At 52.9% G+C, this 57,671-nt stretch carries 20 protein-coding genes and 1 pseudogene (2 of these 21 cut by a window edge); 16 read left to right on the forward strand and 5 right to left on the reverse strand.

Features of this window, described 5'->3' with window-relative positions:
* The 13 genes and pseudogenes from J2T14_RS05725 to J2T14_RS05785 all read left to right on the forward strand — a co-directional run.
* Positions 1-6,544: the 3' portion of an SDR family NAD(P)-dependent oxidoreductase gene (locus tag J2T14_RS05725; RefSeq protein WP_307468792.1), read on the forward strand. Its footprint begins 5,510 nt before the window's first position; only the last 6,544 of its 12,054 coding nucleotides appear in the window; its start codon lies beyond the left edge, outside the window; the stop codon is at positions 6,542-6,544.
* Positions 6,545-6,603: 59 nt separating this feature from the next.
* Positions 6,604-17,970, forward strand: a pseudogene (locus J2T14_RS05730) (SDR family NAD(P)-dependent oxidoreductase); the annotation flags it as partial.
* A 207-nt stretch (positions 17,971-18,177) separates the two neighbouring features.
* Entirely contained in the window at positions 18,178-24,453 is a 6,276-nt protein-coding gene (locus J2T14_RS05735) for a beta-ketoacyl synthase N-terminal-like domain-containing protein (protein ID WP_307468798.1), read from the forward strand.
* 21 nt (positions 24,454-24,474) lie between these two features.
* Positions 24,475-30,165 (forward strand): SDR family NAD(P)-dependent oxidoreductase, encoded by a 5,691-nt coding sequence (locus J2T14_RS05740; RefSeq protein WP_307468801.1) that lies wholly within the window; start codon positions 24,475-24,477, stop codon positions 30,163-30,165.
* Positions 30,165-34,838: an SDR family NAD(P)-dependent oxidoreductase gene (locus tag J2T14_RS05745; protein ID WP_307468805.1), complete on the forward strand. Its 4,674-nt coding sequence runs from the start codon at positions 30,165-30,167 to the stop codon at positions 34,836-34,838. Before J2T14_RS05740 ends, J2T14_RS05745 begins: the two co-directional genes overlap by 1 nt.
* Positions 34,828-41,115 carry a non-ribosomal peptide synthetase gene (locus tag J2T14_RS05750; RefSeq protein WP_307468808.1) on the forward strand — a complete coding sequence of 2,096 codons (6,288 nt, stop codon included), beginning with the start codon at positions 34,828-34,830 and terminating at the stop codon, positions 41,113-41,115. Before J2T14_RS05745 ends, J2T14_RS05750 begins: the two co-directional genes overlap by 11 nt.
* Positions 41,116-41,369: 254 nt before the next feature.
* Positions 41,370-42,179, forward strand: coding sequence for a hypothetical protein (locus tag J2T14_RS05755; protein WP_307468809.1), 810 nt, complete (start codon positions 41,370-41,372; stop codon positions 42,177-42,179).
* On the forward strand, positions 42,176-42,445 hold the full coding sequence (locus tag J2T14_RS05760) for a PqqD family protein (RefSeq protein ID WP_307207304.1): 270 nt from the start codon (positions 42,176-42,178) through the stop codon (positions 42,443-42,445). The genes J2T14_RS05755 and J2T14_RS05760 overlap by 4 nt, the downstream gene beginning before the upstream one ends.
* On the forward strand, positions 42,426-42,902 hold the full coding sequence (locus J2T14_RS05765; protein ID WP_307468811.1) for a hypothetical protein: 477 nt from the start codon (positions 42,426-42,428) through the stop codon (positions 42,900-42,902). Before J2T14_RS05760 ends, J2T14_RS05765 begins: the two co-directional genes overlap by 20 nt.
* Positions 42,899-44,752, forward strand: coding sequence for an ABC transporter ATP-binding protein (locus J2T14_RS05770; RefSeq protein ID WP_307468814.1), 1,854 nt, complete (start codon positions 42,899-42,901; stop codon positions 44,750-44,752). The genes J2T14_RS05765 and J2T14_RS05770 overlap by 4 nt, the downstream gene beginning before the upstream one ends.
* On the forward strand, positions 44,670-45,707 hold the full coding sequence (locus J2T14_RS05775) for a nucleotidyltransferase domain-containing protein (protein ID WP_307468816.1): 1,038 nt from the start codon (positions 44,670-44,672) through the stop codon (positions 45,705-45,707). Before J2T14_RS05770 ends, J2T14_RS05775 begins: the two co-directional genes overlap by 83 nt.
* The gene (locus J2T14_RS05780) at positions 45,688-45,885 is read left to right on the forward strand and encodes a hypothetical protein (RefSeq protein WP_307207295.1); all 198 of its coding nucleotides are present in this window, start codon (positions 45,688-45,690) and stop codon (positions 45,883-45,885) included. Before J2T14_RS05775 ends, J2T14_RS05780 begins: the two co-directional genes overlap by 20 nt.
* Before the next feature lie 189 nt (positions 45,886-46,074).
* On the forward strand, positions 46,075-47,904 hold the full coding sequence (locus J2T14_RS05785; protein ID WP_307468819.1) for an OmpL47-type beta-barrel domain-containing protein: 1,830 nt from the start codon (positions 46,075-46,077) through the stop codon (positions 47,902-47,904).
* 87 nt (positions 47,905-47,991) lie between these two features.
* Here the strand turns inward: J2T14_RS05785 and J2T14_RS05790 are convergent, their stop codons facing one another.
* From J2T14_RS05790 to J2T14_RS05810, 5 genes are all read right to left on the reverse strand, one after another.
* A complete protein-coding gene (locus tag J2T14_RS05790) occupies positions 47,992-48,738 on the reverse strand; it encodes a response regulator transcription factor (protein ID WP_307468821.1) in 747 nt (248 codons plus the stop codon).
* A 20-nt stretch (positions 48,739-48,758) separates the two neighbouring features.
* The gene (locus J2T14_RS05795; RefSeq protein ID WP_307468823.1) at positions 48,759-50,600 is read right to left on the reverse strand and encodes a sensor histidine kinase; all 1,842 of its coding nucleotides are present in this window, start codon (positions 50,598-50,600) and stop codon (positions 48,759-48,761) included.
* A 140-nt stretch (positions 50,601-50,740) separates the two neighbouring features.
* On the reverse strand, positions 50,741-51,784 hold the full coding sequence (locus tag J2T14_RS05800) for a TRAP transporter substrate-binding protein (protein ID WP_307468826.1): 1,044 nt from the start codon (positions 51,782-51,784) through the stop codon (positions 50,741-50,743).
* 126 nt (positions 51,785-51,910) lie between these two features.
* Complete coding sequence (locus J2T14_RS05805) at positions 51,911-53,206, reverse strand: TRAP transporter large permease (RefSeq protein ID WP_307468828.1); 1,296 nt, start codon at positions 53,204-53,206, stop codon at positions 51,911-51,913.
* Positions 53,203-53,712 carry a TRAP transporter small permease gene (locus tag J2T14_RS05810; protein WP_307468831.1) on the reverse strand — a complete coding sequence of 170 codons (510 nt, stop codon included), beginning with the start codon at positions 53,710-53,712 and terminating at the stop codon, positions 53,203-53,205. The genes J2T14_RS05805 and J2T14_RS05810 overlap by 4 nt, the downstream gene beginning before the upstream one ends.
* Before the next feature lie 201 nt (positions 53,713-53,913).
* On the opposite strand from J2T14_RS05810, the gene J2T14_RS05815 reads away from it, so the two are divergent.
* The 3 genes from J2T14_RS05815 to J2T14_RS05825 form a co-directional block, all read left to right on the forward strand.
* Positions 53,914-54,237 carry a cupin domain-containing protein gene (locus J2T14_RS05815; RefSeq protein WP_307207282.1) on the forward strand — a complete coding sequence of 108 codons (324 nt, stop codon included), beginning with the start codon at positions 53,914-53,916 and terminating at the stop codon, positions 54,235-54,237.
* Between the two features lie 322 nt (positions 54,238-54,559).
* Positions 54,560-56,650: an RICIN domain-containing protein gene (locus J2T14_RS05820; protein WP_307468835.1), complete on the forward strand. Its 2,091-nt coding sequence runs from the start codon at positions 54,560-54,562 to the stop codon at positions 56,648-56,650.
* Between the two features lie 324 nt (positions 56,651-56,974).
* Positions 56,975-57,671: the beginning of a glycoside hydrolase gene (locus J2T14_RS05825; protein WP_307468838.1), read on the forward strand. 2,975 nt of this gene lie beyond the right edge of the window; the window shows 697 of its 3,672 coding nt (coding positions 1-697); it begins with the start codon at positions 56,975-56,977; the stop codon falls past the right edge of the window.

A 57,671-nucleotide genomic window follows, 5' to 3' on the forward strand; every position in this document is an offset into this window, starting at 1 on the left:
TCATGCGGGTATGGAGCAGAAGTTAAGCGATTTGCGTTCGCTTGGCTCGGAGGTGCTCTACGTTCAAGCGGATGTGGCTGACCGTCAACAGGCTGAGCGTCTAATAGAGGCTGTGAAGGCGCAATTTGGCGCTCTCCACGGCATTATTCACTCGGCGGGTATTGTGCGTGATTCGCTGATTATGAAGAAGAGCCGTCATGAAATGGCTGAAGTATTGGGACCTAAAATATACGGGGCTGTTAACCTTGACGAAGCAACAGCGGCGGAGCCGCTTGATTGGTTCGTGATGTTCTCTTCATTATCAGGGGTGCTCGGCAATATCGGACAGTGCGACTATGCTTACGGCAATCAATTTTTGGATGAGTTTGCCGTCCTTCGCGAAACGCAGCGGTCGAAGGGAAACCGCTCCGGCCGCACATTGTCCTTGAACTGGCCGCTTTGGAAAGAAGGCGGTATGCAGGTTGCCCCATCCGTGCTCGAGACGATGAAGCGCACGGCGGGTTTCATACCGATGAGCGCGGCTTCCGGTTATGAAGTGTTCGAGACCGCGCTTGCCTCTGGCTTGCCGCAATGGATCGCACTGGAAGGCGAAGCAGAGAAAATCCGAACCTATCTGCTTAGCGGCGCCAGCGCCGCTGGTAGTCAAACAGCCGTTGTACAGCCGGGCGGTCAGCAGAGTGCACAGCTTTCGTCCGAGAAGGATGACGCACTGCTGCTGGAGAAGGGAGTCTCTTTCCTAAAGGAAATCGTATCCAAAGAAATCAGGCTGCCCGCTGCGCGTATTGACGAGCATGAAGCGCTGGATGTCTACGGTCTTGATTCCGTGATGATTATGGCGCTGACCCGCGAGCTTGAGAGTCGCTTCGGCGAGCTATCAAAAACCTTATTCTTCGAATACCGGACGCTTGCGGAATTGACTTTATACTTCGTGATTGAACATCGCGACAAGCTGATGGCGAGGACAGGCTTGTCTAGGCAGGAAAAGCAAGCGGCAGTTGTTTCCGCGGGCAGCGAATCGGCTCAGTTGCAGCCGCCGGCGAAGAGTGAGCGCAAGCCTCGCAGCAACCGGCAACGCTTCCCGGGCGCAGCCGATCAGGCCGCTTCGGAGGAGCAGGCCGTCGCGATTATCGGTGTAGCCGGGCGCTACCCGGAGGCTGACGATTTGGAAAGTTATTGGGAGAACTTAAAGGCTGGGCGCGATTCGATAGGCGAGATCCCGTCTGATCGCTGGGATCACAGCGCCTATTACGAGGCGGGGCAAGTGAAAGGCAAGTCGCGAAGCAAGTGGGGCGGCTTCCTGGATGACGCGGATAAGTTTGATCCGTTATTTTTTCAAATTTCACCGCGCGAAGCAGAGCTGCTTGACCCGCAGGAACGCCTGTTTCTCATGACCGTGCATCAAGCGCTGGAAGACGGCGGATACACGAAGCAGCGATTGTCGGGAAAAGACGTGGGCGTTTATGTAGGCGTCATGTACAGTGAATATCAGTTGTACGGCGCTCAAGAAACGGTCAGCGGCAATACGATGGCGCTGGGCTCATCGTATGCATCGATCGCGAATCGCGTGAGCTATTTCTATGATTTGCAAGGACCGAGTCTCGCATTGGATACGATGTGCTCATCCTCTTTAACGGCTATTCATCTTGCTTGCGAATCCCTGCTCCGCGGCGAGAGCGAGATGGCCATTGCAGGCGGCGTGAATCTTTCTCTACATGTCAATAAATACTTGTTGTTGTCTCAGAATAACTTTCTCGCTTCTGACGGACGATGCCGCTCGTTCGGCGACGGCGGCGATGGCTATGTGCCTGGCGAGGGAGTAGGCGCGGTTATTTTGAAGCCGCTGAAGCAGGCCATTGAGGACGGCGATCCGATCTATGCGGTCATCAAAGGGACGGCGGTTAACCATGGGGGCAAAACAAACGGCTATACCGTGCCAAATCCGCATGCACAAACGAGGGTGATCGATAAGGCCCTCAAAAAGGCTAAGGTGGATGCTCGTTCGATCAGCTATTTGGAGGCGCATGGAACGGGTACTCCGCTTGGAGATCCGATTGAAGTAAGCGGACTCGTCAAGGCGTTCGGAGGTACGGAGGAACGTCAATATTGCGCCATCGGCTCTGTGAAATCCAATATCGGTCATTTGGAGTCTGCGGCAGGGATTGCAGCCCTTACGAAAGTGCTGCTGCAGATGAAGCATGGGATGCTGGCGCCGTCCCTTCACGCCGATGTATTAAATTCGAACATCCGATTTGAGGATACGCCATTTTATGTGCAGCGCGAGCTGTCCGAGTGGAAACGTCCCGTTCTTATGGAAAATGGACGCGAGATGGTAATACCGCGCAGGGCGGGCGTCTCCTCATTCGGAGCAGGGGGCTCTAATGCCCATATTATTGTGGAGGAGTTTGTCAATCAAGCAGCGGTAAGCGCAGAGTCCGACAACAAGCCGCATATTATTGTTCTGTCCGCTCGCAATGAGGATCGTTTGCGTGCTTATGCCGGCAAGCTTGCCGCTTTCTTGAGCGAGGCGCCGGAGACAACCGCTAATCAGGATGCTCATGCCGCAACGGCCAATGAAATTGAAAAAGAAGTGTTGACGTTGATTGCAGAGGGCTTGAGCGTTGGCGTCGATGAAATCGCAGCGGCTACTGACGTATCCGAGCTTGGCTTTGATGAGCTGAAGTTGACCCAAATCGCGATTCGGCTGAACGAAGTTTATAGCTTGAATGTGACGCCGGATCGATTAGCCGAGCATGCAACCGTGAACAATTTGACCGGCCATGTCATCCATACACTTAACAAAAATAGAAAATTCATAGAGGATAAACCAAGCAGCAAAACAAAGCCTGGTCTCGCCGATATCACATGGACCTTGCAGTATGGTCGGGAGCCAATGGATGAGCGGCTTGCGCTCGTCGTATCCTCTGTCTCCGAGCTTGCAAGCAAAATGCGGCAATACGCGTCAGGCAAGGAAGTCGACGGACTGTATGAAGGCAATGTCAAGGCGGATGCAGAGAAGCATCGAGTTTTGCTGGAAGGAGCGGAAGGAAAGCTGTTCCTGAAGTCTCTTATCGAGAATCAAAAGCTTGATAAAATGGCGAATCTATGGGTTTCTGGCGTAGTCATCGATTGGCAAGAGCTGCGAGTCAGCAAAGGGAGAATCGTGTCGCTGCCTTCATATCCGTTTGTCCGTGACCGTTACTGGGCGCCAACGGGGCTATCCGCCCGCAGCGCTTCTATTGCAGCGCAGCCGGTTCAGGCTGCGCCGAAGCAGAAGGAGAGGCTGCTGCTCGTTAAGTCTTGGCGTGAGCAGAAGGCGTCCGCAGCATTAACGAAATTGCCCGGCACGATATTCATTTTGGCAAACGCAGAAACGTTAGATACAGCGGGGCGTTTTCTGCAAGGTACAGCATCCGCGAAAGTGATAGTGCTGCAAAATGCAGCGGACGCGGTTGAAGGCAGGAAGGCAGCGCAACAATATCTTGGTCGGGAAGAGAGCGTATCCGGATTGATTGATCTATCCGATCTGCATGGAGTCCCGCAGCATAAGCTGAAGCCTTCGCTGGGCAAGTTCGCTTTCGTTCAAGAGCTTATCAAGCAGCATCGCAGCAACGATCTGCGGATGATACACATCACGAACGGGCTGCAGTCATTCAAGGGTGCCTCATCTTCGTTGGCAGGCGCCGATATGGCCGGATTAATGAGGATGCTGCATTCGGAATATCGCAAGGTAATATCCACAACGATCGATATTGACTATTCGTACCGCGACGAAGCTAAGCTTCGCGAGCTCGTGTTGACGGAATGGGCAGCCTCGGTCCTCGATAATGAAATCTGCTTACGCCAAAATAGACGTTATCTGCCGCAGCTCGAACAAGCAAGCGCAGAGATGGCCGAGCCGTATCGCCTTGATGCTCAATTAGGCTACATCGTCACCGGCGGCACGCGCGGAATCGGCTTGGAGGCGGCACGCCACCTTGTCCGCAAGGGCGCGCGCAAGCTCGTTTTGATGGGACTTCAAGCTTATCCGCCGCGCGGGGAGTGGGAGATGCTGCTGCAGAGCGAATCGATATCCGAAGCGATGAGCCAGCGCTTGCAAAACATTATGGAGTTGGAAAAAAGCGGAGTCGAGGTTCAGATTTACGCAGGCTCGCTTACGGACAGAGACAGACTAACGGAATTGTTCCGTGAAGTCCGGGAACGATTCGGCGGGATTGGCGGGGTCATCCACTGCGCAGGTGTTGCTTCCGGCGAAAACCCGGCATTCATGAACAAAAGCGCAGAAGAAATGAGCAGGGTATTTGAACCGAAAATCGGCGGGCTGCAGGTGCTTCATGATTTGCTTGCAAATGACGAGCTTCGGTTCTTTCTGTTGTTCTCCTCGGTGTCCGGACTACTGCCGGCACTCGCGGCAGGCGGAAGCGATTACGCCGCGGCCAACAGCTTTATGGATTTCTTTGCCGCTTATCAGCGCAGTCAAGGATTTTCTAGCTACCAGTCGCTGCAATGGCCCAATTGGAAAGAAGTCGGCATGGGCGAGGCGGCCGGGAAGGTTTATACGCAGTTGGGCCTCGAATTGCTCACGACGCAGGAAGGCCTTTCTTTGCTGGATCAAGCTTTAACTTATCGCGATACAGCCTGCGTCATGCCGGCAGTTGTGCGCCCGAATGATTTCGAGGCATCCGTTCTGCTTCATGCTCGCCATGCTGCGGAGAAGCAGCAGCAACGGCCTTCGCCAACGCCATCCTCGGTCAAGTCGGGCGGCGCATCTGGCTATAGCAGTGTCAGCAAGCTAAAGGAACTATTTTCGAATGAATTGAAAATACCGCAGGAGCAAATGGAAATCCATACCCCATTCAGTGATTTTGGCGTTGATTCGGTATTGCTAGCCGAATTAGTGCTCCGGATAGAGGGCTGGCTCAAGGTTAAGCTGGATCCCGGCCTTCTGCTGGAATATCCGACTTTATCGCAGCTTACCCGTTATTTGGATACCCATTTTGAGACGGGCAAAGGTGCTGAACCTGAGGGAAATGGGCTTCAGGAACATAAGCTAAGAATAGATGAGCCTAAGGAATATGAAGCGCATAAAGCAGAAAGGGATGCTGCAGCCCCATTCGTTCCAACTGCTGCGGTACAACCCGGCAGGCAGCAAGTGGCCGTTATAGGCATGGCTTGCCACTTTCCAGGAGCGGAAGACAAGGATGCCTATTGGAGCAATTTGATTCATGGGCTCAGCTCGGTTACAGAGGTTCCAAAATCGCGATGGGATGCTGATCAATTCTATGCCTCTGCGCATACCAGCGGAAAGACCGTATCCAAGTGGGGAGGATTCCTTGACAACATAGAAGCGTTCGATCCGGGCTACTTCCAAATTAGCGAAGAGGATGCGCCTTATATCGATCCGTTGGTTCGCCAATTCCTGGAAGTATCCGTGCAGACCGTTAGAGATGCAGGGTATAACCATAAAGAGCTTTGGAATCGGAAGATTGGTGTGTTTGTCGGCTCCCGCGTTTCCAACTTTTCCGATAAACTCGGCAAACCGTCGAAAAATACGATCATTGGGATTGGTCAGAATTTCATTGCCGCCCATTGCTCGCATTTCTTTAATTGGAAAGGTCCGAACCTTGTCGTCGATACCGCTTGTTCGTCTTCGCTTGTTTCGCTCCATTTGGCTTGTCAAAGCTTGATGAACGGCGAATCCGAGATGGCGCTTGCGGGAGGAGTCGATATCCTGCTTGATGAGAAGCCATACCTCGTTCTGTCTGAAGGAAGAGGGCTTTCGCCGGATGGCAAATGCCACACCTTCGATGAGAAAGCCAACGGCTTTGTTCCCGGCGAGGGCAGCGGGGCTGTGCTGTTGAAGCCGCTCGATCAAGCACTGCGGGACGGTGACCGGATTTATGCGGTCATCGATGCGACGGCGGTCAATAACGACGGCCATACGATGGGCATTACGACTCCGAATCCAGAAGCGCAATACAGCGTCATCCGCGAAGCGATGCAGCGCGGCGGCATTGACGCGAGATCCGTTTCTTATATCGAGACGCACGGAACGGGCACAATGATCGGTGATCCGATTGAATTAAAGGCACTGACCCGTGTATTCCATGAGTATTCGGAAGACCGGCAATATTGCGGAGTGGGCAGCGTCAAGACCAACTTTGGTCACACGCTCAGCGCTGCCGGTATCGCAAGCTTTATCAAGGTTGCCCTAGCCATCAAGAACAAGCAGTTGCCGCCGACACTCAATTGCGAACGACCGAATCCGCGCTTTGAATTCGAAGCGTCTCCGTTCTATCCGGTACAAGCGCTGCGGGATTGGTTGCCGGATCAAGGCGTTCGCCGTGCGGGCATTTCCGGCTTCGGATTCGGAGGTACGAATGCGCATGTGATTGTCAGCGAAGGCGATCCCGACGTGCTGAACCATTACGTGCCAGTAAGGAATCCGCTTGAGCCAGTCGTTTTCAACCGTAAGCGTTATTGGTTTAACGAAGAACAAGAAACAAAAGCTCAACCTTCAATGCTTAGGCTTGAACGGCTGCGTTAAATGATTGTAATGGGGTGATTAGAATGGCGGCAATTAACGAATTTGAATTCGTATCGAGAGTATGCAACGACGATTATGTCGTTACGGATCATGTCCTTCATGGTGTTCACACGCTGCCTGGCGTGAGTTTCCTTGACCTTGTATATCGTATTTTGTCAGAAGAGGGCTATGACCACTCGAGGGTAGAGCTGCGCAATGTCCTGTTCAAACAGCCGGTCGTTACAACGGATCAATTCGATCAACAGATTCTGATTCAAATGAGCAAGCAAGAGGATCATGGATTAATCACCGCAAAAAGCCGCAGTGTGCGTGGCGATGTTGTGCTGGAGCAGGAATGGACAGACAACTTACAATGCGAATTGCATTTCATTTCGGGGCTGGTCGCGAAAACGATCGACCCCGATTTTCTTAAAAGGGAATCGACACGAACATTTGATTTGGATGAGTCCTACGCCTTCGGCCGAAGCGTCGGACTCGTTCATTACTCCTTTATGAAGCCGGAAGGCTTGATTTATGAAGGAAAAGACTATTATTTGGCAGAAATGGACCTTTCGGAGAAGGCGAAAAACGTACAGAATCAGTTTTTTCTTCACCCGGCCTTCATTGACGGAGCGACGAATACGCTGTCCTTCCTGCTGCCTCAATTGGAAAACAAACCGTTCATTCCGATTTACGTCAGCCGATTCTGGGCGGTCTCTCCGCTTCAGAACAAACAATATGTGTACATACCGAAATTAGCTATAGAAGAGGGCGCTTCTGCGGACATCGTATACACGGATCTGGAATTATATGATGGAGAGGGTCGTCAAACCGCGCATTACATTAAATTCGGAGCCAAGCGGGTTCGGACGGAAAGCTTGATTCACAATTTGACGATGCGCAGCTCGCTGCCTGAACAAATTACACAAGCCAATACCGCTCTTATTATAGCTGCCGAGGTCAGCGCTGCGACTGCTCATTCGAATGCGGACATGGATATCGAGCTATTCCTGAGCAGCTTGATTGGTGAATTGCTGGGCAAGCCGCCGGAGTCTATTGATCCTGAAGCCGGATTTTATGACCAAGGTTTGGATTCCTCTTCTTTACTGCAGCTCGTACAGAAGCTCGAAGCCAGGCTAGGCAAGCAGCTCTATCCGACTCTGTTGTTTGAATATACGAATATTAAGCAGCTATCTGTTTACTTGTTGGAAAATTACGAAGCGGAGCTGCGCGGCAGCGGTCAATCGGAAAAGCGGGACGGCTCGGTGGAGGTACAGGCAGATGAGCTAGTCTATATTAGCCCGGTGTGGGAACGGTTGGAAGCAGCGGGACAGCCTGTTTCCGGTCCGGTGCTGATTTTCGACGACAATGATGAGCTGTTCCGCGAGCTGAAGGCGAAATTAGGCCATGATGATGTCGTACTGGTGAAGCCCGGCGTCCGGTATCGCGCAGTGGATACTCGCTACTACGAACTTGAGCCTGGGCATGCGGAAGGCTATCATCGTTTAATCAAAGAGCTTCAAAAAGCGGATCTTTTTCCGGTGAACATTATTTACCATTGGGCGCGTCCTTCGGGAAACGTACTAGAGGATGGATTGAAGTTAACGCTGGATCGCGGGCTGCGCTCTGTCATGAACCTGACTCAAGCTATCATGGCAGCGAATCCGAAAGCGGCTGCGGCTTTGCTCTATGCCTATGAGGGAACGGATCAAGAGCCGCAGCCGCTGTATGCCGCACTCACAGGTTTTAATCGCTCTTTGCGAATGGAAAATCCTAAATTTAATTATAAAACGGTGGAACTTCGGCCAAATCCCGAGCTTAGCGCAAGCAAGCTTGCTCAGTACCTGATCAATGAATGGGGAATTGTCGATAACGCAGCGGTTGATATACGATTGGACAGCGGACATCGTTATGTGAAGCGTTTCGAACTTGCGGACTCTGATCCAACTGAGGCAGATGCAAGCAGCAAGCCCGGACTAGAGGATGTCTGCCTGATCACAGGAGGATTGGGTGCTCTTGGTCTATTGTTCGCCAAGCATCTCGCTTCTCAAGGCTGGAGGAAAATAGTCCTTGCCGGGCGCTCGGCGCTTGATGCGGGCAAGCAGGAGCAAATAAGCCGGTTGGAGGCTTTAGGCTTGCTGGTGCTTTACGTGCAGGCAGATGTATCCAAACGGAAAGATATTGAAAGACTCGTTCGCGAAGCTAAGAAGCGATTCGGTGCGATACATGGCGTTATACATAGTGCAGGCATACTTCAGGACTCCTACGTGGCGAAGAAAACAAGAGATGAGATGAATGCCGTTCTCGCTCCCAAAGTGAATGCCGCTCTTTATCTGGACGAGGCATTGAAGGATGAGCCGCTGCGCTTTTTTGTCATGTTCTCATCCATCTCGGCTGCGGTCGGCAACATGGGACAATCTGATTATGCCTATGCCAACGGCTTCCTGGATGCGTTCGCCGGCTGGCGCGAGGAACAGCGCAAGGCGGGAAGCCGCCAAGGGCGTTCCTTGTCGATTAATTGGCCGTTGTGGCAGGATGGCGGCATGCAGGTTGACGAGGTCACGGCGCAAATGATTTACAGCAAGACAGGCATGATCGCTCTTCGGGACGCAAGCGGGCTGCAGGCATTCGATGCAGCGCTGAGGATGCCGAACCTGCAGGTTATGGTCTTGGAAGGGAATCGGCATCGGATGCTGGAAGCGCAAGGCATCTCAGCGGATAGCAAACTTGCTCAGTCTGCTCCTATCAACATGTCCGACGCCCCTGCAGCCGGAGAGGAAGACATTGCTATTATAGGCGTGGCCGGTCGTTATCCAGGCGCACGAAACCTGGACGAGTTTTGGACGAATCTGCGCGACGGTAAAAATGGCATTACGGAAATTCCGAAGGAACGTTGGGATTATACCTCCTATTTCAGCGAGAACCAGCAGCAGTTAGGCAAAATATACAGCAAGTGGGGCGGCTTTATCGAGGATGCGGATAAATTCGATCCGCTGTTCTTCCAAATATCCCCGCGCGAAGCCGTCATGATGGATCCGCAGGAGCGTCTTTTTCTGCAGACGGCTTGGGAGACGATGGAAGACGCGGCCTATACGCGGGAGAGGCTGGCGAAAGACCGTGTCGGTGTTTTTGTCGGCGTTATGTGGGCTCAGTATCAACTGTTGACGCATGAAGTGAACGGGGCAAGCATCTCCCCCACTTCCGTGTATTCATCCATTGCCAATCGCGTTTCTTATTTCTTTAATTTCACGGGTCCGAGTTTAGCGCTTGACACGATGTGCTCATCCTCGTTAACCGCGCTTCATTATGCATGCGAGAGCATACGCCGAGGCGAAAGCGATCTTGCGATGGCAGGCGGCGTTAACCTGTCGATTCACCCGAATAAATATATTTTTCTGTCCAATCAGCGTATGGCATCCAGCGATGGAAGCTGCAAAAGCTTTGGGGAAGGCGGCGACGGTTACGTGCCGGGTGAAGGCGTCGGCGCTGTACTGCTTAAACCTCTGTCGAAGGCCGTCGCGGACGGCGATCATATTTATGCGGTGGTGAAGGGATCTGCCGTGAATTCGGGCGGCAAAACAAGCGGCTTCTCCGTACCCAGCCCTACCGGCCAAAGCAATGTCATAACAGATGCTTTGAACAAATCAGGTATCGACCCGCAATCGATTTCGTATATTGAAGCTCATGGCACAGGAACCTCGCTCGGCGATCCGATTGAGATTAACGGACTGCATAAAGCTTTCGGCGACAGCAAAACGATGAGCTGCGCAATCGGCTCCGTCAAGTCGAACATTGGTCATCTTGAATCCGCGGCAGGCATCGCGGCAATTACGAAGGTGCTTCTGCAAATGAAGCATGGACAGCTCGTGCCTTCGCTGCATTCCAGCGTGCTGAATGAAAAAATCAATTTTGCGGAATCTTCATTCGTCGTTCAGCAGGAGCTGCAAGTATGGAAGCGGCCGACGCTGCCCGTTAACGGATCCATGCGCGAAATGCCGCGTCGAGCAGGGGTTTCGGCTTTCGGCGCCGGCGGCTCGAATGCGCATATTATACTTGAAGAGTATCCGTCCAAGCAGGAGCATGCAGCTAAGACGAAGCAGCGGCTGCTCGTGCTGTCCGCGCACAGCGAGGAGCAATTGCTTGAAAGCGCTCGTCGCCTGCTGGCATTCCTTGGCCGGCAGCAGACAAGCGCTTCTTCGACTGCGGCCTTATGGCGAGATGCTGCATATACGCTTCAGATCGGACGGGAAGCTATGGAATTCCGCATAGCCTTCCCTGCGCTAACGGCAGCGGAAGCCGCTGCTACCCTGGCCCGTTATGTCGATGGAGATACATCAGGTATATGGAAAGGTTGCACAGACGGCTTTTTTGGCGCGAAAGCCGGGGAAGCGCAGCGGATGCTTGCATCCGCGCTCGAAGAGGGCAAGCTGGATATTGCAGCAGAACAATGGGTGATGGGCGCCAACGCAATTTGGGATCGACTCTATGATGGAGAAATTCCAAATCGCATCTCGCTTCCCGCTTACCCCTTTGCCCAAGAACGTTATTGGGTTAATGGAGGCATTCAAGGCAATGAAGCAATGAAGTCAACACGGATCGATGCTTTGCATCCGTTGATCGATGTTAATGTATCTACCTTGTCCGCGCAAGCCTTTAAGAAAACCATTCGGGCAGAGGAGTTTTTCGTTCACGACCATATCGTCTCCGGGCAAAAGCTGCTGCCGGGCGCGGCCTATTTGGAGCTTGTTCGAGCAGCGGGCGAGCTTGCGGGCAACCGTAAGGTTACCTGCATCATGGATGTGATGTGGTATCAGCCAGTCGTCGTCATGCAGGAAGAGCTGGAGCTGTTTATCGGCTTATTCCCAGAGGCGGATACGGTCGCTTATGAGGTTTACAGCTGGATTGAAGAAAATAAAATCGTGCATTCACAGGGCCGGTTCACCTATGGCGAGGCTGATGTTGCGGCCGAGAAGCTCGACATCGGAGCGATTAAGTCGCGCTGCACGGTACAGATGCCGCGAGAGGAAGTTTATCGATTATTTGAAGAAGCGGGATTTGATTACGGTCCTGCCTTTCAAGTGACCGATAGAATGTTCGGGAGCGATCAAGAGGGTCTCGTGAAGCTCTCTCTGCTGCCAGTGCTGCGAAGCGATCTTATGAATTGGGGGCTGCATCCTTCGCTGCTTGACGGCGCCTTCCGGGCGATCGCTGCTGTATCCGGCAAGTCCGGAAGTCCAGTGCTGCGCATACCGTTCTCGCTTGGACGAATGGAGATCTATGCTCCAATAACAGCGGCTTGCTATGCTTATGCTGTTCCCACAACATCGCTTGAAGCGGAGGTTGTCAAGTACGACATTGCGGTCTTGAACGAAACGGGAGACGTTGCAGTACGGATTCGGGATTTTTCTACCCGCAAATTCAAAGAAGCAGGACAAGCCGCCGGCAGAGAGATGCTCTATTATTATCCGCAGTGGAATCCGGCGCTCGTGGAGCTTGCAGCAGAGATGGATAATGAGCCGATTCTACTATTCGCGCATGACCATAAGCTGGCTCAAGTTTTAGGCTCGGCAACGATTCTCGTTCAGCCTGGTTCAACCTATCGGCAGAATGGCAGCGTATTCGAGCTGGATCCGACCTCTGCGGCCGATTACGAGCGATTGCTGATTGATCTTGCCGAGCAGCAAATTCATCCAGCGCGATTTGTTCATGCATGGAGCCTGAATACCGGCCATTCACTTGACAGGCTGGAGGATCAGAAAGAGCTCGGACTCTATTCGCTTCTGTACTTGTTCCAAGCTGTAACTTCGATGGAATGGGAATTGAAGAGCCGCTGTCTTTATGTATTTCCGCACAGCGGAGCCGAGGTTGTGCCGCAGCAAGAAGCGGTGGCCGGCTTTGCCAATTCGATCGTGCCCGTCAACCATCGATTCGAATTGGTTACGGTACAGATTGACGATGCATCTGCAAGGCCGAAACGGTTAGCCGAGCTTCTGCAGACGGAGCTGGCGCAATCGGGCAATGGCATGGAGATCCGGTATGAACGCGAGCAGCGTTTCGTGCGCGGCCTGCACCGGCTCCAGCCGGAGCAGGCGAATAACGGAGATCAGCCACATCTGAAGCATCATGGCGTCTATTTAATTACCGGCGGCGCAGGCGGGCTTGGACTGCTGTTTGCTGAATATTTGGCCAAGCATTATAAAGCGCGCTTGATTTTGACGGGACGATCCGAGCTGCAGCCGGAGAAGCAAGCAAAGATAGAGGCGCTGAAAGCGTTTGGCGGCGAGGCCGTCTATGCAAGGGCGGATGTTGGCCGACCTCTAGATTCGATGCGGCTTGTAGAGCTGGCAAAGTCGCAATTCGGAACGCTTAACGGCATATTCCATTGTGCTGGAATCACGGGCGATACTCTTGTTACCGATGCAACGCGCTCTACCTTCCAACAAGTGCTGGATGCCAAGGTAAACGGCACGCTCAATCTGGATGCCGCAACAGCTGGAGAAAAGCTTGATTTATTCGTCTTGTTCTCTTCGATCTCGGCGCTTGTCGGCGACTTCGGAGGCTGCGCATATGCGGTGGGCAATGCGTTTCTTGACCGCTTCGCAAGCTGGCGGCAAGCACAATACGAGCAGGGAGCGCGCAACGGCCGCACGATTTCGATTAATTGGCCGCTATGGCAGGACGGCGGATTGGAGCTTCCGTCGGAGGACGGGGAAAAGTACTACAGCTATTCAGGAATTTGGCCGATGACGACTGGGCAAGGATTCGAAGCGTTCGAGCGGATTCTGGACACTTCTCTTCACCATGCGGCCGTCATCTATGGAGAAGTCAACAAGGTCAACCGAGTGCTCAAGGCTTCGGCGGCAGAGGCACTGATGCCGTTAGAGGAGGAGGCAGCGGATATGCAGCCGGAAGCTCTTCCATCGGATGCTGTTCATGAGAAGAATGCGGTATTCGTTGGAGCAGAGCAATACTTGAAGGAAATTCTTGCGGAGATTACGCTTCTGCCCTTATCGCGCATCCAGTCCAAAGCACCGCTTGAAAAATACGGCGTAGACTCTGTGATGATCATGGAGTTCAACAATCGTTTGGAGAAGGACTTCCAAAGTCTTCCGAAAACGCTGCTGTTTGAATACGGGAACTTGCATGCGCTTGCGGAATATTTTGCAGAGAAGCATGCGGACCGAGTTATTGGGCTGAAAGGTCTGGAAATGGCTTCACGGGCCTCCAAGCAAAAGCATGCACAGGCTCGGCCATCTTCGGAGAATGCGCGCATGCAGCCGTCTAAGCAAAGGATTCCCAATCGTTTTATTGCGTCTGCTGAGGCCGGCGGCAGGGGCAAGGCGCCGTCTGCGACTGCATTAGCCGCAGGCTCCGCTTCGGTAATGGCAAGTTCTGCCGCCGAGACAGCGGTTCAATCGTTTGAACGGGATATCGCGATCATCGGTGTCGGCGGACGTTACCCGAACGCGGACAGCCTCGAGCAATTTTGGGAGAACCTTAAGAACGGCGTAGACAGCGTATTAGAGGTTCCGAAGGAACGATGGGATCACAGCCGTTATTTCGACCCGCAAAAAGGGGTTAAAGGCAAGACATACTCCGGGTGGGGCGGTTTTGTGAATGATGTAGACAAGTTCGATTCGCTGTTCTTCAACATTTCACCAAGGGAAGCCGATACGCTCGACCCGCAGGAGCGATTGTTCCTGGAGACAGCCTGGCATACGCTGGAGGACGCCGGATATTCGAAGCGGGAGCTGGATGGCGGCAACGTAGGCGTATTCGTCGGCGCTATGTTCGGCCAATACCAGCTCCATGCCGTGGAAGAAACCGCACAAGGCAATCCGGTTGATCTTGGCTCGGTATTCTCGTCCATTCCGAACCGTGTATCGTATTTCATGAACTGGAGAGGACCGAGCATCGCCATTGATACGGCCTGCTCATCGTCGCTGGAAGCGATTCGGCTTGCTTGCGACAGCATTATGCTCGGCAATTGCGAGCTGGCTGTAGCAGGCGGAGTTAACGTGATGACTCATCCGCATAAATATACGGCGCTTGCGCAGGGCCGATTCCTGTCCGCGGACGGCCGCTGCCATTCCTTCGGCAGCGGCGGAGACGGTTATGTGCCAGGCGAAGGAGTCGGAGCGGTGCTGCTGAAGCCGCTCTCGAAAGCCATTGCCGACGGCGATCATATTTATGCTGTCGTGAAGGGCGCTGCCGTCAACCATGGCGGCAAAACAAACGGGTATTCGGTACCCAATCCGAATGCCCAAGGCGATGTCATATCGGATGCGCTCCGGAAGGCGGACATAGACGCAAGAACGATATCTTATATAGAAGCGCATGGCACCGGAACTTCACTTGGAGACCCCATTGAGATTGCGGGTCTATCGAAGGCGTTTGGCCAATGGACGGACGATACCGCTTTCTGCTCAATCGGCTCCGTGAAGTCCAATATCGGCCACCTGGAATCGGCGGCGGGCATCGCCTCCGTCACGAAGGTGCTGCTGCAGATGAAGCATAAGCAGCTTGCGCCGTCGCTTCACGCAAGGACGTTAAATCCGAATATTGATTTTGCTGCGACACCTTTTATTGTCCAAAGGGAGCTGCAGCCTTGGGAGCGTCCAATGATCGCCTTGAACGGTGTGACCTCGGAGGCTCCGCGCCGCGCGGGCATATCCGGATTTGGCGCAGGAGGGACGAATGTTCATCTCCTATTGGAGGAATATGAAGCGCCTGTCGAAGCTTCATACTCTCATCGCACGCCGCAGTTGATTGTATTATCAGGACGCACGGATGACCGGCTCAGGGCCAATGCGGAGAGACTGCTCGCATATCTGCGCCGCAAGCCAATGGCCGCGCAAGACAGCGGGAGATCGGATATTAGCGGCGTCATTCTGAGCAAGGATGACAGTACAAACCTAAAGCAGCATGTATTAAACGACATTGTGGCCGCGGCATCTGAAATCCTGCATATTGGAGACGATGAGATCGATGCGCAGGAAGCCTTCATGGAATATGGCTGCGATGCGGTTAAGCTCACTGAGCTGATTGACCGCTTAAATGAAACCTTCGGAATTAAGCTGGAAATGGGCGTGCTCGCGGAGCATGAAACGGCTGAAGCGCTGTCGGACCATTATACGAATGCTTATACGGCTCGACTCGCTTCACGTTACGGCTTCCATACGGCTGCAAGCAGTCCTGACTCTGATCCTGCCGAGCCGATATGTCTCGCCGATGTGGCCTTTACCCTGCAAACAGGCAGGGAAGCGTTAGACGAGCGTCTAGCTGTTATAGCCTTATCGGTTGAGGATCTGTGCGGCAAGCTGGAGCATTTCCTTAAAGGGGAACGCGGAGAGGGCTGTTACCGCGGCAGCGCGAAGGATTCGAACGCGCATGAGCTGTTGATTGAGGATGAGGAAGGAGTACAGTTTCTGCGTCAAATAACAGAGCGCGGCAAGCTGCCCAAGCTCGCTCAAATTTGGGTTTCGGGCATCGCAGTCGACTGGGGGCTGCTGCATATTGATTCGAAGCCGCGCCGCATCCCATTGCCGGGCTACGCTTTCGCAAGAGTGAGCCATTGGTATAAAAAAAGACCGGACGCCGTACAAACAGACGAAAAGCTAATCGCTGCTCCGCGAATGATTGCAGCGGGCAAGCTGGCGGAGGATCAGACCGAAAGACAGAAGGATGCACAAGCGGATACGCTTGAACACTTTTTCTTGGCGCCGGTCTGGAAGCCGGATCGAAGTACGATTGAACAGAGAAAGCATCAACCGGGCAAAGCGCTGCTGCTGCACAACATGCCTCAAACGGGGCTGGAGCAGGCGCTTATGGAGCTGAATCCGGATGATGAATGGATAACCGTCAAGCTGGGGGAAACAACGATTCGGCATTCCGCCGTAAGCTGGCAATTAAATACGGCCGATGCAACAGCGCTCGAAACATGGCTTCTTGCTCAGGGGGCATTGAAATCCGTGCTGTTCCTGCACGGTTCTTCGGGCCAATCGGATGATCTGCTAGATATGAACCAGCTGAATGCAAGCCAGGAATATGGCGTACTGTCGATGTTTCGTCTTATAAAAGCTTTCTCGGCAGCAGGATATGCATTAAAGCCGCTGGACTGGAAGGTCATTACCTGCAATGCGCAGGGCATTGATCATGAAGAGCTGATAAATCCGCAATCCGCGAGCCTCTTTGGATTGATGATGTCCATGGCGAAGGAATACCCGAGCTGGCGGGTGTCCATGATGGATATCGACGGTTCGGAGCTTAAGCAAAAGCAGAAGCTTCGCATGGTTGCTCAGCAGGTTGTTGCTGAGCCTGCCGATCCTGGCGGCGAGGCAACTGTATTGCGAGGCGGGCTTCGTTTCCGGCGAGTACTGGAAAAGAGGCGGCTGGAGCATGTCAATCAAGCGCCTTTCCGTCAAAATGGGGTATACCTGATCGTTGGAGGAGCGGGCGGCATAGGCCTCGAATTAACCCGTTTCCTAGCAAAGGAAGTGCAGGCTCGCATCGTATTAATAGGCCGCTCTGCGTTGAAGGAAGAGCAGAAGCGGGCGCTGGCCGAAGCGGAAGCAGTCGGCGGTAGGACGTTGTATATTCAAGCGGATGCAACGAATTTGGAAAGCATGCAGATGGCCGTGCGAACGGCTAAATCCGAATTCGGCGTCATTCATGGCGCTGTTCACTCGGCGATCGTTCTTCGCGACCGTGTCATTGACAACATGGATGAAGCGTCGTTCCGACAATCTCTCGATCCGAAGGTAGCGGGAAGCGCGGTAATGTATAAAGCGTTGGAGAAGGAGCCTCTCGATTTCCTTCTCTTTTTCTCGTCGATCCAATCTTTAGCTGGAAATGTTGGTCAAAGCAATTATGCGGCAGGCTGCACCTTTAAGGACGCCTTCGCTCAAGCGCTGCGAACAAGAGTGAAGTATCCCGTTCAAGTGATCAACTGGGGTTACTGGGGATCGTTAGGCGTTGCCGCTACGAAGGAGCAGAATGAGCGTTTCGCAGCTGTAGGGCTGCTGTCTATTGGACCGAATGAAGGGATGGAGGCGGTTGCTAGAGTCATCGCGCATCGCACCGAACAGGTTGCGGCCTTGAAGGCGACACCGGCGCTGCTGCAACGAATGACGCATGTCCCTGAGGAGCATGCAAGTCGGGCTCGGCTATCGGAAACACAACCATTGCCTGCTTATGCTTCAGAATTGGCGCAAACAGAAGCCATTATGGATGAAGACGAGCTGCGTGACGCGGTGGAGGACGTTGTTCTGGGCGCTCTGGGTGATGTGCTTCAAATGGACGCGGGCGATCTGGACACCCATTCCCCCTACACGGATTTTGGGGTCGATTCGGTGCTATCAATCGAAATTACAGTGAAAATCAAAGAGAAGCTGAACGTGGATATTCGATCGACCGAGCTGTTCAACTATCCTAATGTACGTGCCTTGACGGATTACATTGTGAGGGAATTTGGGATGACTGTTCGCGAAAGCCTCAGGAGGACAGCGGATGTCTTTCAACTGATCGCCCCCGTTCCGGCCCCAGCCTCTGCAGCCTCTGAGGAACAAGACATGATGGGTCTACTGCTGCGATTGGAGCGAGGCGAGCTGACGGTGGATCAGGTGATCGAACTACAGAAGGAGGTTTAGCTGAACATGTCGGCTACGGAAAAACGTAAAATTTTAGAATTGATTTATGCCAATAAAATTTCGGCAGAAGAAGGCATTCGACTGATGAAGCAGTCGGGGCTGAGCCCAGCTGAACCCTCACTATCTGATGCTTCTAGGCTGCCGAGTCCATCTAAACCGTTTGAACCTGATTCTCCAATCCATCAACCGGAGGCGCCGCGCTCGGAGTCGGGGCAGCAATGGGAGGAAATAGCCATTATCGGCTTATCCGGCCAATATCCCGACGCCAGCGACGTGAATGAATTCTGGAATCTCATTACGAATAAACAAAGCGCGATTCGGGATATTCCAGAGTCGCGCTGGAGCATGGATAGCTTCTATGATCCTGATCCGAATGCGAAAGACCGCTCCTATAGCAAAAAAGGCGGGTTTATACCGAACATCGATTTTTTTGATCCGCTGTTTTTCTCGATCACGCCGCGGGAAGCAGAATATATGGACCCGCGTCAACGCCTTTTTCTCCAGGAAGGCTTTAAAGCGTTAGAAGACGCAGGGTATGCAGAGCAGGAGCTGGCCGGCTTGAAATGCGGCGTATTCGTCGGTGTCCAAGACGGCGAATACGTCGTACATTATCATGGCGAAATGAATGGAATGGTGCAGATGGGCGGCAGCAACGCGATATTGTCGGCCCGTTTGCCCTACTTCCTGAATTTGAAGGGGCCAACGGTGTCTGTCGATACGGCCTGCTCCTCTTCATTGGCAGCAATCGCGCTCGCTTGTGAAAGCTTGCTTAGCGGATCAAGTCATATGGCGGTAGCGGGAGGGGTTTCGCTGCTCATATCGCCGAAGCTTTATGTAGGCCTCGCCAAAAATGGCATGCTTTCAACGGATGGCCTTTGCAAGACGTTCGACGACGATGCGGACGGCTTCGTGCCTGGTGAAGGTGTCGGTGCTGTCGTATTGAAACGATTGTCCGACGCGCTCCGGGATGGCGACCATATTCATGGCGTCATTGCTGGATACAGCATCAACCAGGACGGCAAGACAAACGGCATCACTGCGCCGAGCGCCCCTTCTCAGACGATGCTGGCAAGAGAGCTTTATGATCGATTCCGCATTAATCCGTCGCATATTTCATATGTGGAGGCTCACGGCACCGGCACGAAGCTGGGTGATCCGATCGAGGTTCAAGCGCTGTCGGAAGCGTGGTCTCGTTATACGGACAAAAAGCAGTTTTGCGCGATCGGCTCAGTCAAAACGAATATAGGCCATGCGCTGCCGGCTTCGGGAATTGCTGGCTTGACTAAAGTATTGCTGTCGATGAGGCATAAGAAAATAGCGCCGTCTCTTCATCTGCACAAGGAGAACGAGCACATCGATTTCGAACATTCTCCCTTTTATGTCAATACGGAGCTAAGGGATTGGGAGAGCGATGGCCGCCCACGGATGGCTGCGATCTCGGCATTCGGCTTTAGCGGCACAAACGCGCATCTTGTTATTCGGGAGACGATGCCGCATGAACAGGGGATTGCCGCGAAAGAGGATCGCCCTGCCTATCTCTTTACGCTGGCAGCGAAGTCGAAAGAGGCAGTCGAGCGCCAAATGGAAAAGCTGCTCGCTTGGCTCGATGGGGAGGGAAGAGCTAGCGATCCTGCAAATATGGCTTATACGTTGCATGTTGGCCGTTCTCACTACGCCTATCGTGCGGCGTTCGTCGCCCGCAGCCTCGTCGAGCTGAAGGCCATGCTGCAGACTGCGCGGAATAAAGGCGAGCATGAGGGCTATTTTCCCCCTCTGATGAAAACGTCCCGAGGCAAGCAGGAGCAGGCGCTGAAGCAATTCGGAAAGCAGCTGCTTCAGGATGCCGTCCATGCAGCAGAGTCGTCTGCCGACTACCGCGAGAAGCTGCTTGCTCTTGCAGATCTTTATGTGAAAGGCTTCGATCTTGCCTGGGAGACTCTCTATGGGCACAATCGGCATTATCGTATTTCCTTGCCTACCTATCCATTCGCACAGGAAAGCTATTGGTTCGAAAAGAACGAATGGACGGCAAGCGTTAGCGCACCGGCAAGGGAAGATGCCCTCGTATCCGTGAAGAAGCTGCATCCGTTGATTGATCGTAACACATCGGTCATGAAGGAGCAGCGATTCGAGCTGGAGCTGGCCGGAACGGAGGCCTTTCTTCAAGAGCAGCAGCTCCTTGGCCGTCCAATACTGACCGGCGGCGCAATTATCGAAATGATTCGAGCGGCAGGCTCCCTTGCAGAGGAGTCTGCCGTTTGTTCACTGAAGGGGCTTGTTCTTGCGCAGCCAATTGCGGCCGCGGCGCCGTTAGCGCTGCGAACCTCGCTGAAGCTGGCGGACGAAGGAATGAATGGTGAAGTAACCTCAAATAAGGATGGCAAACGCAGCATCTATGCGCAAGCAAAGCTCTTTGGATCTAACGCAGCGGAGAATAAAGAAAGCATCGATGTCGCCGCTGTTCGGAAACAGCTGCAGGGCGCTGCTTCGGCTGCATTCTATCCGGAGCTGGAGAAGAACGGCTGGCGCATTCATCCGAATCAGCAGACCGTTATATCGTTCGCGATTAGCGAAGACGGCGAGGAAGCCTTCGCCCAGCTTAGCCTGCCGCAAGCCTTGATGACTTCCGCGCCAGCCTTTGGACTGCATCCGGCATTGCTTGATGGAGCGTTGATGGCCGGGCATTTGCTGTTGCTGTCAGTAGAACGTACAAACAAGCCGCATTATCTACAGTCGGTCGAATCCATCGACCTCTTCGGCGTGATGCAAGCAGAGGCTTATGTCCGCATTCAACGGATGAAGGATGGGCGACTTCATATCGTATTGGCGGACGAAACCGGCCAGCCGTTCGTAAGGCTCTTAAATGTGAAATTGTCTCCTGTAGCCGAAAGCACAGAAGATGACTCGCCTATGCTTGTGGTGAAGCAATGGCGGGAGCATACGCAAACGCTATCGGTTGACGAATCCTTTGCAGCTTGGAAGGGTTCCGTCATTGTTCTGGTGAACGGTGAAACAAGGGAACTTGCCCAAGCGCTGCTGGACGGTCAAGCCGTGGATAAGCACATAATCAGCGACCAGGCTGTTTCCGAACCGGCGCTTGCCCGTCAAGCGGCTATGGAATTACTGGGCAGCGGCAAAACGTGGTCAGGCGTAATCGATCTGTCCGATCTTCATACGACTCCTTTCGCCGGTTGTGATCCGTCTTTCGGTAAAGTGGCCTTTTTGCAAGAGCTGCTGAAGGAGCTGCGTAAGGAAGAGTTTCATATCTTGCACCTGACGCGGGGGCTGAATCCGTATCCCTCGGTGCCGCCATCGCTGGCTGGAGCCGCTATAGCCGCTTTCATCAAGCTGCTTGGCGCGGAGTACCGCAAGCTGAATGCCCGAACGATTGATATCGATTTCTTGCTTCATGATGCGGAGCTCCTGCGCAAGCTTGTACGCACGGAGTGGTCCGCTGTCCATTCGCAGAGCGAGGTGCTTTACCGAAATGGCAGCCGGCTTCTGCCGCAATTGGTGCAGACGGCGCGCAGCGCCGAAAGGTTAGCCATCCATCCGGACAAAACCTATGTCATTACGGGAGGCACACGAGGGATTGGCGCAGAGACAGCGAAGCATTTGGCGAGGAAGGGGGCGCGCAAGCTTGTATTGATGGGTTTGCAAGCCTATCCGGATCGAAGCGAATGGGACAGACTATTGAACGATTCCCTAACAGACCCGGCTTTATTGCGGCGTCTCCGAACCATTGTCGAGCTTGAGGACCATGGGGCTTCTGTTGAGCTTTACACGGGCTTGCTGACGGATCGGGCGAAGTTGGAGCAGTTCTTTAATACGATTCGGCAAACCGGCGGAGAAATCGGCGGCATTATTCACGCGGCCGGTATTACTGTAAACGATAATCCGGCATTCATCGGCAAGTCAATTGAAGATATGAACCGGGTTTTTGAACCGAAGATGTCCGGCCTGCAAGTCTTGCATGATGTTTTTGCAGGCGACACCCTCGACTTTTTCTTGCTGTATTCATCGGTTTCCGGCGTGATTCCGGCCCTCTCCGTTGGTGCAAGCGATTATGCGGCAGCCAATGCGTTCATGGATTCGTTCACCGCTTACCAACGAAGCCAAGGCTATGCCTGCTACCAAACGGTTCAGTGGCCGAGCTGGAAGGAAGTCGGCATGGGCGAAGTCAAGCTGCCGGCCTATCGGAAGCTGGGCCTGCTGTCGCACACGACGGCTGAAGGACTGGCTATGCTGGACGATGTACTGGCACTGTCCGAACAGGCGAGCGTCATGCCTGCTGTCGTCGATGCGCAGAAATTTGATTTGAACGGTCTGTTATACGGTACGCAGGATCTGGACAAAGCAGCTGTCAAGGCTGATTCAAGCGAGAAAATGAAGCAGCCTGTCGTTCAGAAGAAACGGAGCGGCTCGCTGAAGCAGTTGAAGGATCTGTTCTCCCGCGAGCTGAAGCTGCCGCTTAACAAGCTGGATGAGAATCTGGAATTCGGTGAATTCGGCGTGGATTCGATCTTACTTGCCGATCTCGTGAAGAAAATCGAAGAATGGCTCGGCATACAGCTTGATCCCGGAGCCTTGTTGGAGAACCCGACGCTCCATATGCTTAGCTCTCATTTGGATGAGCTGATAGGCGCTGCCGATCCGGGCTTGGATGAGACGGCCGCCGATACCGAAGAGCCTGTCGCGCTTGTACAGGAGCCGGCCTCGTTCGCAGCCGCGCCGACGAAGATGAATGCGGCAACAGAAGCAGCGGAGCTCATCTTCGCAGATGCGGAGCTTGCAGAGCTGCAGCCTTTTGCGCAAAGCATCTTCTCCAAGCCGGCGGCGGCGGCAATCCGAGAACCAGCTTCGGACCAACAATTCGCGATTATTGGCATGGCTTGCCACTTTCCCGGCGCGAAGGATAAAGACGCCTATTGGAGCAATCTCGTCAGAGGCATATCCTCGATCAGCGAAGTGCCGCGATCGCGCTGGAATGCCGATCAGCTGTACGCTCCGGAGTACCGAAGCGGGAAATGCAGCAGCAAGTGGGGCGGCTTTATCGAAGGCATTGAAGACTGGGATCCGGAATACTTCCGATTCTCGAAAGAGGATGCTCCTTATATCGATCCGTTGATGCGCCAGTTTCTTGAGGTTTCGGTCCAGACCATCAGCGATGCGGGCTATACGAAGCAGGAGCTTTCCGGCCGCAAGGTCGGCGTATTCGTTGGTTCGAGGACGGGATCCTTTGCTTCGCTGCTGCCTGATATGACTCGAAATTCCATTCTCGGAATCGGTCAGAATTTTATTGCCGCTCATGCTTCGCATTTTTTCAATTGGAAGGGACCAAATCTCGTCGTAGATACAGCCTGCTCCTCCTCGCTCGTATCCTTGCATCTTGCTTGCCAAAGCCTTCGTTCAGGGGAATCGGAAATCGCTATCGCGGGCGGAGTGGATATTTTGATCGACGAATCGCAGTATTTGGTTTTAAGCGAAGGCAAAGCATTGTCGCCTGACGGGTTATGCCACACCTTCGACGAGAAGGCAAATGGCTTTGTGCCTGGAGAGGGCTGCGGTGCCGTGATGCTGAAACCGCTTGCACAGGCGCAAGCGGATGGTGATCGCATCTATGCGGTCATTGAATCGAGTGCTGTTAATAATGACGGACATACGATGGGCGTCACGACTCCGAATCCTGAAGCGCAATACCAAGTCATTAAGGAAGCATTGCAAAAAAACAGTATTTCCGCCGACACGATCTCTTATATCGAGGCGCATGGCACGGGCACGATGATTGGCGACCCGATCGAACTGAAGGCTCTGACCCGCGTCTTCCGAGAAGACACGGAGGATACGCAATTTTGCGGCCTCGGAGCCGTGAAAACCAATTTTGGCCATCTGCTCAGTGCAGCGGGAATCGCTTCCGTTATAAAGGTTGCTCTGTCCTTGCACCATAGACAGATACCTCCGACATTGAATTGCGACCGCCCAAATCCGCGGTTCGCTTTTGAAAGTTCGCCTTTTTATGTCAACGTGTCTCTGCATGAATGGAAGCAGCGGAAGGGGGTGCGTCGTGCCGGCATTTCCGCATTCGGATTCGGGGGCACGAATGCCCATGTCATTCTTGGCGACCTTCAGGGGCTTACAGGCTATGAGCCGAAGCGCAAGCCATTGCCGCCGGTATTATTCGAACGTAAGCGTTATTGGCTGATTGGGGACGAGCCTGCAGCAGAATCGGTTCACAAGTCTTCGATGAACGGCTTCATGCAGCTTGTGGACGAGTCGGAATAAGAGAGAGAAGGAGACATGGGAATGGGAAAGGGAACGGAAACGATAAACGGAAAAGCTAATCACTATAAATTCAGTCTGATGATGGAAAACGATAACTATATCGTTCGCGATCATCATGTTCACGATGTGCGCATGGTACCGGGCGTCACTTGGATGGACACCATTTTGCGCGGGCTGGAGAGCAAGGGATTTCCGCTGGCTCGGCTGGAACTGCGCAATGTGCTGTTCCTCACTCCTGTGGATACCTCATCCGGTCACGACCGCAGTGTGCAATTCACTATAACGAAATCGAGAAACCACTGGAAAATCGAAGCGAAGAGCCAGCGCGTAAAGAATGGCAAAGCGCTTGCTCCAGAGTGGGATCTCAACTTAACGGCCGAGCTTTATGTCCACGAGGAGGAGATGAGCAAGACTATCGATCTCCAGGCCATGATGCAGGGCTCCCGGCGCCAATCGGATCTGGAGGATGCCTATGCGTTTATGCGCCGAGTCGAAATCAACCACTACGAGTTTATGAAAGCTCGCGGAACTCTCTACGAGACAACAGACGGCGTACTGGCTGAAATTCACTTGAGCGGGCTTGCGGAATCGGTCGCTCCCAGCTTTATGCTTCATCCGGTGTTTCTGGATTGCTCGACGATCATACAAGCGAATCTCCTTACAAGAACGATGAAGCTGAATGAGGTCGCGGATTCGGAGCTTAAGCCTTATATTCCGATCTGTATCGAGTCCTTTCGTCCGGCCGGCAGACTGTATGACCGCTGCTATGTATTCGTACCGCAAGCGTCCAATATCACATCGGCATCAGGCGATGTCATCTACTCGGATGTCGAATTATACGATGAAGACGGACGATTGGCTGCCGTGATGCACCGATTCACGACGAAACGTATTCGTTCACGTGATCTGATACGGAATTTGCATGGAAAGAATGAGGAGACTGATACGGCTGCCGTCTTGGCGCCTGAGCAGATTGAGACGCCGGCGGTGCCAGCCGCGCAGGTGAAGAAGGACTCCGGCGCATCGGTCGCATCCAATGTATTCAATGCATCCAATGTATCCAACAAATCCGACTCATCCGAGGAGCTTCTGCCTCTAATCGAGAAAGATCTATGTATGATGATCGGCGAGATGCTGGGCAAGCCGCCCAGGGAAGTGGACAAAGAGGCCGGCTTTTATGATCAGGGCCTCGACTCGGGAAACCTGCTCAAGCTTGTACAGGATCTTGAAGCGAAGCTTGCCATTCAACTTTACCCGACGCTGCTCTTTGAATATACGAATGTGAATGCGCTGGCTGCGTTCCTGGCTCTGGAACATGCCGCGGCATACCGTGGAAGGGGCAACGAGCCCGTTCAAAGCTCGGAGCTGAATTCGAACATCGATACCGTCTACTTTCAGCATGGCTGGAAACGAGCGGAGCTAGCGAATATGCAAGCTGTTGAAGGGCTGCGCGGTCCGGTGCTGCTTGTTGACAAAGATGAGCAATTGTTCAGCGCGCTTCGCTCGAAGCTTGAAGGGGTTCGGGTTCTGCTCGTTCAACCAGGCGAAGGTTACAGGGATCTCGGCGGCGGCAAGTATGAGATAGACCCTGCGTCTCCGGAGCAGTATCGTCAGCTCGTGACCCAGCTGAAGAGGAGTAATGTGCTGCCGGTTAACATCCTGCACAGATGGGCGGATGAGGCGTTCTCAGCGAATGAGGAGGCAATGACGGCCTACCATATTAATGGTCTGCAAAGCCTGCTGCATCTCACGCAAGCCTTGCTCGAGCACAAGCCGAAGGAGAAGACTCGCTTGTTGTATGTCTATACGGCGAAGGACGGTACGGAGCCTCAGCATATGGCGGCAGGCGGATTTGCGCTTACGCTGCATCGCGAGAATCCTCGTCTGTTCTACAAAACAGTCGAGCTCCGCGGCGGTTCTGCTGCAGGGCCGCAGCTTGCTGAGCTTGCAGCTGCGGAATGGCTGACAGAGGATGCCGCGGAAATTCGCTACGAGTCAGGAAGACGTTATTCAAAGCAGCTTGTTGAACGGAAAGCGGTGCAGGCAGCCGAAGCTGCAGTGCCGCTCAAGCATGGCGGCGTTTATTTAATTACTGGGGGAGCAGGCAGCTTAGGCCTGCTCTTCGCCACTTATATCGCTGAGCGTGTGAAGGCTAAGCTTATTCTGACTGGCCGTTCTCCTCTGGGAGAGGACAAAGCCGTACAGCTAAATAAGCTTGAAGCGTTAGGCGCTGAGGTGCTCTACATAGCAGCAGATATTTCGAAAACCGAGGACGCAGAGCGGCTCGTTCGCGAGGCCAAATGGAAATTCGGCCGCATTGACGGCGTGATCCATAGCGCTGGCATTACCCGTGATTCATTGATCGTCGAAAAGACGGCGGCGGACATGGAAGCGGTGCTGTCTCCGAAAGTGCAAGGGACCGTCCTGCTGGATGAAGCGCTGCGAGCTGAAGCCATTGATTATTTTGTGTGCTTCTCCTCCATCGCCGCGCTGGGCAATGCCGGACAGGCAGATTATGCCTATGCAAACGCATTTCTAGACGCCTATATGATCAGGCGGAACGAGCTGAAGGAGCAGGGAGAGAGAGCTGGTCGCTCGATATCGATTAACTGGCCGCTCTGGAAAGAAGGCGGTATGCAGCTAGACGACAGCACAGCGGCATTCATGTTCGAGCAGATGGGGATATCGGCGATGCGGACGAGCAGCGGGCTGCTTGCCTTCGAGCAGTCGTTCCTGCTCGGCGATACCGGTCTTGTAGTGGTCGAAGGTGATCGTGAACGCCTTGTGAAAGGGCTCACCGCGCCGTCGGCCAAACCGACAATGGCATCATCGACGTCATCGACAGCACCGAAGATGTCAGCAGCTTCACCCTCGCCCTCCTCTTCAGCAAGCAAGGAGAAGCCGGCCTATGAGGAGGATGACATCGCCATCGTGGGTATGTCAGGGCGTTATCCGCAGGCGGCTAACCTGCGCGAATTTTGGCAAAACCTGCGATCGGGACGCAACTCGGTTACGGAGATTCCGGTTGAGCGCTGGGATTACAGAGAGGATTACTCCGAAGATAGAAGCAAGGCAGGCTCCACTTATGCGAAGTGGGGCGGCTTTATCGATGATGCGGATAAGTTCGATCCCTTATTTTTCAACATCTCGCCATTGGAAGCGGAATATATGGATCCGCAGGAGCGTTTATTCCTTCAGGCAGTCTGGGAAACGGTCGAGGATGCCGGTACAACGCGGAAAGGGCTTGGCACGAACAAAGTAGGTGTTTTTGTCGGCGTCATGTGGTCGCAATACCAGCTCTTAGGAGCAGAAGAGGCATTGCGCGGCAATAAATTGGCTCTCGGAGCGAATATTTCCTCCATTGCTAATCGTGTGAACTATGTGTTTAACTTCCAAGGTCCGAGTATCGCCCTGGATACGATGTGCTCCTCGTCGATCACATCGATTCATTATGCCTGCGAGAGCATTCGGCGAGGGGATTGCGAATTGGCGATAGCGGGCGGGGTTAATTTATCGATCCACCCGAACAAATACCTCCTTCTATCGCAGGCTAAATTCGCTTCGGGCGAAGGTCTTTGCCGGGCGTTCGGAGAAGGCGGCGACGGTTATGTGCCAGGCGAAGGCGTAGGTGCCGTACTGCTGAAGCCGCTGAAGAAAGCGATAGCCGATCAAGATCAGATCTATGCGGTCATCAAGGGAAGCGCGATCAACCATGGAGGCAAATCAGGCGGTTATTACGTCCCGACTCCGACCGCACAGGGGGAAGTGATCGCGAATGCGATGCGGAAGGCTGGCGTTGATCCAAGTACGATCACATACCTTGAAGCACATGGTACAGGTACTTCGCTTGGAGATCCAATCGAAATTAACGGGCTTACCAAAGCTTTTGGATCATCAACAGAAAAACAGCATTGCGCGATCGGTTCCGTGAAGACGAATATTGGTCATCTGGAGTCGGCGGCGGGCATTGCAGGCCTAACGAAGATTCTCCTGCAAATGAAGCATGGCGAGCTTGTGCCCTCCCTGCATGCAGAGACGTTAAACAAGAAGATCGATTTCGCGCGTTCGCCCTTCCGGGTCCAGCGTAAGCTGGAGAAGTGGGAAAACCCGGTTGGCCGTGACGAGAATGGATTCATGACGCAATTGCCAAAACGCGCCGGCATATCCGCATTTGGTGCGGGAGGAGCGAATGCTCATCTTATTTTAGAACAGTTCATGAGCGCGCCGAGGCCTCGCCCTGCACAGACGATTCCGCAGATCGTCATCCTGTCTGCCCGCAATGAAGAACGGTTGAGAGCTTACGCTTCGTCGATGCATGACTTTGCGGCCTCGCTAAGACAAAGCGGAGAAGAAGCAGCCATTGAAGACATTGCCTATACTTCTCAGGTCGGCCGGGAAGCGATGGAGGAGCGCCTTGCGATTATTGCGAGCTCGATACAGGAGCTGCAGGAGAAGCTGCTGATTTATGTGCAAGCTCAAGGCTCGAAGGAACTTCCAGGCGTATTCACGGGGAACACGCGCCGAAACAGCGGAGCGCTGGCGCTGCTTTTGGACGGCCGAGAATTCAATCCCTATTTGGAGGTTGTTCTGCAGGATAAAAAGCTATCGAAGCTGGCTCAGCTTTGGATTAACGGCGTCGATATCGATTGGAACCTTCTGCACGACCTGGCCTGCGTTCGTAAAATTTCTCTGCCAACCTATCCGTTCGCAAGGGAACGCTATTGGGTGCCGAACTTTATCGGCGGAAGCATCGCTCATCGTCATGGAGAACCATCGAAGCTCCATCCGATGCTTGGCCATAATATCTCGACGCTTAAGGAACAGAAATTCTCGACACGCTTTACCGGCGAAGAGTTTTTCCTCCGAGATCATATTGTGAATGGCAGGAAGCTGCTGCCGGGCGTTGCTTATTTGGAAATGGCGCTTGCCGCAGGCGAAATGGCTGCCGAAGAATCGGTTCGCCGACTGAAAAATGTAGCATGGACATTACCGGTTTATGCCGATGAACAGGTTGATGTGCAAATGCTGCTGGAACCAAGTCCATTTGATGACGACGTCGCTTTTCAGGCGTTCACGATGAATGCGGCGGGAGAACGCAGCATACATGCCTCGGGTACGCTTGCGTTCGATCCATGCGTTCCGGAAGCTATTGATTTGCCAAGTATACGGGAGCGTTGCCGTGATATGCAGAGCCAAGCCGACATTTATACATCGTTCCGCGATTATGGCTTTGCCTATGGCGCAGGCATGCAGGCGATCGCAGAGCTGCGAAGCTCTGAATCGGAGGCGCTGTCCAAGCTTGTGCTGCCAAAGGAGCATAAAGCTGATTTTCAAGCCTATGGGCTTCATCCGGCACTTATGGACGGCGCACTGCAGACAGTCGCTGCTATAATCGGCAATCGCGAGCCGGGAATGGCGTATTTGCCATTCTCGATCAGCGAAGTGGAGTGTATGGCGTCACTCGAAGAAGTGCTGTATGTGCATGCTGCGCGAATCGAAAGCAACAAGAAGGAAGCGCCGATGCTGCATTTTCAAGTGGAGCTGCTTGATCAATCGGGCAAAGTGCTCGTTAAGCTCCGCGACTTCACCTTGAAGGCGTTCCGACAGGAGGAGAAATCGGAAGCTGATCGATTAATGGAGTTGCTGCAAATGGTGGAAAACGGAAGCTTTCGATTAGAGGAAGCCGAGAAACGGATAGGAGAGTTGATCTAATGAGCCGCATAGGCCAAAACGATATCCTTCAACGGCTTGCTGCCAAGGAGCTGACTTCAGCCGAGGCATTTCGTCTGTTGAAAGGGATGGAGCAGCAATCCGAAGGAACTGTCGCATTCACAAGGGAATGGGCGAGGGCGGATCTGAATGCCGGGACTCGTTACGGAGTCGTCCTGGTGTTCGATACCGGCACCGCTTTGTATGAGGCTTTGCTTGTGAATTCGTCCCGCGTGGTGCTCGTTCAGCCCGGAGAGGGCTATCGTGATTTGGGCGATGACCGATACGAGGTGAAGCCTGATCATACGCAAGATTACGTGAATCTCCTTGAAGCCCTTGAGCGCAAGCAGCTTCGAGCAGAAACAGTGCTAATCGCATGGTCGAAAAGCTCGTTTCTTGTGGAAGAAGCGAAGTTGGCCGAGGCGCTCGAGAAGAGCGTTTACTCGCTGCTGCATCTGAGCCAGGCGCTCGTTCAACACCGTCTGCGGCAGCCGCTCCCGGTTCTTTATCTCTATGAGAACGATGGCAGTATCGGACCGCATCATGCGGCTGTGTCCGGCTTTGCGCGAGCAGTTCGGCTAGAGCAGCCGAATTTGCTGCTGAAGGCGGTTGAAGTGCCAAGTATGCTTCAGCCTGCGGTACTTGCTTCTATAGTTGGACGTGAAGCTGCATCCGGCGATGTGGAAGTGCGCTATGCAGACGGAGGCCTTCGATATGCGAAGCGGTTTATTCCCGTACAGCCTGATCGTGAGACGGAAGTGCCCTATCGTCAAAATGGGGTTTATCTCCTAACCGGCGGTGCAGGCGGACTGGGTATGCTGTTTGCCGAGCATTTGGCCCGCACGGCGAAGGCTCGGCTCATTCTGACCGGCCGCTCGGCCCCCGGCCAAGAAATAGAGGAGAAGCTGAAGCGCATTCGAAGCTTGGGCGGCGAAGCCGTCTATGTCCAAGCAGACGCGGCAAAGCGTGCAGATGCCTTGCATATGGTCGATCAGGCCAAGCGGCACTTTGGAGCGCTTCATGGGGTAATCCATAGCGCGGGCGTGCTGCGCGATTCCTTTCTTCCGAACAAAACGGACATCGAGATGGAGGCTGTATTCGCTCCTAAAGTGTACGGCACCGCTTATTTGGATGAGGCCAGCGCCAATGAGCCGCTGGATTTCTTTGCGCTGTTCTCCTCGACGGCTGCGGTGATCGGCAGTGTCGGGCAAAGCGATTATGCGTACGGCAACGGGTTTATGGACAGTTTTGCTGAACGCCGCGAGCAATTGAAAAACAGCGGGAAGCGGTATGGACGCTCCATTTCCTTCAACTGGCCGCTTTGGTCAGGCGGAGGGATGCAGGTTCGGGACGCGGACATCAAGCAGATGAAGAAGCAGACGGGGATGGTCCCGCTGGATATTGAAACGGGACTAAAAGCATTTGAGGCAGGTTTGCGCTCGCAGGCTTCGCAGTGGGTTCAATTGAAAGGCGATGTCGAGGTCTTGCGGCGGCATATTTCTGAATCGAACAGGCCGGCAGCGCTCCTGCCGATGATGGAGCCGGCTGGTGCTGCGATAAGCGAGCAGACTGAGGCGGAAACAGATGATTTGCGTAAACAGGCGGAACAATTGCTGAAGCGGATTGTATCCGAGACGATCAAGCTTCCAATTGACAGGCTTGATGCAGAGGAGCCGATGGAGAAATACGGACTCGACTCCGTCATGGTTGCCAAGTTGACGCAGGATCTGGAGGTTTATTTCGGAACGCTGCCGAAAACGTTATTTTTTGAATATTTGACTTTGGCGGAGCTGGCGGGTTACATGGCGGACAATCATCGTGCCCGGCTGCTTGACATGGCAGATTCTAAGCCCCAAGCGCAGAAGCCTTCCGCGATCGCCTTCGGGATGCCGGACGCTCAAGCGGATCATCGACCGCGCGAACGAGAAGAGTCGGGTGGACGGCGCTCGAGGTTTGCCAGCCAACCAAAACAAGCGAATCAATCGAGTCAAACGTCGACAATGAAGGAATCGGTCTTACAAGACGATCAATCGACGAAGGACGAGATTGCCATTATCGGGGTTGCCGGACGTTATCCGCAGGCGAGAAATATCGACGAATTTTGGGGGAATTTGAAGGCCGGCAAAGACAGTATCACTGAAATTCCGTCTGAACGCTGGGATCTCGAACGTTATTACAGCGAAGAACGCGATCAGCTCGGCTCTTCCTATGGCAAGTGGGGAGGTTTCCTGGACGATGTGGATAAGTTCGATCCGTTGTTCTTCCAAATATCGCCGTCCGAAGCGGATTACATGGATCCGCAGGAGCGGCTGTTTCTCATGACGGTCTATGAGACGCTTGAGGATGCGGGCTATACCCGTCAAAGCTTTGCGAACGCCAATGTCGGCGTTTATGTCGGCGCTATGTACGGGCATTACCAGTTGTATACGCTGGATGGCATGAAGACGGGCACTGCTCCCGTGACGGGATCCTTTCATTCATCGATCGCGAACCGTGTCTCCTATCATTTTAATTTTGCCGGGCCAAGCATCGCCTTGGATACAATGTGCTCGTCTTCCCTGACAAGCGTGCATCTTGCCTGTGAAAGCTTGCTCCGGGGCGAGTGCGATGCTGCGATCGCAGGGGGCGTGAATCTGTCGATACATCCGATGAAATATGTGTTGCTCGGCCAGACCGGGTTTCTATCCAGCGACGGCCGCTGCCGATCATTCGGTGAAGGCGGCAGCGGGTATGTCCCCGGCGAAGGGGCGGGTGCGGTGCTTCTCAAGCCCTTGAAAAAAGCGATAGCGGACGGCGATCAAATCTATGCTGTAATTAAAGCTTCATCCATCAATCATGGCGGCAAAACAAACGGCTATACGGTCCCGAATCCGGGAGCCCAGGCTAAGCTTATCGGCAGCACATTGAAAAAGGCCAATATAGATGCCCGAACGATCACTTACTTGGAAGCGCATGGAACGGGAACATCTTTGGGTGATCCGATTGAGATAGCCGGTCTGATGAGGGCTTTTGCCGCTGATACAAAGGAAAGGAATTTTTGTTCGATAGGCTCTGTCAAGTCTAACATTGGGCATCTTGAGTCGGCTGCCGGCATCGCTGCAATCACAAAGGTGCTGCTGCAGATGAAGCACAAGCAGCTTGTTCCGTCTTTGCATACGGAAGCTTTGAATCCGGGTATCGATTTCGACAACTCTGCTTTCATTGTTCAACGCGAGCTTGCCGCATGGGAACAGACAGAGGTCGATGATCAGGGGAGCAAGGAGCGCCTGCCGCGGCGTGCCGGTATATCCGCGTTCGGGGCCGGAGGCTCTAACGCTCATTTGATTCTGGAGGAATACGAATCCAAGTCCATTCCGAGTACAAGTTCCAATGGGTCCAATCAGCTGCATGCGATTGTGCTTTCCGCGAAAAACGAGGAGCGGCTGTTGGAAATGGCGACGCGTCTGCTTGATTTTCTGAATCTGCAACGTTTGTCCAAGAAACGGGATAACATCGATGCCTTGAAAATAAATCTGAACAATGTTCTGGCGGCTATAGTGGCTGAGCTGTTGGACATCCGCGCCGATGAGATAGACCCGGAGGCCGCGTTCGAGGATTATGGTATGGATGCATTAATTCTATCCGATGTCGTCGATCGTCTCAATCGAGTTTACGGGCTTGAACTGACGGCGTTCGAGCTGTCCGGCCAACTGACGTTGAACGGTTTGACGGATCAGCTTCTAAGAGGACAGGGAGAAACCTTAAAGGTCCAGTTGAACGGAGAAGGATTCGAATCCGTTGTTCCGGCTTGGGACGGCCCCGCTCTTGCCGATATAGCGTATACCCTGCAGACGGGCCGCGAAAGCTTCGAAGAACGCGTCGCGGTCTTGGCCTCCAGCTCGCAGGAAATGCTGGATAAGCTCACAGCCTTCTGTGAAGGCCGAACGGAATCCGGATTGCTTCGCGCCCATGTAGTAGGTACGGCGAGAACTGCCGTCCAGGGTAATATTGACGAAGCGATACGCCTTGACAATACCGTACTGCTCGCACAAGCATGGCTGCAAGGAGACAAGGTGAATTGGGAGCGGCTGCATAAGGTTAAACCTCGCCGAATCTCGCTGCCCGCCTATCCATTCGCACAGCTTCGCTGCTGGCTGCCGCATACGGAGGAGCCAGTTAGCGGCAGAGCTAACATACGTGCATCGGAACAGCTTCACTTTTCCGAATCAGCAGCGGCATCAGCAGCGCCGGACGTCCATCGCGCCGCAAGCTTGGAAGAGAAGGTACAGTTTCGGTTGAAGGAAATGATGGCCGCTATACTGAAGATCCCGGCCGATGAGCTTCAGCTCGACGCGAATTTGCAGCAATACGGATTTGATTCCATCGTAGGCATCCGTTGGAATACTCAGATCGAGAAGGAATTTGGGCAGAAGATCGATATGGCCGTGCTGTTCGAGCATAACACGATTCGAGAAATAGCCGGCTATTTGATGGGGAATGGCATCGAAAAGTGGCCCTCTTCGTCAACGCAATTGGCCATTCAACAACCGATGGATCTAGATGAGCCATTCGTTCGCAGCTTTATGACCTTCCTGCTGACCGCACTGCAAGAAGGAACAATATCGGCAGATCGGGCGCTTGCGCTCGAAGCGATGGTTACATTATCGGATAGAAAGAGGGAGCAGGATGAAGCTTAGCAAAGCGGAGATATTCCAGCGTGTCGAGAAAGGGGAAATCGGTGTATCGGAAGCGTACGGTCTGATCAATCAGCTTGCGAATCCGGATCTTCATGAGGCTCGTCAGTTTCGGCAGCCGGTGAGCTTTCCGCTTTCCGAAGCGCAAACAGCGGTATGGACGGCATGCCGGCTGTCTCCTGACAACTATGCGTATAACATTCCGCTCTCGTTCCGTGTACGTGACGGAATTGATCCTGAAGTATTCAAACGGGCGTACAGCAGGCTGGTGGACAGGCATCCTTCGATGCGCATTACGATGAATGTCCAAGGCCAGGAGCCTATGCAAACCGTGCACCCGGACATGCCGTTAACCCTCATTGTCCAGGATATGGAGGTTGCTTCGGAAGAGCAGTTGAAGGATAAGCTGTTGGCGGAGGCGCATCTTCCTTTTGATCTGGAGAAGGGACCGTTAAGCAGAGCGATGATCGGCAAGCAGCAGGACGGCTCTGCTGTTCTGCTGCTCGTCTTCCATCATCTCATAACCGACGGCATGTCTTCTGTGTTATTTCTGCAAGAGCTGATACAGACCTATTCGGGAGAACTGACGGGACAGCCCGTTCGGCTGGCGCCGCTTGAGGCAACCTATCGCGACTTTGTTGAATGGGAGCGCGGGATGCTCGCAGACCAAGGCGCGAAGAAGAACCGTGAATATTGGCTTCATTATCTGGAAGGCGATATTACGCCCCTGGAGCTGGCTATCCAGAAGACGCAAAGCGGCGGCAACGGCTTCCAAGGCGCTTCATTGGAACAAGAGCTGGATCCCCGGTTGATCGAACAGCTCCGCGCATTGGCGATTGATACGAGAACATCACTCTCTTCCATCATGATGGCGGTTTACTTCGTTCTGTTGAATCGCTATAGCGGACAAGAGGATATTATACTCGGTATTCCGTTCTTAGGAAGACCCGAGCCGCGTTTCCAAAATGTAATCGGCTATTTTTCAAATGTGATACCCGTACGCGCCCAGGTCGGTCAAAAGCAATCGTTTCGTCATTTGCTTGAGCAAGTATCGGCCAGCTTGTTAGAATCGTTCGAGCATAGCAGCTATCCTTTTTTTACCCTGCTGAAGGATCTTGGCACAAAGGGCAGCGGGCTGCTGCAAGCCTCGTTTCATTATCAGAATATGGCCAAAAACTTCTTCGAAATGGCGGATGCAAAGCAAAATGAGCAGAGTCGCGCTCCTTTCGAAGCAATCCCGGGCATTCATCAGACCGGGGAGTTTAACCTTACGCTTGAACTTCATGACAGTGACGACGGCATTAAGCTGTTCGTGAAATACAACCCTTCATTGTTCGAGATCGATGCCGTTAAGCGGATGAGCACGCATTTTGTCAGCCTGCTCGGAGAAGCCGCGGCATCTCCCGATAGACCGCTAACCGAATTCGTTATGTTGTCCGACAACGAAAGGAAACGGATCATTAGGGATTGGAATGATACCGATGCCGAGTATCCTTCTGATCAGTGCTTTTATGCCTTATTCGATGACCTTGCCCGGCAGATGCCGGATCGCATCGCGGCGACATACGGAAACTCGCAGATCACATATGCGGAGCTCCGGCTTGCATCGTCGCGGTTCGCTGCTTATTTGCATGAGCTTGGCGTCGTGCACGGAACCTATGTGGGCATTTTCATGGAGCGCTCTCTTGACCTGCTCACTGCATTGCTCGGCGTTCAGAAGGCAGGCGCTATCTATATCCCGATGGATCCGTCCTTCCCGAGTGATCGACTATCCTATATGCTCGATATTAGCGAAGCGAAGGTGCTGATTACCGAAGCTTCCATCGCAGATCAAGCGCCGAAGTCGTCGGCGACCGTCATTCGTTTTGATAATGAATTTGCTGCCTTCACGAGAGCGATGAACGTCCAGCATGGACCAGATTACATGCCGCTGGTCGATGGCGGAGCGATGCCGGAGGATCTAGCCTATATCCTTTTCACATCGGGGTCAACCGGCAAGCCGAAGGGGGTGCAAATCTCTCATCGGGCGATGGTCAACTTTCTATGCTCAATGGCGAAGCAGCCGGGTTTTGAGGCAGACGACCACTTGGCGGCCATTACAACGATATCATTCGATATTTCTGTATTGGAGCTGTACTTGCCGCTGTTAGTCGGCGGGCGAACGGAGATTATCCCTTCAGCAATCGCCAAAGATGGAATTCTACTGAAAGCTGCTTTGGAACAAAGCGCAGCAACCGTATTTCAGGCTACTCCCGCGACGCTGCAGATGCTATTGTCCGTTCAATGGACGAAGAATGAGCGTCTGAAAAAAATTCTCGTCGGCGGAGAAGCCTTGTCCTCACAGCTGGCTCAGGCTCTTTTAAAGCAGGAGGTTGAGCTGTGGAATATGTTTGGCCCGACAGAAACGACCGTTTGGTCAACGGTTTGCCGAATTCAGGAAGGCGACAGGATCACGGTCGGCCAGCCGATTGCCAACACGGAATGTTATATTCTCGACGATCAGATGCGTCCGGTGCCAGCGGGGATCGAAGGCGAGCTGTACATTGGCGGCGACGGGGTTGCGCAAGGCTATTTGAAGCGGGACGACGAAAATGCGGCAAAGTTTCTGCCGAATCCATTCCGTCCCGGATCGGGCGCTCGCATTTACCGCACTTCGGACCTTGCCAAGTTTCTGCCGGACGGACGGATCGAATATATCGGTCGTGCGGATAATCAAGTGAAAATAAGAGGCTTCCGCATCGAGCTCGGCGAGATTGAAGCAGCATTGCTTCGCCTTGAAGAGGTTCGGGAGGCTGTCGTGGTTGCTAGGACGGATGAGCAGCAGAATAAGCAGCTGACAGCCTTTTTAATTGCGAACGATCAGGCCGAACTGCCCGGCAAGAGCCGAATATATGAGATTTTGAAAAAAAAGCTGCCGGTATATATGATTCCGTCTCTATTCGTCTTTCTGAAGCGATATCCGGAGACGCTGAATCGGAAAATAGACCGAAAACCATTAACCGGCTTACCGGTTGCCGAGCTTCTTGAAATTTACGGAGAGGAAGAAAAGGCGTTGCCGCTGTCGTCTATAGCAACAGCTGCAGTAGTTGAGCCAACCCCGGAATGGCCGGATAAGCCTGCGGAATTCCAAACGTTTGATGCAGAGGATGCGAACGAGTTTCTGCTGCTCACGATCGCGTATGATCTGCGGGAGATGATCGCGGTCATACTTGGCATGGAGCCGGCAGCCATTGATCCGAAGGTGCCCGTGGAGGAGTACGGCTTAGACTCGATTCGATTTGCTTCTTTCAGTTTTAGGCTGAAGCAAACCTACGGCTTGGAGCTTAGTCCGAGCGATATCATGCTGTATTCGACGCTCGACAGCCTCGCCGGCTTTTTATATGAAATTCAATATGAGGTTATGCGCAGCCATTATGCCGAGAAACTCCAATCGTTCTCGAAATATAGCAGCCTCGCATCTAATAGGCTATCCCAGCCTCAAGCAGCCTCGAGCGCAGAACGGACGGATGATTTGGAGCCGATAGCCATTATTGGCCTAAGCGGACGATTTCCTGGTTCCCGAGACTTGAATGAATTTTGGAAGCATCTTGTCCAAAATGACGATTTGATCTCTTTCATGCCGAGCAGCAGGCTGGAGCTTCTCGATGATGGCAATCATTCGATGCTTCGGGGCGCATTTCTAGATCAAATCGATCGATTCGATGCGGAGTTTTTCTCTCTTTCCAGGAATGAGGCAGAGCTGCTTGACCCTCAACAGCGGATCCTGATCGAAACCGTATGGAGTATGTTGGAAGATGCCGGTTACCGCCCGTCACAGCTTTCAGGCACGCGCACGGGAATATTTGTCGGCATGTCGGGATCGGATTATGTTGATCTTCTGAAGGAACATGGCCTTGGAGAGGAAGCTTGCAGCGCGAGTGCGCGGATGACAGCGGCTAATCGCATATCCGCCATGATGGATTGGCGAGGACCAAGCCACACTATTGATACAGGGGGCTCCTCGTCATTAGCTGCCTTGCATCAGGCAATCCTGGCATTGAGAAGCGGTCAATGCGAGCTAGCTGTTGCGGGTGGTGCCCAGTTGCTGCTCTCTCCGCAGCGGATAGCGGCTTGGGAGAAACTCGGCAGCAACAGCATAGACGGGAAGCATATGGCTTTTGCAAAGGACGCACAAGGTTCCGTTCCCGGCGAAGGCATCGCTGCGCTGCTCTTGAAGCCGTTAAACCAAGCGGTTGCGGACGGCGACGCTATCTACGCTCTGGTCCGTGCTTCGGGGGAAACGCATGGCGGCATTCAATCCGGCACCGCAAATGCAAAGATACAAGCCGATCTGATCGCTGGCGTATATAGGCAAGGGCGTATCGATCCTGCTGCGGTCAGTTGCATAGAAGCGCATAGTGAAGGAAGTACATTAGGCGATTCCACCGAGGTAAACGCGTTAATCCGTGCTTTTCGGGAGCTTTATCGGAAAGAGGAACGGCTTCTGCCGCAGACACCGCTCACAGGCGTAGGATCCATTAAGTCGAATATCGGCAGTCTTGAGGCAGCATCCGGAATTGCGGCCACGGTAAAGATGCTGCTCGCGTTGAAGCATGGCATCATTCCGGCATCGCTTCATCTTAATGAGATCAATCCCTATTTGGATTTACAGAACTCACCGTTTTATTTGCTGCAGCAAAACCGCCATTGGGCACGTCATTTGAATGCGAATGGTGAAGAGCTGCCCCGCACTGTCGGCATCTCTTCCTTCGGACAGGGCGGTACGAATGTTCATATCGTGCTGGAGGAGTATAGGGAAGAGCAGCAGGCTGCGCAATCGAATGCTTCGGGTTCGGCGTTATTCGTAATCTCGGCCAAGAATGAAGACCGTTTAAAGCAATATGCGAAGAAATGGGCTGGATTCTTGGAGTCGGGTCAAGCGGGCACGCAGTCCTTGTCTGATTTGGCCTATACTTTGCAGACGGGAAGAGAGCCAATGGAAGAGAGGCTGGCTATTATTGCTTCGTCGCATGCTGAACTGCAAGCAGCCTTGCAGCAATTCGCTTCATCCGACGAGCCGCTGCAGCACTCGAACGTATTCCACGGCAGTCAAGCCGTCCGTAATCGCGATTGGAAGGAAGCGGAAGTAAACGCCGCGAATGAGGCCGCTGCAGCGGGCGACTTATACCGGATTGCAGCGCTTTGGACTACCGGACTTGATGTAGACTGGACTCGCCTGCATGATCGGGTCCTGCGTAAAGTTTCATTGCCGACCTATCCGTTTGCCAAAGAGCATTATTGGCTGCCCATGCTGGCAAGGAAACCAATGACCGCATCATCCAAAGCCGCTATTCTAGGAGTCAGCGAAGAGCTGCGAAAGGATGAATTTAGTCCTTATTGGAGCAATATGCGATTAGGCAAAGCGGCACCGATCGGCAAAATCGATCTTGGCATGGCGTATTTGCGCCTTGCCGTTAAGCATGATCGCAAAATGCTGCATTTTACTTTGCGAACGCCTACATGCAACAAAATGGAAGTGGTCATTGTTGGCAGGGGTAAGCCGCTGCTAATGATTCCAGGCTACGGATTGACTGCGCCACAGTTCCTCTATCAGATTGAAGAATGGTCGGATCGCTATCAGATGATCATTGTGCACAGCCCTGGATTTGGACTAAGCGAAGGGAGCGGCGATTTATCCTTCCCAGGCATCGTTCAGGCCTATATAGAAGTGTTGAATGAACTTGGTTTCGAAAGGCCGGTGCATGTCATGGGAGCATCATGGGGCGGGATGGTCGGCCAATGGCTGGCCAAATTGCATCCCGAGCGCATTGCCTCCCTTACCTTAATCGGTTCGCCGATATTTTCCGCAGACGAACCGAACGATGACCTTTCTCGAAAGGATCGGCTAAAAATGGATTTCGAACGTATCCAGGCTGCCGATTCGTACGAGCTGTTAATCCAATCGGAGTTCCCTAACCCTTGGGGAACCAACTATGCGGAAATATTTGAAGGGGAGGGCTTCTCTACAAGGGAAATTTTGGCGGAGATTGAGCGGCCGACCTTCGTGGTTACGGGAAGCGAGGATATGGTTGTAGATCCCGCTGAAGCCCGTCGTCTGCATGCCATGATACCAAATTCTGAATTTTTCGAGGTGCCTGGGGCGGGTCATGCTCCCAATGTTACACATTCCGAGCTGTTTAACGAGCAAGCTTCTCAATTTATCGACAGACATGAATCCCGTATTTCCGCCAAAGGGAAAAAGGCCCATTCAGCCGGACTTCTCCGGAGATGGTTCGGTTAAAAGGCGACTACCCGCGTACGTAATAATCTATGGTGCCCCATGAATTTATTCATGGGGCTACTCTATTTTCAGCCCGCATGCCCAGAGGCGCGCCTTGCCCGGTTGATAGGCCGTTTTGAATTCATCCAAAGCGGTACGAGTGGAAAAAAAGCATTAAAATAGGTTATTGTAAAGGCTACTATAATGATTTATAGTAAATTCATAGAGATTTTTTCTGACCATACGTTCGTTATAAAGAACATGAAGGAGGTCTTATGGAGAGTATCGATATTTTCATCGGCGAACATGTTCTCCGTATTTCTTCTGCCTCTTCCGCGGTCATGTCACTCTTCAGCCGTACGTTTCCGACTGTTATCAGATGCGGCTCCTTTGATTTCGAGCCGGCTATCGCCGTGCATCTGGATGAGGGATACGGTTCGCCGTTCGTCGATTACAATGTGGGGAAGCAGCAGACGGATACCGGGACAGTCCGATATGCTAGAACGGATTACATAATTGAGACGGATGAGGATTGCAAGCAGGTTGCGATTAAATTTCACGACGAGCTCGCTTTAAAGCATGCTTTTATGCATCTATACAGTCTCTATATTGTTCGCAGCGGATGGGGGCTGCTCATTCATTCCTCGTGCGTAACGGATAACTGCGGCGGGCATATGTTCACGGGCCGTTCCGGCGCAGGGAAGTCTACCGCGGCGGCCTTATCCGAATCCGAATCGCGAGGAATCATCGCCGACGAAGCGACGATCCTTCGCATACGTCCGGACGAGGTTACCGTCTTCCATTCTCCTTTCCGGAGCGAGATTCAGACTGCGGCTCCTCTAGAGCCGGGACAATGGAGGCTCTCCAGCATTCATTTGCTTCACCAAGCCGAACAGCACCGGCGAATGCCCATTGCCAGATCGGAAGGATTGATCCGTTTAATGGACAAAGTGTTTTTTTGGAATCCTTCGACCGACGACACGAAAGCGATTATCGGACTTCTGAGACAAACCGTTCATCTCGTTCCGTTGTACGACCTCTATTTCCGCAAGGATCCTTACTTCTGGGAGTTGATTTCCTCATGACTTTATACATTCGAAAACCAGGCTGCGAAGCCATTGAGCTTGACGGCGAGACCATGATTCTGAATCCGGACGGCTTAACGATTACCCGGCTCAGTCCGGTCGCAAGTTATTGCTGGTCGCTGCTGTGCGAGACCCATTCGGCCGACTCGTTGTCGAATGCAGTCCGCAGCCATTACGAAGAGGCGGGCCAAACCGTCGAACAAGACATATCCTTATTCCTGCACGACCTAATGGAGTGTGGTCTTATTGCAGCAGTCGAGAAATGATGCTCAGTTTCAATTGCTGACAAGGATCATGCAACGAGACGGCTGGCTTGCGCTGCCGGCCCAAGGGAGCAGCATGTTCCCGCTTATCCGCGAGGGCAACTTATGCCGATTCCGTCCCGTACAGGCGGATAATATCGGCAAAGGCGATATTATTCTGTTCTGCTCGGATTCGGGCCAATTGATCGCACACCGGCTGCTATCCGTCATTCGGCGCGAGGACCTGCTGCTCTACATTTGCAAGGGGGATTCGAATCTGGGATGCGACGAACCTATCCGGCTCGAACAAATGTTAGGCGTCCTGTACAGCATCAGGAAATCAAGAAAAGAACTGCATATGTCTGGTCGCTTCGTCTCTCTCTGGACGAGAGCGGTCATGGCTTTGCCGATCCTGTCCCATGGGCTTAACCGCTACATATCCTATCAGAAAGCCAGATCCGCTGGCGGGGTTTCTCTATGACGGGGTTTCATCGGTTTCTCCAATTGTTCGGCGGCGTACGGAGTGCTTTTGCATTGCTTGCTCCTTACCTTATCAGACAGCGAAAAACCTATGCGGGGCTGCTGCTGCTCGTGTTGGCCGATATTGCGCTGACCCTGGCTTTCGCCTGGTTTCTCGGACAAATCACGGATGCCGCGGTACAGCAGCATTTCGATAAACTCTACGGGCTTATCCCTGTAGGGATAGCGCTCAGTTTATTGACCATTGCGACCGACTTTGTGAATATCCGGCTGGAATTCACGGCCTCGAACGGCTTGAAGAAGGCGCTGTCGGAGCGGCTGCTCCGACACATCCTGCTGCTGCCGGCCAGCCGGATGAATCGGCTGCATTCCGGCGAGATGATGACCCATTTCAATAGGGATATAAACAGCATCAACGGAATGATTGGCAGGAGTCTCATCCAATGGGTCCGTCTGCCGTTAATATTCATAGCCGTATTCGTCTATATGCTGCAGATTCATTGGGTAATGGCCGTAATGGGGCTGCTTATTATCCCATTCGCTCTCTTGTCCGGCGCACTGCTCGGGTACATTCTGAGGCGCCGGTCAAGAACGATTCATGATCTGTACGGGGGCGTGAACAGCTTTTTGTCGGATATGCTGCAGGGATTGTCCGTGATTCGTTCTTTTACGGCGGAAGCGGCTTGGTTCCGGAAATATTCGGATAAATACGGAGAGCTGTATGTGCTGCAGCAGCAGTATATGAGGCTGCAAGGCTGGATTCATGCTGGAGGGCAAGCGGCAGGCGCTTTTATTTTTCTGGTGAGCCTTTGTCTGGGCGCTTATTTCGTCTCCCATCATGTCATCACGATAGGTTCTCTTCTGTCTTTCGTTAATTTATCGGGCCATTTGCTTTATCCGTTAACCGGCATGGCGGGTCTGTGGATCGGCATCCAGGAATCGTCGACGGCGGCAGACAGGATTGCAAAGGTATTGAGCGAGGCTGTCGAGGGTCCCGACCTGCCCGAACCGATGACCGTCCCCGGCCCGCAAATCATTGAATTCCAGAACGTCAGCTTCCGCTATGAAGATCAAATTCCGCTAATTGAACGATTCAACCTTACGGTTCATGCCGGACAAACCGTTGCGGTCGTCGGTGCGAGCGGAGCGGGAAAGTCTACGCTCTTTCACCTGCTCCAAGGACTATACCGGCCGCAATCCGGCTCGATTATGCTTGACGGCATGCCCATCGACGAATTAACTTCAACGCAGCTTAGAAGCGCGCTTGCCCTCGTCGCGCAGGAGACGTTTCTTTTCTCGGGCACCATTCGCGATAATTTGCTGCTTGCCCGTCCGGACGCCACGCAGCGGGAGATCGAACATGCCGCGAAGCAGGCGTATATTCATGACTATATCCTGTCTCTCCCTGACCGCTACGAGACGGAGGTCGGCGAGAGAGGAATAACGCTATCGGGGGGACAAAGGCAGCGCATGGCCATCGCGCGGGCTATCCTTAGAGATGCGCCGATTCTGCTCCTGGACGAGGCAACATCGGCTCTCGACAGCGAAACGGAATTTCTGGTACAGCGGGCCTTGGACGGGTTGATGGAAGGCCGCACGACAATCATCATCGCACACCGGCTTTCGACGGTTCGGCATGCCGATCTCATTGTCGTCCTTGACCGGGGAGCGATCGTTCAAACCGGCAGGCATGAAGAGTTGGCGGGACGGGCGGGGCCTTACCGCGAGATGTACCGCAGGCAGCAGGATAAGAAAGGAGAGGCCACGGATGATCTGGAGTCTGCTGCAGGCGATTTACGACACGAGCGTTCCTATTCCGTCCGAACCGGAGATTCTCGAGCCGGCACTTGATGACGTTGAATACTTCCATGTTACCCCGCAGGTCTATCAGCTTCTCAAACAGCAGGAGCGGCTGGGCGGCTTGCCCGCAGCGTACCGAGATCGTTTGAAACTCAAATACGACGAGACGGTACGGACAAATTTATACATTCACTATGAGAATGAACGCATCCTTCAGGCCTTCGAGGATTCGGGAATTGCTGTCATTCCGTTAAAAGGCGTTCGTTTCGCCATGAAATATTTTGGTCATATCGGCGCAAGAGGCACCTCGGACATCGATCTGCTTCTGCACGAATCCGATATGAAGCGGGCCGAGGCCTGTATTCGTCAGTTTGGATTCACTTGCGAGGAGAAACCGATCCGCGCCCACTTTCATCGCAGTTTTTCGAAGCCGCTTGCCGGAACGAACCATTCGCTTACGGTCGAGCTGCACTGGGGGCTGCTGATGGAAGGGACCTCGAGCTTCAGCATCGCGCCTTTTTGGCGGGAGGCGGAGCCTTTGAAGCCTTATAAGCAGGTCATGGAGCTGTCGGAATATCATCAATTTTATATGATTTGCCTGCATGGGTGGAAGCATGCTCTGGACTCTCCGAAGTATTTGATCGACATCGTTCAACTGCTCGAAGTCAGCGGCGACCGGATCAGCTTCGACAGGCTGCTGCAGGATGCGTCGATTCACCGAACCTATAAGCGGATCGCAAGCACGTTATCCGTCGTCTACAAGCAATTTCCTTATTTGGAAGCCCGCAAGCCGCTTAAGCTTGCCAATAGAAGAGGGAATTGGTGGTATTACGATGCCGGTCGCGGCAAAAAAAAGAATGCATTACTGCGTTATGCCCGGTTTCTCCAGTATCAATGGCTGGACTTTGATTCTCCGATCCATAGCTTGGCAGCTTCCATTCACTATATGGAGTCTCTGGTCTTGTTTCGAAAGGGGGTGAGAACAAATGATCAAACCGAAGTATGAGAAACCAGTCGTGCTGGAACATCGCCCGATTACATTCGAGACGGTCGTCAGCGGCGGCGCGGGCGGCAGTTTTCCAGGTACAGGAGGTGGCGTAAACGGCGATCCGGGCAAAAAGCCCGGGGAATTCCCAGGCGGTGGGGCAACGGGAGGAACGTTTCCAGGCAAGGGACGTCCATAATGATGACGAAGGGCTGTTTCCGCGAGGAGACAGCCCTTGCGTTTGCCCATATCCGTCCGTCATCATTGGAACGAGTTGGGTCTGATTTATCCTTCCAAAATATGCCATAATTCGCTATGGATATACGGTTCGGATCATGATATCCTTGTATTCGGTTGTTCTTTATAACGAATGGAGGACTGATAGATCTTGAGAAAGCGGTCGGCTTTGCAAATGGTTCTTGTGTTTGTTCTTATGGTTTCAGGATTTACCCTTTTGCCGCTAAGTCATGTCCAAGCTATTGGAGACAGCAACATTCTTCCGCTGGAGGGGACGATTACGGATGCGAATGGAAATCCGGCAGAAGGGGTTATCCTATCGGTGGATTCACCTATGATTCTAGGTTCTTCCGGAGGCTTCCGCCACCTCGGCAGCGCCGTGACGGATGAAAACGGCTATTTTCAAATGGCGCCCTTCGAGCGAACCTTCCCGGATCAAAACTACCCCGGCTGCTATATTTCGTTCACGCTGAACGGGCAGCCCGTTGCTCGCAATATCGGTCACGCGACCTCGTTTAACTACCAGCTTCCCGCGTTCAACCACATTGAAGGAAACCTAACCATTGAAGGAACGGATCTCCCCAACGCTTATCTTCCCGTCGTCGTTGGGCTTCGCGTAACCAAGAGCGATCTCTATGTCCTCGCTTCTACGATTACCGATGAGAACGGCCACTATAGCATGGACTATATCCCAAGCGACGTTTCCACCATGCACGGACTGGGCGAGGTGATCGTAACTAGCCGAGAAATGATCCGCAACCGTTTTTACGACTTCCGAACGGATCCTCCGGCCGCATCCACGGCCATCTACGGTTATGTCGAATATGCGCCGGGTCAGCCAGGGTGGCCCTATACCCTTGAAATAGACGGCGTACCGCAACCATCTTCCTCTGGCGGGTTTGTCGCTGATCTGGGAGATACGCAAGCTCACCATGTCAAAGTGACTGCGGTAGGATTCGTTCCGTACGAAACCAGCTTAGCTCCAGGCGGTCCCTACTACATCCAATTGGAATTCGCCAGTCTGCCGCCAGTCGTGCAGGCGATTCCGGACCGCGGTCCCGATCGAAACGGCTGGTACAACCATAACGTGGTTGTCGCATTCGAAGCACAGGATAACAACTGGTATGAACAGCTTGAAGTTGATCCTCCTAAATCCGTCTCTACCGAAGGTGCCAATCAGGTGATTACCGGCTCCGCAACGGATGAAGAAGGGCTCGTAGGTTATGGATCAGTGACGATCAGCCTGGATAAGACGGCTCCCGAAACGACGGCAACCTTGACTGCGGCCGCTTCGGACACTTGGATGAATTCGGGAGCAATCTTAACCCTTCATGCAGCGGACGGATTATCCGGGGTGGCAACTACCTCCTATAGCGTCGATGACGGCCAAACCTGGAACCCGTATACCGGGCCTGTTCCGTTCGATGACGATGGCCACTATTATATCCAGTACCGCTCTATCGATGCGGCCGGAAACAGCGAAGCTTCGAAAACGATTGCCTTCAACCTTGATCAAACCGGGCCGGTTGTTGAGGTAATGACCCCGGAAGTGAAGCGGTACCCGAATGCGGGCAATCTGGTTCCCGCCTATCGGGTAACGGATGCAATGTCAGGAGTCGACCCGGTTAAGACAACGGCCACCCTCGACGGCAAGAATATTCAAAGCGGAGCGGCGATTCCTCTCTACACGATGGCGCTCGGCGCTCATACCTTTACCGTCAAAGCGACCGACCGCGCCGGAAACGAGACCGTTCGACATGAAAAATTCGAGACTTACGCAGACATCGAGTCTTTGAAAGCCCTTGTCAAGCGATTTGCGGAGGAAGGCAAGATCAAGACATCGGTCTCGAGTACGTTGCAAAAGAAACTGGATCAGAGCCAATTGAAACCCTTTATTAGCCTAGTAGAGGCTCACCGCGGCAAAGCTATTGATGCGGCAGCAGCCGAATATCTCCTGCGAGATGCCCAATCCTTGCAATAACCGAGAATGGCCTCTGCGAATGGAGGCCATTATACATCAAACGGCGGTCGTCATCCCTTATTGGATGAAAAGGCCGCCGTTTTGGGTTCAAAGACAGGTTGATTTGCTTTTTCTGTATTCCGACGGGGTCATTCCCGTCAGCCTCTTATAGGTGTTGCTGAAATAAGCCAGGTCCGAATATCCGACCCGTTCGGCTATTTCCGATACGCGCAGCGTCGTCTGGGACAACAGCTGCTTCGCTTTTTCCATACGCTTCTCCAGCACGTAATCCGTAAAGTTAACTTTCATCTGCTGCTTGAACAGTTGGCTCAGGTAAGAAGGGTTTAGATGAACCTTTGCCGCTACCTCCTGTAGCGTTATGTCTCCGGGCAGGGCGGAGTGGATATAATGGATAGCTTGCCGGATCGGCGATTGTTCGAACTCATCCGCAGCAGCCGGGGGGAGGGCATCTGCTTGCGCTTTGGAGAGGCGTCCCTGTATGGATTCCAGACACTTGCTCATTTCGTCGACTTCGACGGGCTTCAGCAGGTAATCGACGACTTGAGCACGTAGAGCGAACTGCAAATACGGGAAATCGTCATACCCGCTGATCATGACGACCTCGGGCTGCTGCTTCCGTTCGCGAAGCTGCTGCACGAGCGCAATGCCGTCCATAACCGGCATTTTCACATCCGTCATTACAACGCTGGCAGCATGGCTCTCCAGCCATTCCAGCGCCTCAAGTCCATTGGAGCATTCCATCACGACTTGGTACGGATGCCCGCTGCGTTCGATAACCTTTCGTAAAGCGGTTCGTACCCAACGCTCATCATCTACCAGCAATATGCTTGACATAGGGGAGACCTCCTCGCATCTTAGTCATTCCGGTCCGCGGCAGGGCGCAGGGGGAGACGCAGGGTCACCCTGGTTCCCTCGCCCAATACGCTTTCAATCGCGATACCGTATGATTCACCGAAAAGATGGGCAATCCTGCGGTGAACATTCTGGAGACCGATATGGCTGCCGGCGTGCAAAGATCCTTCGTCGCCGTCCAAAAGGTTATTCTGGATGCGCAGCAACTGTTCCTTCGCTATTCCGCTTCCCGTATCCTCAATGACGATGAACAATGCCCCATCCGAATCATCCGAATGGGCGATAATGCGAATTCGGCTCATTCCGCCGCCTGATTCGAATCCATGCACCATGCAATTCTCCACTAGGGGCTGGAGCGAGAACTTCGCAATTTGTTCATTAAGAAACCGCTCCGGAATCGAAAATTCATATTCCAGCCTTTCCTCGAACCGGTACTTCTGAATGCGAAGATACTTCTCGCAAATTTCCAATTCATCCTTAAGAGTTACGTAGGGGGATGGATTTCTCAGATTATATCGCAATAGGCGGGCCAAGGAAGCAGCCATATCCGATATGTCGTCCATTTCCCGGTCCAGTGCCATGCCCCGGATCGTTTCCAGCGAATTGTACAAGAAGTGGGGATTGATTTGGGCCTGCAGCATCTTTAGCTCCATTTCCTTTTGCTGCAGCGTCAACTCCGTCTCCTTCAGCTTGGAGAAGTAAATCTCTTTCATCAGCTCGTTCAGATTTTCCACCATCTTATTAAAGCCGTGGGTGAGCGTGCCGAGCTCGTCTCTGGAGGAGACAACGGCCTTGTTCGTAAAATCGCCCATCTCCACGCGTTTCATTAAACGCTGCAGCTGGCGGACTGGCTTAATGATGCTGGATGCCAATCCGATTCCGAAACAAGAGGCAATGCCGAGGGTTATGATAATCGACCAAATGATCGTCCGTCCGATATAACCGATGCCTGCCGTCAATTCACGATAAGGTACTGCCGTCACGAGCGTCCATCCTAGAAAGTGGGAGTGGCTGAAAGTAAGAAAGTTCGGTTCCTGACCGCCGGACAGTATAGAGCCGCTCTCCATCCTTTGCATCTCTTTCAATTGTTCAAGCTGTGCCGGGCTTCCGAGCTGTTCCAGATCAGGGTGGTACACATAATGGCCTTGGGAATCAAGGATGAACATATAGCCTGTTTTGCCGATCGTCACTAAGTCGGCAATTTCTTGAAAGCGCTTATAATTTACGTCGATGATTAACATCCCGATCGGATTGAGCGTACTGGGACTGACCAACCGTTTGACGATGGAGATAACCGGTTCCGTTCGGTCCGGCCATTTGATGACACGGCTGACAAGCATGGGTTCACCGTTCGCCGGCGCCAGCTTGTACCAATATTCATCCATCAATGGAGCAAGAGGCTCGACGCTGTCGTCTCCCCTTAGATCGAGAATCAGGATGTCGCTTAGGAACAAGCTGATATTCGATATGTCCGAACGGGAATAGGCGGAATTCTGGAGAAGCTGCATGATCGGCTGACGGATCTGGGATTGGTTTATTTCATCCAGCGTATTCATCTTGACAAGCTTCCCCATATCGGGATGGTTGATGGTCTTCAGCGAAATGATCTCAATATCGCGGACGTAATGCTCGACATGGGACTTCACCTGTTCGAGAATTTGCCAGCTGTATTGCCTGGTTTCGTTCTGCAGCACGTTGGATGACCGCTGATAGGAGATCATGCCGACGATAAGCATCGGGATGATGACCAGAATCGCGGAAAAGACAAGAAGCCTGGAGCTAAGGGTATGATTCCTTAAAAAAACAGTTTGCATGAACCAATAGCGTGCCTTGTTCCAAAACATCCCGCCAACTCTCCCTCGGATTGCATCTCTATGCTGTGTTCCATCATATTATAGCATCGATGCCGGGAGTCTCTCTAGTAAAGATAGAGGAGGCATGAGAGCCTCCTGCTTAACGGTTGATGCGATAGGGTTTGGGACGATTACTTGTTCTTGGCGTTCTCGATGGCATCGAGAACTTCTTTATAATCAGGACGATACTTTTCAATCATAGGTTTGACCGCTTCCTGCCAAGGCATCAGGTCGCTGACCTCGGTAACGGTGACCCCGGCCGCCCTGACCGTATCTTCGGCTTCCTTCTCGAATTTCTTCCATTGCTCGCGCTGGTACGCGACGGATTCCGCCGCGGCTTCCTTGATGGCCTTCTTATCTTCATCGGACAGCTTATCCCAGGTAACCTGACTGACCATCAGAACCTCGGGTACCCGCTGGTGGGAATCTACGATAATGTTCTTGGCCTGTTCATAGTGCTTGGAGGTATAGTAACTCGGCCAGTTATTCTCGGCTCCGTCGATAACGCCGGTTTGCAGAGCGTTGAATACATCGCCGTACGGCATCGGAGTGGCGCTTGCTCCCAAAGCGTTCATCAGGTCGATGTTCACTTTATTCTGGATAACGCGAATCTTCATCCCTTTCAGATCCTCGATGCTCTTCACCGGCTCGCGGGTGTAGAAGCTTCGCGCGCCGGAATCATAATAGGCAAGCCCCATGAATTTCGAAGAGCTCAAGCCATCGAGCAGCTTTTGCGCGTCGGGACCGTTCAGGAAGTTCCACTCATGCTCTTCGCTTTCGAAGATGTACGGCAAGCTGAATACGCCGAAAGCTTTATTGAACTCGGCGAGCGGGCCGGTACTGACCCGGGTAAATTCGATGGCGCCCAGCTGAACCTGCTCGATAACAGCCTTCTCCTCCCCAAGCTGGGAGGAGGGGAATACTTCGATTTTGATGCGTCCATTGGTCTTCTGATTGACGAGCTCCGCGAATCTCTTGTCACCAAGCGTTGTCGGATAATCCGCGGGATGGGATTCGGCGAGACGGAACGTATAGGTTGGCTGTTTGTTTTCTCCGCCGGCAGTCGACGGCGTCTCGTTGCCGCTCGCTGTATTGTCCGTTGCTCCGCAGCCTGCAAGAAGGGCTCCCGTTGCCAGAACGGTCGCAATCATACCTGTAAACGTCTTCATTTTCATTTACTGTCATTCCCCTCTTTGTTAATGGTTTTTATTTTTAAAGTATAAATGAAAACGCATCCATTTCGTATGGGATGGAGATTATGAGTTTTTGTAATTTTTTTAGATTTATTATCGTTTATATCATTACGGCGCACCGCTTACCAGACGGGGCAGCCAAAGCGATATTTGCGGAATGTACGTGACCAGCAGCAGGGCGATGCACATCGCGAAAAAGAACGGCCATGAAGCCTTGGTTGCTTGACTGACCGGTACCTTGCCGATTGCGCACCCTATGAATAATACCGTTCCGACAGGCGGGGTTATCAGTCCGATGCCGCAGTTTAAGATCATGATGATTCCGAAATGAATCGGATCGATTCCAAGAGCCGTTGCGACAGGCAGCAGGATGGGGGTCATGATCAGGATCATGGGCGCCATATCCATGGGGAAGCCGATGAGCAGCAGCAGGATGTTGATCATCAAGAGAATGACGTAAGGATTGTCCGAGACGCTAAGGAACAGATCGGTAAGCATGGCGGGTACCTGCAAATAGGCAAGTATCCAACCGAAAGCATCGGATGCGGCGATAAGGAACAGCACCATGGCAACCGTGCGGAAAGTCCTCTTCAGAACAATACCGAATTGGCGAAGCGGAACGTCTTTGTAGATGAAAAAGGTGAGAATGAATGCGTATACGCAAGCAACCGCTCCGGCTTCCGTAGCCGTAAACCAACCGCTCAATATACCGCCGAGAATAATGACGCCCGTCATCAAGGACAAGAACCCGTCGCGAATAATCTTCGGTACTTGCGACCATGTAATAGGTTCGCCCTTCGGGTAATTCCGTTTTACCGCGATCGTGTACGAGATAATCATCAACGTGAACATAAGCAGCAACCCGGGAATAATTCCGCCCAGGAACAGGTTGGAAACGGATACGCCTCCAGCCGCCACCGAGAACAAGACTAGATTGTGGCTTGGCGGGAAAATAACGCCTTGGATCGAGGCGGAGGTTGTGACCGCCACGGCGTAGTCCGCGTCGTATCCTTTCTTCTTCATTGCGGGAATAAGAACGGAACCGATCGAGGACACGTCAGCGGCGGCAGACCCGGATATGTTCCCGAAGAACATGCACGCCACGCAGTTTACAAGCGCTAACCCTCCTCGAACCGCCCCGACGAATAGCTGCGCGAAGTTCACGAGACGAGTGGCCATCCCCCCGGCACTCATAATCTGTCCGGCAAGGATGAAGAAAGGAATGGCCAGAAGCGGGAAGGAATTTATCCCTTGAATCATGCGTTGTCCGACTACGATCCACGGAATATCCAGATAGATCATGGTGACGAGCGCCGATCCGGCCAACGTGATGGAAATGGGGAAACGCAGAATAATCAGGACAAAGAAGGAAAACGCAAGGATGATGACCGCCATCGTATTCATGTCTTGGGCACCTCTTCATCAATGTTCTGATGCCGGATCGTTTCAATCCCGATCAGCTGCAGGAAGGTGTATACGCAAATCATGACGCCCGTAATGGGCATGACAAGATACATGATGCTATTTGGCAGTTTCGTTGCCGGAAGAGTGGATTCATTCATCAATACGGTAAACGCCCAGCCGTTCTTGACCAGATAAAGTCCGAATGCGAAGACGCAAACCAGGATGATCTTATCCAGCACCTTATTGAACCTCTTCGGCAACAGGTTGGTGAAGCTGTCCATCGCCAAGTGGAGCTTCTCGCGAAAGCCGATGGCGATTCCCATGAAGGAGAACCACACCATGAGCAGGAGGGTCACTTCCTCCGACCAGAAGAATACGAAATTGAACAGTTTTCTTGTGATGACCTGAATTGCCACGATGATCGCCATGGAAGCGATGGAAATCAATGCGAAATTCTCGAATAACGAATCGACGGCAAGCGCGATACGCTTTAAGGTCTTTTTCATTTGGTCATTCCTCCTTTTGCTCGTCATGTAAGTGCTTACAGAGTCTAAGTGTAAAAGAGGAAGCCGGTTTTGATAATGCCGTAGGTTTTAGGTATTTTTGTAATTTTTTTAGATCTTCCAAAACTAGGGTGGTGCCGGCCGCTGATAGAAGGTATGATGTTTTTGGAATTGCGCTTAACCTTCATGAAAGGAATGATATGAATGAGCAGACTGAATAACTGGGAAAATGCCGAACCGGGCGTAAAACGAAAAATGTTCAATCCGGGCGAGACGATAATGATGATGGAGGTGCACTTCGAGGAAGGCGCGGAAGGTTATATGCACAGCCATGTGCATGAGCAGCTTTCCTACTGCCTGGAAGGACAGCTGGAGTTTACCGTGAACGGGGAGAAAACCGTCATTTCGGCGGGCGAGACCGTATTTATACCGAGCAATGCCGAGCATGGCTGCCGGGCATTGAAGAAAAGCAGGCTGTTGGATGCTTTTACGCCGCTGCGGTTGGATTTGCTGGCTGAAAAAATCTAATTGATTTGATAGATTTGAAGAAAATTTATAGAAATAAGGGATTTTTACAATAGATGGTCCCTGCCTGGCATGCTATTCTATACGATGAATTGAATATGGAAAGGAATGGAGGCGAGGGAAGACCGACAGCTAGAGATGGAGAAAACCGAGGAAGAAGGTAAATTATAAAGAAAAATGAAAACGCTTTAACGAAAGTTATATTTGTTTTGGGCGAACCGGCACGGGTATCGCATCCGCGAGTGCCGGCTGAAAAGCAAGGCGGAGATTTGACGTTTACGATGAAGGTCGATCCCGATCGGCAGAAACGTAAAGGAGATGATTTATGAAGAAGATTATAGCGATTTCAATGATTTTAAGCCTTCTGGCGAGCTTGGCGGGCATGATCGGGTTCGTCAATGAAGGGCACGCAGCCACCACTGCTTTCGTACATCCTGGCATCCTGCACACGCAGGCGGATTTCGACCGCATGACGCAGATGGTTAACGCGGGCACGCAGCCTTATCTGGACGGTTATAATCTACTCGTTAACAGCTCGCTTTCATCATCCAATTGGACCCCGCGGGCTACCGATACGATCATTCGCGGCGGCACTGGCGACAATGTGGCCTTGTTGTTCATCGATGTCGCCCGCGCGTATCAGAATGCCTTGCTGTGGAAGATCACCGGCAACACGGCTAACGGAGACACGGCGCGCAACATTTTGAACGCCTGGTCGTCCACGCTTACGACGGTCTCCGGCAATGCCGACCGCTATTTGGCTTCCGGACTTTACGGTTACCAGTTGGCTAACGTGTCGGAAATCATGCGCGACTATCCCGGTTTCAACGTGACCGACATGGAAACCATGCTGTTGAACGTATTTTATAAGCCTCTTAACGAGCGCTTCCTTATCGGCAATGAATTCGGCGGGGACCACAACGACGCATACATCCAAAATTACTGGGCGAACTGGGATCTGGCCAATATGGCTGCGACCGTTGCGATCGGCATTTTTTGCGACCGCCGGGATATTTACGATATCGGTGTCGAGTATTATAAACACGGCGCCGGAAACGGTTCCATCTATAATGCGATTCCATTCCTGCATCCGGGCGGGCTCGCGCAGTGGCAGGAGTCCGGGCGCGACCAGCCGCATACGCAACTGGGAATCGGATTAATGGCCTCGATAAATGAAATGGCTTGGAATCAAGGCGACGACTTGTACGGGTGGGCGAATAACCGTTTCCTGCGCGCAGCCGAATACGTCGCCAAATATAACAACGGAGACGACAACGTACCGTTTGCAACCTATGAATGGGGCTCCGGCACGAACGGCGCCGTTCAAACGCAGACGGTCATATCGAACGCCGGCCGCAATGAAATGCGTCCGGTATGGGAAATGATTTATAACCATTACGCAAACCGCAAGGGTCTGTCGGTACCCCATATTGCCGCTCGCGCCCAGCTATTGAGACCGGAAGGCGGACCGAACTCAAACTCTGCGCATCCTTCGGCATTCGACCAAACCGGATTCGGTACGCTACTCTATACCCGGCCGGCCGGCAGCGGCGGAACCGCAACTCTTCCCGGCGGAAACATTCCCGATGGTACTTATCGTCTCATTGTTCGCCATACCGGCAAGGCTTTGGATGCGGCCGGAACGGCAAACGGTTCAAATATACGGCAATGGACGTCGAATGGGGGAACGAATCAGCAGTGGACCTTAACCCATCTTGGCGGAGGCCAGTATAGCGTCAAGGGCGTGCAGAGCGGACGTTTTTTGGATATAGCAAGCGCTTCTCCGGATCATGGCGCCAAATTCAACTTGTGGACCGGCAATGGCGGTGACAACCAGAAATTTGCTTTCATCCCCGCAGGCAACGGTTATCACCGCATCACCCCTGTGCATAGCAACAAGCCGGCTGACGTGGAAGGGATATCCGCTGCGGATGGAGCCCTTATACAGCAATGGCGATATCTTTCAAGCAATAATCAGCAGTGGAGGCTCGAACCGATATCGGTGAACGTTCGTTTGCAATCGCATAACTTCCTGGACCGTTACGTGCGGCACTCCAACTACCGGGCGCGGATCGATGCCAACGTCTCTCCGGTTCAAGACGCGCAGTTCAAGATGGTTGCCGGATTGGCCGATTCGAGCGGGGTTTCGTTCGAGTCCGTCAACTTCCCGGAGCGTTACCTGCGTGTTCGATCGAATGGAGAGATTTGGACGGATACGAACGACAGCACGACGACTTTCGCAAACGAGGCGACCTTCCGCCGCGTAGCGGGATTAGCGGACGCCCGAAAGTCGTCTTACCAAACGTGGACGGATTCGACCAAATATTTGCGTCATTCCAATTATCTTTTGTATGCCCAGAGCGGATCGGGATCGACGTTCAACGCCGATGCGACCTTTACCGAAACTGCTCCTTAAGGCCAAGTTCAAATGTTTGGAGCAAACAAGCAATCCCCATTAGCGGGATTGCTTGTTTTTCCTGTACGCGCGGAATGATCCTTTCATTCTGCTTATTTCCGTATAAAAAGACAAAATAATAGGGTCGAATCGTGAAACTTTTAGGTAGGAAGTCGGATGATTATGAAGAGCGCGTGTTGTAAAATCGAGGGAAAGGGATTCGGCTTTCGAGTGGAATCCTCTTTTTTTAAATGAATTGAAACCGGTTTCATGAAACCGTTTTCAATCATTGCGGTGTAATGAATGCATGAGAGAAGACCATTTCATTTTAAGGAGGCAACTCGATTGAAAAGGTTTATGTTAAAGAAAAGCGCGTTTGCGGCGCTGCTTGCCGTTGCATGCTGCATCGCCCCGATCGGTAGTTTATCGTATGCCGCGGATGCGGGCAAGAAAGTCGAGTATGACGCCATTGTCACTGTTGACGTGTCAAAAACGTTCCAGAAGATCGATAATTTCGGGGCATCCGATGCATGGTCGATGGAACCGATCGGGAAGAACTGGACGGAGGAAAATAAATCGGAAGTCGCGGATCTTCTGTTTTCCAGGGAGGATGGGATCGGTCTGTCCGCGTGGCGGTTCAACATTGGAGCCGGATCGACGGAAACGGACCAAGCGATCATAACGAATCCTTGGCGTCGCTCGGAAGCGTTCAAATCCACGGAGGACGGGGAATACGATTGGAGCAAGCAGGCAGGGCAGCAATGGTTCCTTAACGCGGCCAAGGAACGTGGCGTCGATACGCTCATCGGTTTTGTCAACAGCCCGCCGGTATGGATGACGAAGAACGGGCACGCTCAGCCGGATTCGACCGTGGGCTCAACGAATTTAAAGGACGGATACGAGGATGAATTTGCTGCTTACTTGACCGACGTCCTGGAGCATTTCGAGAACGAAGGAACCCACTTCGATTATATCAGCCCGATTAACGAACCGACATGGGATTGGAACAAGGCAGGACAGGAAGGGAACCGCTATAACAACG

It is taken from the genome of Paenibacillus harenae (assembly GCF_030812415.1).
GTDB lineage: Bacteria > Bacillota > Bacilli > Paenibacillales > Paenibacillaceae > Pristimantibacillus > Pristimantibacillus harenae_A.

What these genes read in the sequence shown, in the direction of transcription:
- J2T14_RS05735 (WP_307468798.1), top strand. Translation starts at nt 18,178, where the DNA reads ATGTCGGCTACGGAAAAACGTAAAATTTTAGAATTGATTTATGCCAAT.
- J2T14_RS05740 (WP_307468801.1), top strand. Translation starts at nt 24,475, where the DNA reads ATGGGAAAGGGAACGGAAACGATAAACGGAAAAGCTAATCACTATAAA.
- J2T14_RS05745 (WP_307468805.1), top strand. Translation starts at nt 30,165, where the DNA reads ATGAGCCGCATAGGCCAAAACGATATCCTTCAACGGCTTGCTGCCAAG.
- J2T14_RS05750 (WP_307468808.1), top strand. Translation starts at nt 34,828, where the DNA reads ATGAAGCTTAGCAAAGCGGAGATATTCCAGCGTGTCGAGAAAGGGGAA.
- J2T14_RS05755 (WP_307468809.1), top strand. Translation starts at nt 41,370, where the DNA reads ATGGAGAGTATCGATATTTTCATCGGCGAACATGTTCTCCGTATTTCT.
- J2T14_RS05760 (WP_307207304.1), top strand. Translation starts at nt 42,176, where the DNA reads ATGACTTTATACATTCGAAAACCAGGCTGCGAAGCCATTGAGCTTGAC.
- J2T14_RS05770 (WP_307468814.1), top strand. Translation starts at nt 42,899, where the DNA reads ATGACGGGGTTTCATCGGTTTCTCCAATTGTTCGGCGGCGTACGGAGT.
- J2T14_RS05775 (WP_307468816.1), top strand. Translation starts at nt 44,670, where the DNA reads ATGATCTGGAGTCTGCTGCAGGCGATTTACGACACGAGCGTTCCTATT.
- J2T14_RS05780 (WP_307207295.1), top strand. Translation starts at nt 45,688, where the DNA reads ATGATCAAACCGAAGTATGAGAAACCAGTCGTGCTGGAACATCGCCCG.
- J2T14_RS05790 (WP_307468821.1), bottom strand. Translation starts at nt 48,738, where the DNA reads ATGTCAAGCATATTGCTGGTAGATGATGAGCGTTGGGTACGAACCGCT.
- J2T14_RS05795 (WP_307468823.1), bottom strand. Translation starts at nt 50,600, where the DNA reads ATGTTTTGGAACAAGGCACGCTATTGGTTCATGCAAACTGTTTTTTTA.
- J2T14_RS05800 (WP_307468826.1), bottom strand. Translation starts at nt 51,784, where the DNA reads ATGAAAATGAAGACGTTTACAGGTATGATTGCGACCGTTCTGGCAACG.
- J2T14_RS05805 (WP_307468828.1), bottom strand. Translation starts at nt 53,206, where the DNA reads ATGAATACGATGGCGGTCATCATCCTTGCGTTTTCCTTCTTTGTCCTG.
- J2T14_RS05810 (WP_307468831.1), bottom strand. Translation starts at nt 53,712, where the DNA reads ATGAAAAAGACCTTAAAGCGTATCGCGCTTGCCGTCGATTCGTTATTC.
- J2T14_RS05815 (WP_307207282.1), top strand. Translation starts at nt 53,914, where the DNA reads ATGAGCAGACTGAATAACTGGGAAAATGCCGAACCGGGCGTAAAACGA.
- J2T14_RS05820 (WP_307468835.1), top strand. Translation starts at nt 54,560, where the DNA reads ATGAAGAAGATTATAGCGATTTCAATGATTTTAAGCCTTCTGGCGAGC.